50 protein-coding genes (1 of these 50 running past the window's edge) are annotated in these 57,671 nt (G+C 60.0%); 13 read left to right on the forward strand and 37 right to left on the reverse strand.

Going from position 1 to position 57,671, the window contains the following annotated elements; all coding sequences use genetic code 11:
• Window positions 1–282: 282 nt before the first annotated feature.
• From E2F43_RS12085 to ilvY, 4 genes are all read right to left on the reverse strand, one after another.
• Window positions 283–882, reverse strand: coding sequence for a protein-methionine-sulfoxide reductase heme-binding subunit MsrQ (locus E2F43_RS12085; protein ID WP_133213067.1), 600 nt, complete (start codon window positions 880–882; stop codon window positions 283–285).
• Window positions 882–1,865 carry a protein-methionine-sulfoxide reductase catalytic subunit MsrP gene (gene msrP / locus E2F43_RS12090; protein ID WP_133213069.1) on the reverse strand — a complete coding sequence of 328 codons (984 nt, stop codon included), beginning with the start codon at window positions 1,863–1,865 and terminating at the stop codon, window positions 882–884. Before msrP ends, E2F43_RS12085 begins: the two co-directional genes overlap by 1 nt.
• Before the next feature lie 92 nt (window positions 1,866–1,957).
• Complete coding sequence (pssA, locus tag E2F43_RS12095) at window positions 1,958–2,806, reverse strand: CDP-diacylglycerol--serine O-phosphatidyltransferase (RefSeq protein ID WP_420820775.1); 849 nt, start codon at window positions 2,804–2,806, stop codon at window positions 1,958–1,960.
• Window positions 2,807–2,839: 33 nt separating this feature from the next.
• Window positions 2,840–3,745, reverse strand: a complete 906-nt coding sequence (gene ilvY / locus E2F43_RS12100) for an HTH-type transcriptional activator IlvY (protein ID WP_133213071.1) — start codon at window positions 3,743–3,745, stop codon at window positions 2,840–2,842.
• 115 nt (window positions 3,746–3,860) lie between these two features.
• Between ilvY and ilvC the strand changes: the two genes are divergently transcribed.
• Window positions 3,861–5,333 carry a ketol-acid reductoisomerase gene (gene ilvC / locus E2F43_RS12105; RefSeq protein ID WP_133213073.1) on the forward strand — a complete coding sequence of 491 codons (1,473 nt, stop codon included), beginning with the start codon at window positions 3,861–3,863 and terminating at the stop codon, window positions 5,331–5,333.
• Window positions 5,334–5,941: 608 nt separating this feature from the next.
• Here ilvC and ilvN read toward each other — a convergent pair.
• Complete coding sequence (ilvN, locus tag E2F43_RS12110) at window positions 5,942–6,433, reverse strand: acetolactate synthase small subunit (RefSeq protein ID WP_133214277.1); 492 nt, start codon at window positions 6,431–6,433, stop codon at window positions 5,942–5,944.
• Between the two features lie 2 nt (window positions 6,434–6,435).
• The gene (locus tag E2F43_RS12115; protein ID WP_133213075.1) at window positions 6,436–8,181 is read right to left on the reverse strand and encodes an acetolactate synthase 3 large subunit; all 1,746 of its coding nucleotides are present in this window, start codon (window positions 8,179–8,181) and stop codon (window positions 6,436–6,438) included.
• Window positions 8,182–8,678: 497 nt separating this feature from the next.
• Here E2F43_RS12115 and E2F43_RS12120 point away from each other — a divergent pair, with 497 nt between their 5' ends.
• Both E2F43_RS12120 and E2F43_RS12125 read left to right on the forward strand, forming a co-directional pair.
• Complete coding sequence (locus E2F43_RS12120) at window positions 8,679–9,113, forward strand: DUF4124 domain-containing protein (protein WP_133213077.1); 435 nt, start codon at window positions 8,679–8,681, stop codon at window positions 9,111–9,113.
• 20 nt (window positions 9,114–9,133) lie between these two features.
• Window positions 9,134–9,589, forward strand: coding sequence for a DUF4124 domain-containing protein (locus E2F43_RS12125; RefSeq protein WP_133213079.1), 456 nt, complete (start codon window positions 9,134–9,136; stop codon window positions 9,587–9,589).
• Between the two features lie 15 nt (window positions 9,590–9,604).
• On the opposite strand, the gene E2F43_RS12130 is transcribed toward E2F43_RS12125, so the two are convergent.
• The 9 genes from E2F43_RS12130 to rluD form a co-directional block, all read right to left on the reverse strand.
• Window positions 9,605–10,144 (reverse strand): GspH/FimT family pseudopilin, encoded by a 540-nt coding sequence (locus E2F43_RS12130; protein WP_133213081.1) that lies wholly within the window; start codon window positions 10,142–10,144, stop codon window positions 9,605–9,607.
• Window positions 10,141–13,290, reverse strand: a complete 3,150-nt coding sequence (locus tag E2F43_RS12135; RefSeq protein WP_133213083.1) for a pilus assembly protein — start codon at window positions 13,288–13,290, stop codon at window positions 10,141–10,143. The genes E2F43_RS12130 and E2F43_RS12135 overlap by 4 nt, the downstream gene beginning before the upstream one ends.
• Before the next feature lie 40 nt (window positions 13,291–13,330).
• Window positions 13,331–13,726 carry a hypothetical protein gene (locus tag E2F43_RS12140; RefSeq protein ID WP_238946892.1) on the reverse strand — a complete coding sequence of 132 codons (396 nt, stop codon included), beginning with the start codon at window positions 13,724–13,726 and terminating at the stop codon, window positions 13,331–13,333.
• Between the two features lie 101 nt (window positions 13,727–13,827).
• The gene (locus E2F43_RS12145; RefSeq protein WP_133213087.1) at window positions 13,828–14,994 is read right to left on the reverse strand and encodes a PilW family protein; all 1,167 of its coding nucleotides are present in this window, start codon (window positions 14,992–14,994) and stop codon (window positions 13,828–13,830) included.
• A 2-nt stretch (window positions 14,995–14,996) separates the two neighbouring features.
• Window positions 14,997–15,584, reverse strand: a complete 588-nt coding sequence (gene pilV, locus E2F43_RS12150) for a type IV pilus modification protein PilV (RefSeq protein WP_238946893.1) — start codon at window positions 15,582–15,584, stop codon at window positions 14,997–14,999.
• Window positions 15,585–15,595: 11 nt separating this feature from the next.
• Window positions 15,596–16,030 (reverse strand): type IV pilin protein, encoded by a 435-nt coding sequence (locus E2F43_RS19285; RefSeq protein ID WP_338054592.1) that lies wholly within the window; start codon window positions 16,028–16,030, stop codon window positions 15,596–15,598.
• 221 nt (window positions 16,031–16,251) lie between these two features.
• Complete coding sequence (gene clpB, locus E2F43_RS12160; RefSeq protein ID WP_133213089.1) at window positions 16,252–18,822, reverse strand: ATP-dependent chaperone ClpB; 2,571 nt, start codon at window positions 18,820–18,822, stop codon at window positions 16,252–16,254.
• A gap of 233 nt (window positions 18,823–19,055) precedes the next feature.
• Window positions 19,056–19,787 carry a peptidoglycan editing factor PgeF gene (gene pgeF, locus E2F43_RS12165; protein ID WP_133213091.1) on the reverse strand — a complete coding sequence of 244 codons (732 nt, stop codon included), beginning with the start codon at window positions 19,785–19,787 and terminating at the stop codon, window positions 19,056–19,058.
• Window positions 19,768–20,748 carry a 23S rRNA pseudouridine(1911/1915/1917) synthase RluD gene (gene rluD, locus E2F43_RS12170; RefSeq protein WP_133213093.1) on the reverse strand — a complete coding sequence of 327 codons (981 nt, stop codon included), beginning with the start codon at window positions 20,746–20,748 and terminating at the stop codon, window positions 19,768–19,770. Before rluD ends, pgeF begins: the two co-directional genes overlap by 20 nt.
• A gap of 103 nt (window positions 20,749–20,851) precedes the next feature.
• On the opposite strand from rluD, the gene E2F43_RS12175 reads away from it, so the two are divergent.
• On the forward strand, window positions 20,852–21,721 hold the full coding sequence (locus E2F43_RS12175) for an outer membrane protein assembly factor BamD (protein WP_133213095.1): 870 nt from the start codon (window positions 20,852–20,854) through the stop codon (window positions 21,719–21,721).
• A 350-nt stretch (window positions 21,722–22,071) separates the two neighbouring features.
• On the opposite strand, the gene E2F43_RS12180 is transcribed toward E2F43_RS12175, so the two are convergent.
• The gene (locus E2F43_RS12180; RefSeq protein ID WP_133213097.1) at window positions 22,072–23,703 is read right to left on the reverse strand and encodes an NAD+ synthase; all 1,632 of its coding nucleotides are present in this window, start codon (window positions 23,701–23,703) and stop codon (window positions 22,072–22,074) included.
• 153 nt (window positions 23,704–23,856) lie between these two features.
• On the opposite strand from E2F43_RS12180, the gene E2F43_RS12185 reads away from it, so the two are divergent.
• Window positions 23,857–25,455 carry a sensor histidine kinase gene (locus E2F43_RS12185; protein ID WP_238946894.1) on the forward strand — a complete coding sequence of 533 codons (1,599 nt, stop codon included), beginning with the start codon at window positions 23,857–23,859 and terminating at the stop codon, window positions 25,453–25,455.
• Window positions 25,456–26,835 carry a sigma-54-dependent transcriptional regulator gene (locus tag E2F43_RS12190; RefSeq protein ID WP_133213099.1) on the forward strand — a complete coding sequence of 460 codons (1,380 nt, stop codon included), beginning with the start codon at window positions 25,456–25,458 and terminating at the stop codon, window positions 26,833–26,835.
• Between the two features lies 1 nt (window position 26,836).
• Here E2F43_RS12190 and E2F43_RS12195 read toward each other — a convergent pair whose 3' ends face one another.
• The 14 genes from E2F43_RS12195 to rpsB form a co-directional block, all read right to left on the reverse strand.
• Window positions 26,837–27,418, reverse strand: coding sequence for a GspH/FimT family pseudopilin (locus E2F43_RS12195; protein ID WP_133213101.1), 582 nt, complete (start codon window positions 27,416–27,418; stop codon window positions 26,837–26,839).
• Between the two features lie 108 nt (window positions 27,419–27,526).
• Window positions 27,527–28,477 (reverse strand): 4-hydroxy-3-methylbut-2-enyl diphosphate reductase, encoded by a 951-nt coding sequence (gene ispH / locus E2F43_RS12200; protein WP_133213103.1) that lies wholly within the window; start codon window positions 28,475–28,477, stop codon window positions 27,527–27,529.
• A gap of 317 nt (window positions 28,478–28,794) precedes the next feature.
• Window positions 28,795–29,250, reverse strand: a complete 456-nt coding sequence (locus E2F43_RS12205) for an FKBP-type peptidyl-prolyl cis-trans isomerase (RefSeq protein WP_133213105.1) — start codon at window positions 29,248–29,250, stop codon at window positions 28,795–28,797.
• Window positions 29,251–29,787 carry a signal peptidase II gene (gene lspA, locus E2F43_RS12210; RefSeq protein ID WP_238946895.1) on the reverse strand — a complete coding sequence of 179 codons (537 nt, stop codon included), beginning with the start codon at window positions 29,785–29,787 and terminating at the stop codon, window positions 29,251–29,253. It abuts the gene before it with no gap.
• Window positions 29,765–32,569: an isoleucine--tRNA ligase gene (ileS, locus tag E2F43_RS12215; protein ID WP_133213109.1), complete on the reverse strand. Its 2,805-nt coding sequence runs from the start codon at window positions 32,567–32,569 to the stop codon at window positions 29,765–29,767. Before ileS ends, lspA begins: the two co-directional genes overlap by 23 nt.
• A gap of 8 nt (window positions 32,570–32,577) precedes the next feature.
• Window positions 32,578–33,516: a bifunctional riboflavin kinase/FAD synthetase gene (gene ribF, locus E2F43_RS12220; protein ID WP_133213111.1), complete on the reverse strand. Its 939-nt coding sequence runs from the start codon at window positions 33,514–33,516 to the stop codon at window positions 32,578–32,580.
• A gap of 91 nt (window positions 33,517–33,607) precedes the next feature.
• Window positions 33,608–35,128 (reverse strand): murein biosynthesis integral membrane protein MurJ, encoded by a 1,521-nt coding sequence (gene murJ / locus E2F43_RS12225; RefSeq protein ID WP_238946953.1) that lies wholly within the window; start codon window positions 35,126–35,128, stop codon window positions 33,608–33,610.
• Window positions 35,129–35,207: 79 nt separating this feature from the next.
• Entirely contained in the window at window positions 35,208–35,825 is a 618-nt protein-coding gene (locus E2F43_RS12230) for an NUDIX domain-containing protein (protein WP_133213115.1), read from the reverse strand.
• On the reverse strand, window positions 35,822–36,838 hold the full coding sequence (locus E2F43_RS12235; RefSeq protein WP_133213117.1) for an aspartate carbamoyltransferase: 1,017 nt from the start codon (window positions 36,836–36,838) through the stop codon (window positions 35,822–35,824). The genes E2F43_RS12230 and E2F43_RS12235 overlap by 4 nt, the downstream gene beginning before the upstream one ends.
• 212 nt (window positions 36,839–37,050) lie before the next feature.
• Entirely contained in the window at window positions 37,051–38,505 is a 1,455-nt protein-coding gene (gene sbcB, locus E2F43_RS12240; protein WP_238946896.1) for an exodeoxyribonuclease I, read from the reverse strand.
• Window positions 38,498–40,021 (reverse strand): fumarate hydratase, encoded by a 1,524-nt coding sequence (locus tag E2F43_RS12245; RefSeq protein WP_133213121.1) that lies wholly within the window; start codon window positions 40,019–40,021, stop codon window positions 38,498–38,500. Before E2F43_RS12245 ends, sbcB begins: the two co-directional genes overlap by 8 nt.
• A 368-nt stretch (window positions 40,022–40,389) precedes the next feature.
• Window positions 40,390–41,169 carry a hypothetical protein gene (locus E2F43_RS12250; RefSeq protein ID WP_238946897.1) on the reverse strand — a complete coding sequence of 260 codons (780 nt, stop codon included), beginning with the start codon at window positions 41,167–41,169 and terminating at the stop codon, window positions 40,390–40,392.
• A 142-nt stretch (window positions 41,170–41,311) separates the two neighbouring features.
• On the reverse strand, window positions 41,312–42,169 hold the full coding sequence (gene tsf / locus E2F43_RS12255; RefSeq protein WP_133213123.1) for a translation elongation factor Ts: 858 nt from the start codon (window positions 42,167–42,169) through the stop codon (window positions 41,312–41,314).
• A 134-nt stretch (window positions 42,170–42,303) separates the two neighbouring features.
• Window positions 42,304–43,065, reverse strand: coding sequence for a 30S ribosomal protein S2 (rpsB, locus tag E2F43_RS12260; RefSeq protein WP_133213125.1), 762 nt, complete (start codon window positions 43,063–43,065; stop codon window positions 42,304–42,306).
• A gap of 309 nt (window positions 43,066–43,374) precedes the next feature.
• On the opposite strand from rpsB, the gene map reads away from it, so the two are divergent.
• The 4 genes from map to nth are packed head-to-tail and all read left to right on the forward strand — an operon-like array spanning window position 43,375 to window position 48,699.
• Complete coding sequence (map, locus tag E2F43_RS12265) at window positions 43,375–44,145, forward strand: type I methionyl aminopeptidase (protein WP_133213127.1); 771 nt, start codon at window positions 43,375–43,377, stop codon at window positions 44,143–44,145.
• Window positions 44,145–46,829, forward strand: a complete 2,685-nt coding sequence (glnD, locus tag E2F43_RS12270; RefSeq protein WP_238946898.1) for a [protein-PII] uridylyltransferase — start codon at window positions 44,145–44,147, stop codon at window positions 46,827–46,829. Before map ends, glnD begins: the two co-directional genes overlap by 1 nt.
• Window positions 46,830–46,844: 15 nt before the next feature.
• Window positions 46,845–48,035 (forward strand): succinyldiaminopimelate transaminase, encoded by a 1,191-nt coding sequence (gene dapC / locus E2F43_RS12275; RefSeq protein ID WP_133213129.1) that lies wholly within the window; start codon window positions 46,845–46,847, stop codon window positions 48,033–48,035.
• Window positions 48,036–48,045: 10 nt separating this feature from the next.
• Window positions 48,046–48,699: an endonuclease III gene (gene nth, locus E2F43_RS12280; RefSeq protein WP_133213131.1), complete on the forward strand. Its 654-nt coding sequence runs from the start codon at window positions 48,046–48,048 to the stop codon at window positions 48,697–48,699.
• 243 nt (window positions 48,700–48,942) lie between these two features.
• Here the strand turns inward: nth and smrA are convergent, their stop codons facing one another.
• Window positions 48,943–49,560: a DNA endonuclease SmrA gene (gene smrA, locus E2F43_RS12285; protein ID WP_133213133.1), complete on the reverse strand. Its 618-nt coding sequence runs from the start codon at window positions 49,558–49,560 to the stop codon at window positions 48,943–48,945.
• 62 nt (window positions 49,561–49,622) lie between these two features.
• On the opposite strand from smrA, the gene E2F43_RS19540 reads away from it, so the two are divergent.
• On the forward strand, window positions 49,623–49,823 hold the full coding sequence (locus E2F43_RS19540) for a cysteine-rich CWC family protein (protein ID WP_133213135.1): 201 nt from the start codon (window positions 49,623–49,625) through the stop codon (window positions 49,821–49,823).
• Window positions 49,820–50,551: a sulfate transporter CysZ gene (gene cysZ / locus E2F43_RS12295; RefSeq protein WP_133213137.1), complete on the forward strand. Its 732-nt coding sequence runs from the start codon at window positions 49,820–49,822 to the stop codon at window positions 50,549–50,551. The genes E2F43_RS19540 and cysZ overlap by 4 nt, the downstream gene beginning before the upstream one ends.
• 126 nt (window positions 50,552–50,677) lie before the next feature.
• Here the strand turns inward: cysZ and rhlB are convergent, their stop codons facing one another.
• A complete protein-coding gene (gene rhlB, locus E2F43_RS12300) occupies window positions 50,678–52,081 on the reverse strand; it encodes an ATP-dependent RNA helicase RhlB (protein WP_133213139.1) in 1,404 nt (467 codons plus the stop codon).
• 112 nt (window positions 52,082–52,193) lie between these two features.
• On the reverse strand, window positions 52,194–52,787 hold the full coding sequence (locus tag E2F43_RS12305) for an HvfX family Cu-binding RiPP maturation protein (protein ID WP_133213141.1): 594 nt from the start codon (window positions 52,785–52,787) through the stop codon (window positions 52,194–52,196).
• Between the two features lie 103 nt (window positions 52,788–52,890).
• Between E2F43_RS12305 and E2F43_RS12310 the strand changes: the two genes are divergently transcribed.
• Window positions 52,891–54,300, forward strand: a complete 1,410-nt coding sequence (locus tag E2F43_RS12310) for an MATE family efflux transporter (RefSeq protein WP_133213143.1) — start codon at window positions 52,891–52,893, stop codon at window positions 54,298–54,300.
• Here E2F43_RS12310 and E2F43_RS12315 read toward each other — a convergent pair.
• The 4 genes in view from E2F43_RS12315 to hemA are tightly spaced (each overlapping or abutting the next) and all read right to left on the reverse strand, a layout consistent with a single transcriptional unit that may run on beyond the window.
• Window positions 54,248–55,009 (reverse strand): HesA/MoeB/ThiF family protein, encoded by a 762-nt coding sequence (locus E2F43_RS12315; protein WP_133214290.1) that lies wholly within the window; start codon window positions 55,007–55,009, stop codon window positions 54,248–54,250. The genes E2F43_RS12310 and E2F43_RS12315 overlap by 53 nt on opposite strands.
• Window positions 54,999–55,832, reverse strand: a complete 834-nt coding sequence (gene prmC / locus E2F43_RS12320; protein ID WP_133213145.1) for a peptide chain release factor N(5)-glutamine methyltransferase — start codon at window positions 55,830–55,832, stop codon at window positions 54,999–55,001. Before prmC ends, E2F43_RS12315 begins: the two co-directional genes overlap by 11 nt.
• Entirely contained in the window at window positions 55,832–56,917 is a 1,086-nt protein-coding gene (gene prfA / locus E2F43_RS12325) for a peptide chain release factor 1 (RefSeq protein ID WP_133213147.1), read from the reverse strand. The genes prmC and prfA overlap by 1 nt, the downstream gene beginning before the upstream one ends.
• On the reverse strand, window positions 56,914–57,671 hold the 3' portion of the coding sequence (gene hemA / locus E2F43_RS12330) for a glutamyl-tRNA reductase (protein ID WP_133214292.1). 601 nt of this gene lie beyond the right edge of the window; the window shows 758 of its 1,359 coding nt (coding positions 602–1,359); the start codon falls outside the window, past its right edge — the gene reads right to left on this strand; the stop codon is at window positions 56,914–56,916. Before hemA ends, prfA begins: the two co-directional genes overlap by 4 nt.

Raw genomic sequence — 57,671 nt, forward strand, 5'->3', positions numbered from 1 at the left:
CAATTCGAAATCAATGTTCCATAAAACTATGAATCAATGGTCACTTGTTGTGTCTGAATAGTCGTGATCAACTATCCCAACAAGTGCCCACACATCTGTCTTCGTCTTCTTGTTAAGCAACACTCAAACCGCCAGGGTTTTGAGTTTTCGGTGAGGGGCTCCCCCAACCGAGGATGCGCATTATACGGATCGTTTCCGCCCCCGCAAGGGCTTTCGGAAAAATATTTCAGGTTTTTTACAGGGCCTGGAAAGCTGCCTGTTTTTCGACCTGAAACCGCCTGTTCAGGCCCGTCTCCGCATTACATCAAAGCGGCGCGGACTATACACGCGCAGTCGCCACAGAAGCAACAGGAAAAGTAAAATACCGTAGGCCAGGGGCTCGCCCAGATCAGATCGCACCTGCCAGGCCAGGTGCAGGCAGGCGAAAACGCCGGCGACGTATACCGCCCGGTGCAATTTGCGCCAGTTTCGGCCCAGTTTACGCTGCATGGCACGGGTAGAGGTCACCGCCAGGGGCAGCATCAACAACCAGGCCAGCGACCCTGCGGCGATATAGGGTCGCTCGGCGAGTTCCTCCAGCAATATGGCCCCCGACCAGCCCAGGTAAAAGTGGCTGAAAGTCACCAGGTGCAGGGTGGCGTAAAAGAACGCATAAAGACCCAGCATTCGGCGCAAGCTCAGCGGCCAGCGCCAACCCAGCAATTCCCTTACCGGCGAGACCGCCAGAGCCAGCAGCAGCAAGCGCAGCGCCCACTCGCCGCTGGCATGCATAATCGCCTCTGCCGGGTCGGGTCCCAGGCTGTTCCCAGCCGCCCCGAACACCAATCCGCCAAAGGGTAGCAGGCACGCCACAAACACCGCCGGCTTCAGCAGGCTACTCATCAGTAATACTTGCGCAGGTCCATGCCGGCATAGAGGTCTGCTACCTGCTCCTCATAGCCATTGAACATGCGGGTCTTGATTCGGTTGGGCTGCAGCAGCGTCGAGGGCAACCTGCGCTCATACTGCTGGCTCCAGCGAGGGTGATCCACCTGCGGATTCACGTTGGAGTAAAAACCATACTCACGGGGATTGGTCATCTGCCAGGAGGTTTGCGGTTGCTGTTCACTAAGGCGGATCCGCACCACGGACTTGATGCTCTTGAAACCGTACTTCCAGGGCACCACCAGGCGAACAGGCGCGCCATTCTGGTTGGGCAGCGTCTTGCCGTACATGCCAACCGCCATGATGGTCAGCGGGTGCATGGCCTCATCGATGCGCAAGCCTTCCCGGTAGGGCCAGTCGATGGTACTGGTAAAAGAGCGGGTGCCGCGCATTTCTGCGGGCCGGTGCAGGGTTTCGAAGGCCACGTAGCGGGCCTTGCTGGTGGGCTCGAAATCATCCAGCAAGGCCGCCAGCGGAAAACCGACCCAGGGTACCACCATGGACCAGGCTTCCACACAGCGTAAACGGTACACTCGTTCCTCCAGCGGGTAACGCTTGTACAAATCCTCCAGATAAAGCTTCCCTGGCCTGGCGACTTCTCCCTCGACGTCGATGCTCCACGGATCCACGCTCATTTCGTGGGCATACCGGGCGGGGTCGCCCTTGCCGGTGCCGAACTCATAGAAGTTGCAGTAAGACGCCACGTCATCAAAGGGCGCGCGGTCTTCGTCGGTGCTGAAGGCAGGCCGCCCCTGCTCTGCCGGACGGTATTCGAGGGGTTTACCTCCCGTTGTCACAGCGGCACTGAGGCTGGCGCTGAATGTCCCCAGCGCCGGCGCCGCCAGCAGTCCGGCGGCCTTGATAAACTGCCGGCGGCGCAGGTAGACCGACTCCGGGGTTATCTCCGAGGAGGGAACAGAGGGAACCTTGAATCTTGCCATCGGACTGAAAGCCTGTATTTCTCACCTGTTACTGAGAGCACAGCGCTGTCGAATGGTTCCCGCCTGGAGCAACAGGGCCGGCCCCAATCGTGTCAGGGTGAATGCTTTCTGCGCCGGCCCAGTGCCATATTGACCGGCCCGGAAATGGCGTAGGCCAGTGAGGCCAGGAGCAGGATCAGCGGCGGATCGAGAGTGACCAGACCGAATACCAGCACCATGATGATCATTACCACGAAGGGCACCCTTCCGTGGAGATCAATGCCCTTGAAACTGTTGTAGGGGAAATTGGCAATCATCAGGATACCGATGATGGCGGTAAGGCAGGCCAGGAGCACCGCCACTTCTACCGGCAGATCCGTGCCAACCAGGCCCATGTCACTGCAGACCCAGACCGCGCTGACAATAACACAGGCCGCGGACGGGCTCGCCAGGCCGGTAAAGAAATTCCTGTCGGCGATGTCGATCTGGGTATTGAAACGGGCCAGGCGCAGGGCGGCACAGGCAACATAGATAAACGCAGCACTCCAGCCAAACTTGCCCAGGTCGCCCAGGGCGAAGCTGAACATCACCAGCGCCGGGGCTACACCGAAGGACACCATATCGGCAAGGCTGTCGTACTCTGCGCCAAACTTGCTCTGGGTATTGGTCAGGCGAGCGATGCGTCCGTCCAGGCCGTCGAGCACCAGAGCGGCAAGGATGGCGATGGGAGCAGATTCAAAGTCGCCGCGCAGGGCGGCTATCACCGCATAAAAGCCGGCGAAAAGTCCACCGGTAGTGAACAGGTTGGGTAACAGGAAAATACCCTGGCGGCGCACCGGCTTGCCATTTTCGGACACCTCCTCCTCGTGTTCGTCCACCAGTATTTCCAGCGGCGCGGACACTCCCGGAGCCACGGAAGGCCTGTCTGTCTCTTGCTTGTTCGCTTCCTGCTCGTCCATCATTGTCGTTCCGGTCCGAATTTGCTGCCTATTGTATCAAACCGGGTCAGGGTAGGTCTGCCCGGCCACTTCCCAGAGCGCACGCACCAGCGGGCTGGCGAGTCGCTGGCGCAGGGCGGCAAGACCGATGGAAAGTGAGGGCAGCCCCTGCTCCAGCGAAATGGTATCGACACCGCTGCCCAGGCCACTGGATTCGATCACCAGTTGCGGGGCGATGCCGATCCCCAACCCCAGGCTGACCATGGCGACAATGGCCTCGTGGCCCGCGACCTGGGCATAGATTTGCGGACGCACATCACGCTCGCGCAGCCAATCATCCAGCAGCTCCTTGGTCGTTCCCCGCTCCGGCACAATCAGCGGCAGGGCCTCCCAGTCGATACGACCGTCATCCTGGCTGGCAAGTACCCGCTCCCGCACCTGGCAATTGGAAGCGGGCATACAAAACTGCAGGGGAGACTCCACCAGAGGAAGGTACTCAAGCCGCGGAGGTACATTGAGCGGGCAAATGGTTACCGCGAGGTCGTCCTGCCCTTCCAGCACCCTGCCGATACCGTCCGCCTGATCGCCCGTATGCATCATGATTTCCAGCGAGGGGTGGGTACCGCGCAGGGCAGCCAGTATCGGCGCCAGCAGGGTGTAGGTGGCGGTCACCGAACAGTACAGACTGACCTCGCCAGCCAGCTCTCCGCCACTGCCCAGTTTACGCTGCAACTGCTGCCAGTCGGCCAGGGAGCGCCGGGCATATTCCCGGAACTCGTTCCCGGCCCGGGTCAGGGTCACCCGGCGCCGGTCCCGCTCGAACAGGGGCTGGCCCACCTCCTGTTCCAGTCGCGCTACGGTGCGACTTACCGCCGACACGCTCATATGGAGGGCTTGCCCGCTACGGCTGAAATTCAGGGTCTCGGCAACGGAGAGAAAAACGGAGAGTGCTCGCGTGTCCATGGCTGATCTTCATTGCTATTATCGCAACACAGTATCTCTTTAATAGCGTTTTACGCAAGCGAAGTATTGCCGTATTGTTCCCTCCCTGAATCATCAAACCCCGGAGGAACATCACATGGGCCAGAATTACTTCAACACCCTTCCCCTGCGCCTGCAGCTGGAAGAACTGGGCAAGTGCCGCTTTATGGACCGCAGCGAATTCGCCGATGGCTGCAACTACCTAAAGGGCAAGAAAATCGTCATCGTCGGCTGTGGCGCCCAGGGCCTGAACCAGGGCCTGAACCTGCGGGATTCCGGCCTTGACGTCTCCTACGCCCTGCGCGAGAGCGCCATCGTTGAACAACGCCAGTCCTGGAAAAACGCCACCGAGAATGGCTTTACGGTTGGCACTTATGAAGAGCTGATCCCCACGGCCGACGTGGTCATGAACCTCACCCCGGACAAGCAGCACACCAGTGTGGTCAACGCGATTATGCCGCTGATGAAGGAAGGCGCCTGCCTGGACTACGCCCACGGTTTCAATCTGGTAGAAGAAGGGATGCAGATCCGCAAAGACATCACCGTGGTGATGATGTGCCCCAAGTGCCCCGGTACCGAGGTACGGGAAGAGTACAAGCGCGGCTTCGGCGTGCCCACCCTGATTGCCGTACACCGTGAGAACGACCCCAAAGGCGAAGGCATGGATATCGCCAAGGCCCTGGCCTCTGGTACCGGCGGCGACCGCGCCGGGGTACTGGAATCCTCCCCGATTGCGGAAGTGAAGTCCGACCTGATGGGCGAGCAGACGATCCTCTGCGGCATGCTGCAAACCGGCGCCATTCTGTCCTTCGACAAAATGGTCGAAAAAGGCATCGATCCCGGTTATGCCTCCAAGCTGATCCAGTACGGCTGGGAAACCGTGACCGAGGGCCTCAAGCACGGCGGCATCACCAACATGATGGATCGCCTGTCCAATCCCGCCAAGGTACGCGCTTTCCACCTGGCAGAGGAACTGAAGGACATCATGCGCCCCCTGTACGAGAAGCACCAGGACGACATCATGTCCGGCGAATTCTCCAGCACCATGATGGCAGACTGGGCCAATGATGACGCCAACCTGCTGAAGTGGCGCGCCGCCACCCAGGAAACCGCGTTCGAGAATGCCGAGAACACCGACCAGGATATTTCCGAGCAGGAATACTACGACCACGGCATTCTACTGATCGCCATGTGCAAGGCCGGCGTTGAACTGGCATTCGAGGTCATGGTTCAGGCAGGCATCAAGGAAGAATCTGCCTACTATGAGTCACTGCACGAGACGCCGCTGATCGCCAACACCATCGCCCGCAAAAAGCTGTACGAAATGAACGTGGTGATCTCCGATACCGCCGAGTATGGCTGCTACCTGTTCGACCACGCCTGCCGTCCGCTGCTCAAGGACTTTATGGAGAAGGTCGACACCGACGTCATCGGCAAGGGTATCGGCGGTGACAACGGGGTCGATAACATGGAACTGATTGCCGTAAACCGCGCTATTCGCAACCACCCGGTTGAGATCATTGGTGAGGAACTGCGGGGTTACATGACGGCGATGAAGAAGATTGTGTGATCTTCACTCGCTGGAATGAGACGGGGGCCTGACGGCCCCTTTTTTGTCTGTCTCGATCCGTCTTCCCCGCTTGGCCTACCCCGTCTTCCCCGCTTGGCCTACCCCGTCATCCCCGCTTGTCCTGCCCCGTCTTCCCCGCTTGTCCTGCCCCGTCTTCCCCGCTTGTCCTGCCCCGTCTTCCCCGCGCAGGCGGGGATCCAGCTGCCCCGGTGACGGTGCTAGTGCTGAACGTCTCTGGATTCCCGCCTGCGCGGGAATGACGGGACTGGTGGATTGCTGCGCAAGCGGGAATGACGGGACTGGTGGATTGCTGCGCAAGCGGGAATGACGGGACTGGTGGATTTCTGCACAAGCGGGAATGAGGGGACTGGTGGATTTCTGCACAAGCGGGAATGACGGGACTGGTGGATTTCTGCACAAGCGGAAATGACGGGACTGATGGGTTTTTGCGCAAGCGGGGATGACGGGAGTGGGGGATTCCTGGAGCGTCAGCCAGTGCGTTTACGGGAATGTATCCCGGCCTTCGCCGGGATGACATATCGGGGCCGGGATGACATATTGGGCCGGAATGACATCAGACTGTCGGCGGCCGGGATGGACGACGTCGACTACAGGCTCAGCACCTTCTCGCCACGGGAAATCCCCGCCACACCGGAGCGCACCACTTCCAGAATATCCACGTCGGTCATGGCGGCGACAAAGGAGTCGAGTTTGTCAGAGGTACCCACCAGTTGGATGGTGTAAACGTTGGGTCCCACGTCGACAATCTGCCCACGGAAAATATCCGTGGTGCGTTTCACCTCATCCCTGGCGATGCCGCTGGCGCGAACCTTGATGAGCATGAGGTCGCGCTCCACGTGGGCGCCCTCGGACAAATCCACCACCTTGACCACATCCACCAGCTTGTTGAGCTGCTTGGTCACCTGTTCGATATGCAGGTCGTCGCCTTTGGTAGTCAGCGTCAGGCGAGACAGGGTCGGGTCGTCTGTTGCCGCCACGTTGAGGGTTTCGATGTTGTAGCCACGCTGGGAAAACAGGCCGACGACCCGTGACAGCGCACCCGGCTCGTTTTCCATGAGCATCGATAATATGCGTCTCATCATCAGGTCCTCTCGTTCTTGGAAAGCCACATGTCTTTCATGGAGCCATTGGGGGCAATGTGCATGGGATACACGTGTTCCATCCGGTCGATGAGGACATCCACAAACACCGTGCGGTCCTTGAGGGCGAAGGCCTCATCCATCGCAGCGTCCAGGTCTTCCAGCTTGTCCACCTGGATACCCACGTGCCCGTAGGCCTCCATGAGCTTGACGAAGTCCGGCAGGGAATCGGCATAGGTCACCTGGGAGTAACGGCTCTCGTACTGCATGTCCTGCCACTGTTTCACCATGCCCAGGTAGTTGTTGCGCAGGTTGATCACCTTGACCGGTGTCTTGTAGTGGGTTGCGGTGGATAGCTCCTGAATATTCATCTGGATGCTTCCTTCGCCGGTGACACAGGCCACATCGGCGTCGGGGAAGGCCAGCTTCACACCGATGGCGGCGGGCAGGCCGAAACCCATGGTGCCCAGACCGCCGGAGTTGATCCAGCGGCGCGGCTTGTCGAAGCGGTAGTACTGGGCGGCAAACATCTGGTGCTGGCCCACGTCGGAGGTAACGTAGGCGTCACCATCCGTTGCCCGGTAAAGGCTCTCGATGACCTGTTGCGGCATGATCATATCGCTCTCGCGATAACGGCGACCGGTGAGCAGGCCGTGGGAGGCGCGCCATTCGTCGATCTGCTTCCACCAGCGTTCCAGAGCAGCCGAGTCCGGCAAGTCGCCGTCTTTTTGCTGGATCTGCTCGATCTGGGAGAGCATTTCAGTGAGCACCGACTGCACCGGGCCAACGATTGGAATGTCAGCCTGCACCGTCTTGGAAATGGAGGCCGGGTCCACATCGATATGGATAATCTTGGCACCGGGGCAGAACTTGCTAACGGTGTTGGTCACCCGGTCATCAAAGCGGGCACCGACAGCCAGGATGACATCGGCATGGTGCATGGCCATGTTGGCCTCATAGAAACCGTGCATACCCAGCATACCGAGGAACTGGCGGTCGGAGCCGGGATACGCGCCCAGTCCCATCAGTGTATTGGTCACCGGGTAATTGAGATCCTGGGCCAGGCGGGTGAGCAGGTCACTACCCTCCCCCTGGATCACACCGCCGCCGGCATATATCACCGGGCGCTTGGCGGCCAGCAGCATGCGCGCCGCTTTCTTGATCTGCCCGGTATGGCCGCGCTGGGCCGGTGCGTAGGAGCGCAGCTTTACCGACTCCGGGTAATGGTACTCGAACTTTTCATCCGGGCGGGTAATATCCTTGGGGATATCGATCACCACCGGGCCGGGGCGTCCGGTGGCGGCAATATGAAACGCCTTCTTGATGGTCGCCGGAATCTCTTCGGCGTTCTTCACCATAAAGCTGTGCTTCACAATGGGCCGGGAGATACCGATCATATCGGTCTCCTGGAAGGCGTCCTCGCCAATCAGGTGGCTCTGTACCTGGCCGGAGAACACCACCAGGGGAATCGAATCCATGTAGGCGGTGGCTATACCGGTAATGGCATTGGTGGCGCCGGGTCCCGAGGTCACCAGCACCACGCCGGGCTTACCGGTGGCACGGGCGTAGGCATCCGCCGCATGGGTAGCCGCCTGTTCATGGCGCACCAGGATGTGCGGCACCTTACAGTCCTTGAACAGTGCGTCGTATATATGTAGTACCGCGCCCCCCGGGTAGCCGAAAACGTATTCAACGCCTTCGTCTTCCAGTGCGCGAGCGATCATTTCACCGCCGGATAACAATTCCACAGCAAATCTCCTAAAGCGCCCGACGCGTAACCCTCGCCGGTGCGAATCTTCAGATTGTGTGGTCGTTGCGAGAACGAATACCTGAGACCGGTATTCGGCAGGCCACGCCACCCCCTTTGTCGAGCTCGATACACTTCGCAATCCGTCCCCGGGAGGGACGCTCCTTCAGGGAAAAATCGATCACGAACCCGTGTATCGGTCGCCCTGCGGGGTAGCGCAGTGTCTGGCCCTCAACCTGGCCAGTGCGGCCCAGATTGAATACGGGACTCACAAACAGCTGGAATGAATAATCGGATCAAGCCAGTAGACCAGAGGCCGAGGGTACTCGACGTTAGCCGTTGCCATTTGCAAGACGGGGCAATCTTGGCAGAAAGTAGGCCAAAGTCAACCGTGGCGGGGGGGCATGTGACTTTCACCACATTTTGCAACATTGCCGTATTGCCAGCTGTGGTTTACTTTTATACTGATGATTCCTATAAAAATTAGGGAGTTAGGTCTTGAGCAAGCGCATATCAGGGGCAGCGGCAATAATCGCGGCTCTCATACTGACCAGCATGAATGTGGCAGCAGACACCACGTTCTACCGCTGGAAGGACAGCGAAGGAAACATGGTAATGAGTGACCGGCCGCCACCTGCGGGGACGGACTATGAAGCGGTGGGAACGGAATCCAGTGTGGTCAGGCGGGTTGACGGGGCGGACCCGGTGGAACCCAGGCCTCGCCCGCAAGCTCCAGAAAAGATCAAACCAAAAAAGACTATCATTAAGAAAAACCCGGAATACTGTAAAAACGCACGAACGAATCTGCAGCTTCTGGAGAGGCCACGAATTCGGATCATAGACGACACCGGCGAGAACCGCTTCATGACAGAAGAGGAAAAGGCAGAGGAGCGTCAGAAAGCCATGGAAATCGTTGAAATACATTGCGAGTGAGCTATTCACGGAGACCATATATGACCCGTTCAAAAAGAACTTTCATACTGGCGACTATTTTCGCCAGTACTTTAGTTTCAAGCGTTGCTGTTTGCGGGACGGTTCACTATCGATGGATAGATGATCGCGGCAACCCGGTTCACAGCGACCGCCCGCCGCCCAAGGGAATTGACTACGAGGTTATCACCACCGGTTCCGGCCTCAAGCGAGTAGTATCCGGCGACCAGGGCGCCGTGCCGCCGGAGGTCAAGCCCCGGGTGGGAAACGAGTTCACTCAAGTGGATGAAGAAGAGGCCCGGCGCTCAAAGAAAAACCCGGAACTTTGTAGCCGGGCCAAAACCAACCTGGAAGCCCTGACCGGCAACGCCAAGGTGAGGATTCGTGACGACCAGGGAGAGGAACGCTTCCTGACGGAAGAAGAAGTAATTGTCGAGCGAGAAAAGGCGAAGGCCCAGGTTAGCGTTTATTGCCCTTGAATTACAGCATTACCGTCAGGGACAGGAACTCGGCGTGGTGCGTGTGACATTACTTCGCCCGGTGATACTGATTGAAACCTGCCGACCCTGATAGCCGAGAGATGGGGTATGGCGACAGAGATTGAAAGTTGTCGAAACCCCAGCATAGCCTGTGGAGTCAAAGGTCAAAGTATGCGCGCCACCACTCTCCGTCATGGAAAAGCCGGTTTCTAAACCGGGATATTCCCTGATCACAACATTGTTCGGGTCGGTAACGATCCAACCCTGCGCCCACCCACCGCTGGTGGCGCAAGTAAGCCAATCCGCTGAAGCGCACAGGCGTACATTGGTATTTCGCTTGATGGCCTCCCCCCGGGCAGTGTATATACCGGCCACGAACTCATTGACGTAATTGGTCAGCCGTGTGGCGAGGGTCAGGTTACGAAAACCCGGCAAAGCCACCCCGAGAATTACCCCGAGGATGACCAGCACGATCATTAATTCCATCAATGTGAAGCCCCGGACTCGCTCCCGGGACCTGGTTACCTCAGGGCATCTGGACATAGCTCGCATCATTTATCTATTTTCCAATACACACGACTCTTGCCCTGGGTCCAGTTAATACCACTGGTCACCTCGCTGCCGCCAATGGCCGAGTTCTCACCACCGCAGCCGATACAAAAAGGCACCGTGGTGCCGTCATCCAGGATTACATTGCCGGCCACTGGTGTAGGCACCAGACCACCACCAACTATGTTTATAAGGTCGCCTTCTCCATCGGTGTAATCCACGTTGTAAGTGGTCGCCGTACCCAAGTCAGAATCACACTGTAAAGAGTTTGGGTCCTCTGGAATATGGGTGCTGAAGTTGATTACATCGGCCACGGTCAGCGCGGCTGATACTACCTGTTCGTCGTCGCGCAGAGCCATTTTCCAGCCCTTGTCGCTGACGGTCATACCCGTAGCGAGCGGCGTATTGGGATCGACCGAGGTCAGGGAATCCGCACAGATGGATGACTCGTTACAGGTGGCGCTCTCACTAGTGAGCCATGTGGGATCATTCGGGTCATCGAATAAGGCGTAGAAGTAGTTGGATACTGAACGAGCGGCGCCGTAATCGTAAATTGGCTTCTCCCGATCACCGGAACCGACGAATACGCCAAACCTGCCGCTGGTGGGCATGCGTATCACATCCGGCCCGTAAAGAAACTTCCTGTTGGCACTGCAGGTATCATCAGATTTGTCTCCGCAGCCCAGGTCGGCAATCTTTGTCAATTCCCAGCTTGCCGGCAGGGTAGTGCCGATCGCGGCACCGGCGGGACCGGAAAGACGATAGATATTGCCGCCAGTATCGGCAGCATAGGCGAACTGGATGTTTGGGTCGCTATCGCTAACCGTTACCACTGTAACCGCCCCCGGCACCGCCCGGTCGGTCTGGAACGAGTTGGCGATCGCGCCTGTAGTCGCATGCAGCACGTAAACCCTGTCACCCTCGGTACCCGCACTGCAATCGTGGTTCGCCGGGGTGTTGGGGTCATCTTCATCCTCGCAGGGATCGTACCCGCCACCCATGATCAGGTAGGTATTCCCGCTCTCGTGTTCGGCAACCTGCATCGGCGACCAGGTCTGTCCGACCTCGTCCCAGCCGCTGGCACAGCCCGAGTCATCGCCTATCGGCGTAGTGCAGCCAAGGCGAAACAGCAGCGTGGGGCTGCCGATGGTGGTGATATCGAATCCGTATATGGTACGCCCGCCACGACGCATTGCCGAATAGAGGTAGCGATGATTGCTGACGTCTTTCCAGGCGGTTATGGGACCGTCGGGACCGTAGGGCTTGGCCGCACCGCCGGTACCGGCAGTGGCGCCAGAGGCTGGAAAATTAATCACTGTGGTGTTGTCGTACAGTCGATCCACGTGGGGATAGAATTCAGGCGGCATAAAGGCCCAGTACTCCTCCCCGGCGCTAGTAAAACTCGAAGACGCACTCCGGTTGCCATTGATGGCGCGTAACATACCGTCGTTGGCGCCATAGAACACCACCACGTTCGGATCAGCAGGGTTATTGGCGTAGTCCACGGCGATGGGTTGGGAGTGCACCACATCCAGGTGCAATGAGGGGCGATAATCGCCCGTATTCCCATCACTATCATTGTCCTCATTCTGTATGTCCTCTCCGCGCGCCCAGTTGATCTGGTCATTGGTAAGTACGGCAGTTACAGAGCCATTGTTGGTATCAAAGTTGGTGAGATCAGCTGTTGTACAGGGGCCACCAGTATCCCCGCCACAGAAACTGGAGGGCGTGGTTTTCACCGTGCGGGATACGCTGGCCGTAGCCCAGTTCAGCCCGCCGCGACCAACATAGGCCTGGCCGCCCTTTTCCACCACCGGCCCATCCGGGTAGTTGGACTGGTCAGAACTGGGCACTAACAGGCACTCACCGCGTCGATCCCCCGGGGCCAGATAGGACCAGTAGCTGTCGGTACCGCCGGGCGTCCAGAAACTGCGCGCACATTCGTCGACAAAGCCGGTACCGGAGTCGATTGCGACATCATCATTGGCGTCCAACAGGCGCAGGACATTGGATCCGCTGCCGCTATCGAAGCCCAACTTGTACTGCTTCAGATTACCGAACCAGCGGGGATTACCATTCTCATCGGGGCGGAACTGACCGATGTAGACCTGGTTAACAAAGGTGCTCTGGGCGTTGGAACTGGCGGGTAACGCTACCGAAGCAAACACGGAATTTACAGCCAGTATCTTGCTCAGTGCTGCGTTAACGCATTCGGTGATGTCCGATATTCCGCTGGTGGCATCACAATAGGTACCCCCGGATTCATCCGCCATGCTCTGCAACAGGGCGCTCCAACCCGGCCCCTGCCCGGTCGTTACCTTGTCGACATCAATGGTAAAGGTGGTAATGTCCTCGGGGCTGTTTGCCATAAACCGGGCCCACTCGTCAGCCGGGTTTTTCGCACTGCCGCTAGGGGTAATGGATATTTGCGAGATATCGCCGCCCAGGCTACTGAGTATGCCCTCGCCGCGGCTGATATCCGCGTTATTGTCCTGCGCTGCGCCATTACTGATGAAGATTATGTAGTTTTTGCCACAGTAACCATCTGCTATCGGGCTATTGTAGGGTGACCCTCCCTTGCTGTTGAGAGCATTGCCTGGGAGCGTCCAAACCGCGTTGTCTTCGGTCGTTCCATTGTTGTTCGTCAAATAGTCTGTCTTGACCTTATTGTTACCCGACTGCGGGCCAAGCCCCGCAAAATACAGGTAGGCCTCCATCATGGCCAGGCCGGCCTTGCCCCCGTTGGACCGGTCGTCAAGTATGTCAAAGGACTCTATCAGATCGATGTACTTATCTGTGGTTGTGCCGCTCATATTCCGTATCGCGGCGCGAATATAACCGCCATCGACATTATCGTCATCGCCTCCGGTTTCGGTATACATGAGGATGCCAATATTGATGATGCCATCATCAAGGCTATCGAATATATCCGCCAGCGCAGTTTGTTCCGAATCCCAGATCGCATTGCCGGTAACACTGCTGGTTTGTGCCCAATTCGCCGTGTTGTCGATCACGAACAACACATTGGGAGCGTCAGTTGAGCTGGCAGGCAAGCCCAGGAACAGGTCGATATCCTCGGCCACCGCGATGCCTGCACTCAGCGACAGCATGCCGCCAATAAGGCCCCCGATAATTGATTTCACGATGTTCATAGTACTCTCCTTGCTCTCACGTCGGCTCTTGCAATGCCGATCACGCGGGGCATACCTGATCCTTTTCGATGTCGGTCAGCAGATAGCGCACTCCGTGCACCACACTGACCCTGGTGCCGGACTTCACGTCCGTTGCTACCGCTGTGATTTCCCAAACCGTATTCCAGGCACCGCCCGCGCTGAATCCGGGCAAAGTCACACTGCTGGTAGTGAGCGTATTTGCCAGCGTAGCGCGCACACAGACCGGCACAGCAACATTCACCGCGTAGTCGTTGGTGCCGTCCTGATCTATATCAACGTCCTGTGCCAGTGCCGCCTGGAACGCGAGCAGACCCGCATCCTCGAGAATTTTCTGTTCGATAAGCTTTTCCGCCGCGGCAATCGCTTCGGCGCGAGACTGCACGTTGCCCACGGCTCTCAAGTTGGTGGTACTCATGCGGAACGCCGTCGCAACCAGGATCGTGATCAGCAGCAGCATTATCATGGAAATAAAAATAGTGATTACGCCGCGCTGACGGGCTGGAGATGCATGGTGAATCACGGTGTCTCCCTCCTGGCGGCCACGTTATTGATGCGGACGGTGGTACTGAACACGTGGCGCTTGTAGTTGTCGTTGAACGGACCGACGTTAGTCAGCGTACCCAGGTTGTAGGTTTTGCTGTCGATGTAGCCGGGGCTGGGCTGGTCCGCCCGGACCAGGACGTAGATCTTGGCCGCCACCGTGTTGGTTAGCTGGAATACGGTGCATGGCGTGCCGCTATTACAATGAACGAAAGCGCCATCGGGAATGCCGTCACCACGGTTGGTAGCCACATCCCAGACATCAGGATCCTGCCAGGCGACGGCAGCGTCGTAGTCGAGGGAGTTGAGGGTGGCGCCGCTTTCGGAGACGGTATCGAAACCCAGTTCGACACGGAAGCGGTCGACACCGGGTATTAGTTCCTGGGCGTTCAACTGCCCCGGAGTACCGCCCGACAGGCCATACTCAGAGCGATACAGGCTCGGGATGCCTTGAGCGTTGTTCTTGATAAAATAAATATTCTGCACGAAGCGCAGCTTGGGTGCAATGGTTGAGCAGTCGCGCTCGTAGGTGCTGGTAAACCCCGTGTCACTCAACTGGTAGTAAGGAGGAGCCGATAACTGCGATAAGCAGTTGGACACCTGGAAGTAAACGGGCCCACTGGCATCTGCCGCACAATTGGTACCATCGGCGACGCAGGTATCCGCATGGCGGACTACCAGTACGTCAGTACCGGCCGTGGTCAATTCCCCGGTGAGCAGCGTGTTGCAGTTAGCGCTGGGCGATCCCTCGTAGGCCTGCACCGGGATGCCAATCATGGAGTAGATGATGGGGCCGGTGAGGCTGCCCCAGGAGGCATACGCCAGGCAGGGGTCCGGCACGATGGTCGGCTTGTCAGTTGGCGCTCCCGGCACCATCAAATTATCGAAATCAGGGACATGCGCACCCCAGTACCCGGCGTGGACGATGTCGTTACGCAATTGCTGTATGGCAAAGCGGGCATTCTCTATCTGGCTATTGGTTTTGGCCATCTCCCGGTTGGCGCCCACCACGTCGCCATAAAGTTGGGTCATGGCAGCAACGATAATCAGGCCCAGCGTAGTGGCGATCATCAACTCGATCAGGCTGAGGCCCCGCTGCCGGTTGCTCATCAATCCGCTGTTTGAGCTCACTCGCTTGTTCATGATTACAGGTCCGTCAGGTCCGCGATACGGACGATGGTAGAAACATAGCGGCGGCAGAAATCGGCTTTGGTCGCGCATTCAGAGCCGGCTGGCAAGTTGTACTTGTTCAATCCGCACTTGATCCCTGCCGGGGGTTGCGCGACTGGCGTCAAGCCCTGCCAGGCTACGGTCACCAGGTACTCCTGTACTCCGCCTGTACCAATCAACTCCACACAGCCGCGGCCACCCACCATTGCACCCACCTTGGTGGTGCCTGTCTCTTCTGCTGCGCCCTTCAGGGCCTCGCACCATTCCGCCTTATCGCGAACGTCCAATGCAACTGCCGTTGTGCTGCCACAATTGGTGGTATCTACACCCACTCCGTCAGTAGGATCGGTAGTGTAACTAGCCGCATTAAACCGGTTGGTCATAATACGGTGCGCCATATCATCCAGCAGCATAAGCGCCTGGGTTCGCTGGTAGGACTCCATCTCCGACACCTGCAGTCGGGTTTGCAAATTCAGCAAACCGAGCAGCCCGATAACCACTATTGCAATGGTCACCAGGACTTCGATCATCAGGGCGCCAGACTGCCGGGAGATATTTCGCATACGACCGTCCATCAACGATCCCATTTGTCCGGGAACTCAGACGTGTAATCGCCTTCGCTGTTTAGCTCCAACCAGCCGTCTACACTCTGCTGCCCCTTGGGAACGAACCTGAGAGTGTAGGAAGGCACAGTCCCTCCGCCCAAGGTAATCGTCGGAGGGTTGACATAGTTCCTTTCGACATCAGGGTCCATCACATAACCAGACGCATTTAGCTCAGTCAGACCCATGTAGGTGCGGTTCGACAAAAGATACTGTTGCTGTAAGTTGGCGATACCGAGCATTTCTGCCTGCGCCGCTGCCCGGTTCCCACGACGAACCTGGTTCTGATAAGCCGGAAGAGCTATGGCCAACAACACCGCCACAATAATCACCACCACCATCAACTCAATCAGGGTGAATCCGCGTTGTTTTGTCTGTAATCGTGGTTGCCCGCCCATGGCGTACATTCCCCTAGTATCCCCATTACAAGGTATCAGTATGGGGAAAATGAGAAAGAAATCACGGATAAAAGGCGGGAATGTGGGGATAAGCGGTTGTTTTTAGATGGGGGATTCTATTGTTTCTCGCCATGGGCACGAAAGTCGCTGGATCCCCGCCTTCGCGGGGATGACGAGTTTTTGAGGCTTGCCGGAGCGTTCCGGCTTTACACCAGGCTATCCCGTCGGAATCACGCGGCAGTAAACACTGCCGCGTCGTCCTTGAGATCGACCTTGATGGTCTGGCCAGGCTTGAATTCCCCAGCCAGAATACGCTGGGCCAGGGGGTTCTCCAGCTCCTGCTGGATCGCCCGCTTGAGCGGCCTTGCGCCGTAGACCGGGTCGAAGCCTGCCTCGGTGAGGTGCTCCATGAACGGCTCCGACAGCTCCAGGCTCAGCTCGCGCTCCGCCAGGCGGGCCTGCAGGCCGCGCAGCTGGATATCGGCAATGCCGCGAATCTGGCTCTTCTGCAGCGGGTGGAATACCACCGACTCGTCCACACGGTTGATGAACTCCGGGCGGAAGTGGGTACCGACCACTTCCATCACTGCGGCCTTCATCTTGTCGTAGTTCTCCTCGCCGGCCATCTCCTGAATCAGGTGTGAGCCCAGGTTGGAGGTCATGACGATCACCGTATTGCGGAAATCCACGGTGCGGCCCTGGCCATCGGTCAGACGGCCGTCTTCCAGCACCTGCAAGAGGATGTTGAATACGTCAGGATGGGCCTTTTCAACCTCGTCCAGCAACAGCAGTGAGTAGGGACGACGGCGCACCGCCTCGGTCAGGTAACCACCCTCTTCGTAGCCCACGTAGCCGGGAGGCGCACCAATCAGCCTTGCCACGGAGTGCTTCTCCATGAACTCGGACATGTCGACGCGCACCATGGCCTGCTCGGAATCGAACAAAAACTCCGCCAGTGCCTTGCACAGCTCGGTCTTACCCACACCGGTGGGACCCAGGAACAGGAAGGAACCGTTGGGTCGGTTGGGATCGGAAAGTCCCGCCCGCGAGCGGCGTACCGCGTTGGATACGGCCACTACCGCCTCGTCCTGGCCGACCACCCTGGCGTGCAGGGCATCTTCCATGCGCAGCAGTTTTTCCCGATCACCTTCCAGCATCTTGGAGACGGGAATACCGGTCCAGCGTGCTACCACCTCGGCCACCTCTTCCTCGGTAACCTTGTTGCGCAGCAAGGTGCGCTCCGCGGTTTCTGCCTCCTGGGCTTCTTCCAGCTGCTTCTCCAGCTCCGGCAGACGGCCATACTGCAGTTCCGACATCAGGGTCAGGTCCCCGGCGCGGCGGGCCGCTTCCATCTCCAGTTTGACCTGCTCCAGCTCACTCTTGACCTGGGCGCTGCCCTGCAGGGACGCCTTCTCCGCCTTCCAGATTTCCTCCAGGTCGGAGAACTCGCGCTCCACCTCCTCGATCTGCTGGTCCAGCAGTTTCACCTGCTCTTTCGCGGAATCGTCTTTCTTCACCGCCTCGCGCTCGATCTTGAGCTGTATCAGGCGGCGCTCCAGCTTGTCCATGGCTTCGGGCTTGGAATCGATTTCCATGCGGATGCGGCTGGCCGCCTCATCCACCAGGTCGATGGCCTTGTCCGGCAGCTGCCGATCAGTGATATAGCGCTGGGATAACTTGGCAGCGGCAATAATCGCACTGTCGGTAATATCCACGCCGTGGTGCACCTCGTAGCGCTCTTTCAGGCCACGAAGAATGGCAATGGTGTCTTCCTCGTTGGGCTCATCCACCAAAACTTTCTGGAAGCGACGCTCCAGGGCCGCGTCCTTCTCCACATACTGGCGATACTCGTCCAGGGTGGTGGCACCCACACAGTGCAGTTCGCCGCGGGCCAGGGCGGGCTTGAGCATATTGCCCGCGTCCATGGAACCCTCGGCCTTGCCGGCGCCCACCATGGTATGCAGCTCGTCGATAAACAGGATGACCCTGCCCTCTTCCTTGGACAGCTCATTCAACACCGATTTCAGGCGCTCCTCGAACTCGCCACGGAATTTGGCACCGGCCAGCAGTGAACCCAGGTCCAGGGACAGAATGCGCTTGTCCTTGAGGCCTTCCGGTACCTCGCCGTTGATCACCCGCTGGGCCAGGCCCTCGATGATGGCGGTTTTACCCACCCCCGGCTCACCGATCAGCACAGGATTGTTCTTGGTGCGGCGCTGCAGCACCTGGATGGTGCGGCGGATCTCGTCGTCACGACCGATCACCGGATCCAGCTTGCCCTGTTCGGCGCGCTCGGTGAGGTCGATAGTGAATTTTTCCAGAGCCTGGCGGGATTCTTCCGCCTGGGGATTATTGACCGCCTCGCCACCGCGCACCTCGTCGATGGCGGTTTTCAGAGAAGCGGGGGTTACGCCGCACTGTTTCAGCAGTTCGCCAGCCCTGGTCTTGCTCTCCAGCATGGCCAGCAGCACCAACTCGCTGGAGATGTAGGTATCCCCACCTTGCTGGGCAAGCTTGTCAGTGACATTGAGGATGCGTCCCAGATTTTGGGACACATGCACGTCGCCCTCCGCGCCGCTGACAGTAGGCAGGGCGTCAATTGCCCCCTGTACCTCGGCGCGCAGGGTGTTCAGGTTCGCCCCGGCCTTTTGCAGCAGGGGACGGGCGGATCCGCCCTGTTGTTCCAGCAGGGCACCCAACAGGTGCACCGGCTCGATAAAATTGTGGTCCTTGCCCAGCGCCAGTGACTGGGCGTCAGCCAATGCGGATTGCAGCTGGTTGGTCAGTTTGTCCATTCTCATCGTAAATGTCTCCTCGCCTTCCAGAGTCTGCTCCGGTTTGGCCATATTTCACTCGATGGGGGTTATATAAGGCCAAAACCTGGAATTTCAAGACCACGTCCTGTCATCCCCCCGCACAAGGTGAATTGCGAAGCAAGAGAGGGGGCCCTGGGGCAGGCGGGGATGATGGGTTTTCGCAGCGCCAACAACCTAATGGCTACGCTGGACACCATGCTGCGCGGAAATGACGGCAGTTAGGGATTGATCACAATCACCGAGGCCATGCGCCCGGTCCTGCCGTCCCGCCGGTAGGAAAAAAACTGGTCCGACTCGGTGTAGCTGCAACGATTCCCGCCCTGGATGCGGTTTACCCCCGACTGGGCGAGGCGATAGCGGGCGAGTTGGTAGATATTGGCCAGGTATTTTCCCGGTTGCGCACCGGGGACGAAGGCACTGCCAACCGGGGCAGAGTCGATAAAGGCCGCCCTGACTTCCGGCCCGACTTCGAAAGCATCGGGGCCTATGGCAGGCCCCATCCACGCCATCAGCCGCATGGGGTCGACATCCATGGCGGCTACGGTCGCCTCCAGCACGCCGGCGAGCAGCCCACGCCAGCCGGCGTGGGCTGCGGCCACCACCTTGCCGTCTTCCGAGGCGAGCAGCACCGGCAGACAATCCGCCGTGAGTACCGCGCAGGCTATCCCGGGCTGGTCGCTCCAGCAGGCGTCGGCCTCCGGGTACAGCTTCTCCCCGGCCCTGACCGCATTGCTGCCGTGAACCTGTTGCAACCACTGGATTTGCGTATCGGCGGGCAATGCTGACAGCAGGCGGTTGCGATTGACAGTCACCGCCCCTGGTTCGTCATCGACATGGTGTCCGAGATTAAAACTGGCAAAAGGCGCGGCACTGACGCCGCCGACGCGCGTGGTTGACAGGGCCGTCACCCCCGGCAGGTGCCAGCCCGGCTCAATAAAGGGTGGCGTCATTGTTTATCACGGGGTCTTCGCGCTCGAGTACACTCAGCAGCGCCTGCATGTCCTCCGGCAGGGGGCATTCAAAATGCACCGGCTCCCCGGATTCCGGATGAAACAACCCCAGGGCCCGGGCGTGCAGCGCCTGGCGCGGGAAACCGCGCAGCGCCGCGATCAACTCATCGGACGCCCCCTTGGGAATTTTCGGCCGGCCGCCATAGGTGGGATCGCCAACCAGGGGGTAGTGTTTATGGGCCATATGCACCCGTATCTGGTGGGTGCGTCCGGTTTCCAGGTTCACCGCAACCTGGGTGTGGTGACCAAAGCGCCGGGTCACCCGGTAGTGGGTAATGGCCGGCTTGCCGCCCACCGCCAGCACTGCCATCTTCTTGCGCTGCTTGGGGTGGCGACCAATGGGCTCGTCCACCGTCCCCCCGCCGGTCATCACCCCGATGCACACCGCCACATACTCGCGTTTGACGGTGCGCTCCTGCAGCTGGGCGACCAGGTCCTGGTGAGCCAGCAGGCTCTTGGCCGCCACCATGATGCCCGAGGTCTCCATATCCAGCCTGTGGACAATGCCGCCCCGGGGTAGCTGGGCCATTTCCGGGGCATGGGCCAACAGGGCGTTAACCAGGGTCCCATCGGCGTGCCCGGCGGCTGGATGCACGACCAGCCCCGCGGGCTTGTTGAGCACCAGGATGTGCTCGTCCTCATACAAAATATCCAGGTCAATATCCTGGGGCTGCCAGCCGACCGCCTGTTCGGGCTCGGTATCGATGCTGAGTTCGGCGCCCCCGTGCACCTTGTCCCTTGGGCGCAACTGCTTGCCATCCACCAACAGGTCGCCCTTTTTGATCCAGCCCTGCAATCGGGAGCGGGAGTAATCCGGGAACAGCCGGGCCGCCACCTGATCAAGGCGGTCGTTATCCAGCTCTGGAGGCACGGTGGCCTGCAGTTGTATCCGTTCGGTCATTATTTTTCCTGTTTATGCGCCCTGCCGGCTGTGGTTAAATACCCGCCTCAAACGCTGGTGTGCATGTTAGCACGCCGGGCTGGTCAACACTGGTGAGATAATTTTGAAGTACATCCTGGTTTTCCTGTTCAGCCTCGCTATCGTCGGCTGCGCCGGCAATGATGAATTGCCCGACATCGCCGCAGATACCGGCGAACAACAAATCTACGAGGAGGCCCAGCGCTACCTGCGGTCCAGTAACTGGGACCTGGCGGTGCGCAGCCTGCAGCTGCTGGAGTCCCGTTACCCCTTTGGCAAGTATGCGGAGCAGGCGCAGCTGGAAATCATTTACGCCCACTACAACGGCTACGAACATGAAGCGGCGGTTGAGGCCGCGGACCGCTTTATCCGCCTGCATCCGGCCCACCCCAATGTGGACTACGCCTACTACATGAAGGGACTGGCAGCTTACACCGGTAATGACGATATCTTTTCCCGTTTCCTGCCCACGGACGAATCGGAGCGGGATGTCACCCAGGCGAAAGAGGCTTTTGCAGAATTCAACCAGTTGGTGTCGCGCTATCCCGCCAGTCCCTATGCCCCCGATGCCCGGGCGCGTATGGTGCACCTGCGCAATCTGCTGGCCCGCCACGAGATCCTGGTGGCCAACTACTACTTCCGCCGCGGCGCCTACATGGCGGCGACCAATCGCGGTCGCTACGTGGTGGAAAACTTTCAACGCTCGCCCGCTGTGGCCGATGGCCTGGCGGTGATGGCCCAGGGCTATATCCTGCTCGGACTGGACGACCTGGCAAAAGATACGATCGAGGTATTGGCACTGAATTACCCGAACCACCCGAACATTGACAAAAACGGGAACTTCAAGAGTGTCTATACGCTGGATGGCCTGCAGCGCAACTGGATCAACAAGGCCACCTTCGGCCTGTTCTTCCCGCCTACTCCGCCGCAGTTTGATACCCGGCCTAAGCTCTGACTCTGTCGTTTGGTCTTTTGGCTAACCGGTCTTCGGGGGAATTATGCCTTCCCGTGACCGCCAAAAAGCATACATCCATGTATAGGCTCGGCCTCGCACGTCCTGTGCTCGGACGTCCCGGTAAGGCACAATTCCCCCGCAGACCTCGAATTTTTCAAGACTGAGGCGCCGGTACTATCCCCACGATACGCTGATTAGTTCGAGCTCGATGAAGGACTGGGGGGCAGAGACTTCCTCACGAAGATGTCTGAGCACATGGAGGTGCGAAGCCAAGCAGCCAGGGATGGCGCGCTTTTGCGGTCTTCGTGAGGAAGTCTCTGCCGCCCAGGCCGGGCGCGTATTGCGAAGGTCTACTCCCCGATCCGCCATCCAGAAGTAATCGGATAACGCCGGTCCCGCCCAAAGCCACGGCGGGTAATGCGCACCCCAATGGGGGCCTGGCGGCGCTTGTATTCGTTCAAATCCACCAGCCGCAACACCCGCTGCACGTCCTCGCGATCCATACCCGTGGCGATAATGGCCTCGGCCGACATATCCTGCTCAACGTACATTTCCAGGATCTGGTCCAGCACATCGTAAGGCGGCAGGCTGTCTTCGTCTTTCTGGTCGGGGGCCAGTTCCGCCGACGGGGGACGATCGATCACCCGCTGGGGTATACAGGGGCCGAGAGTATTGCGGTAGCGGCACAAATCGAACACCAGGGTTTTGGGGCAGTCCTTGAGTACGTCAAAACCGCCCGCCATGTCACCGTAAAGGGTCGAGTACCCCACGGCCATTTCGCTCTTGTTACCCGTGGTTAATACCAGATAGCCCTTCTTGTTGGAGATTGACATCAACAGTACCCCCCGACAGCGGGCCTGAAGATTCTCCTCGGTGGTGTCGACGCTGGTGCCGGCAAATTCTTCCGCCAGGCTGGCCATGAAGGCCTCGTAGAGGGGCTCTATCGAGATCACCTTGTGACTCACACCCAGGATATCAGACTGCTCAGCGGCGTCTTCCACGCTCATTTGCGAGGTGTAGCGGAACGGCATCATCACCGCCTCCACCCGCTCCGGTCCCAGGGCATCCACCGCCACTGCCAGGGTCAGCGCCGAATCCACACCACCGGAAAGACCCAGCACCACGCCCTTGAAGCGGTTTTTGTTGACATAGTCGCGAACCCCCAGCACCAGGGCCTTCCAGGTGGCCTCTATTTCGTCCGGCGGCTCACTGAGCGCGAGCCCGCTGAATGGCTGGTTCTCCCTGTCGCCGTCGTAGTCCAGCCAGTACTCACCTTCCTCGAAACCGGGTGCGGCGGCGACGACCTCGCCCTCAGCGGTAACGGCGAAAGAACCACCGTCGAATACCAGTTCGTCCTGGCCGCCGACCTGGTTCACATAAACAATGGGAAACGCCGCCTGGCGGGCACGCTCGGCCACCAGCTTCCAGCGTTCATCGCGCTTGCCGCGATGATAGGGAGAGGAGTTGAGATTGAGGAGTAGCTCGGCGCCCGCTTCAGCGGCATCGGCGGTAGGCTCAATCTCCCAGATGTCCTCGCAGATGCTGAGGCCAACCTGCACACCCTCGATATCGAGCACACAGGGTTCTGTTCCCGGGGCGAAGTAGCGCTTTTCATCAAAAACCTGGTAGTTGGGCAGACTCTGCTTGCGATATTCGGCGACCAATTCATTGCCATGGATGACCCCGGCCACGTTGTACAGGGCATTGCCGTCCCGGCGCGGATACCCCAGCACCACCCAGGCGGAAGGCGGCAATTCGGCGCAGAGCTTGTCCAGTGACTGGCTCACCCGCAGGGCGATGCTGGGTCGCAGTAACAGGTCTTCCGGCGGATAACCGCTGAGCGTGAGTTCGGGGAATACCACCACCGCTTTCTCATGGCGGGTCACCGCCCGGGCGACGGTGTCCAGAACGCGCTGGGTATTGCCGTCGAAGTCCCCCACGAGGGTATTCATCTGGGCCATGAGAATATTCAGGCTTGCCATATCACTGCTCAACAAAGGAAGGAATTGCCGGGACGCTATTTTCCGTAAAACCGGCACTTTAAGCCAGTCCGATTTGTCCCATGCCTGATACACTAGAGTGATCACAGGGGAAGAGATAACAGGCTAAGCGCCAGCGTGAACCGTCCAGCGATCTTGACCAGGCCCGCCGCCACCACCGGCCAGCAGAACCAGGCCCTGTTCCGCATTTACGTGGCCTACCGTTCCCTGCTGTCACTGGTACTGCTGATCATGCTGGTCAGTCCCAATACCCGCCAGCTGGTGGGCGTACTGCATCCCACCCTGTATGCCTCTGTGGCGCTGCTGCATCTTGCCACCAGCGTGCCTCTTGTGGGTTTCCTGTCTAAGCGGCTGAATCAGCGCATGATGCTGGTTGTTTTCACGCTCGACATTATCAGCATTATCCTCATGTCCCACGCCAGTGGCGGCGTCATCAGTGGCCTGCCGGTGCTACTGATCATCACGGTGGCAGCCAGTGCGGTGCTGGTGACCAACCGCACCCTGGCTACCCTGATAGCGGCACTGAGCGCACTGGCGCTGCTGGGAGACACCGTCTGGCTGATCTGGGCCGGTGTGCGCGAATTCCCCGATCTGTTCCCTGCAGGCCTGCTCGGCGCCCTGATTTTTGTCGTCTCGCTGATGGTGCAAATCGTCGCCCAGCGCCTGGGGCGGGCAGAGGAGCTTGCCCGCAATCGCGCCAGTGACCTCTACGACCTGCAACGGCTCAACGAACAGATCGTCCAGCATATGGATACCGGCATTCTGCTGGTGGATGGCGAGGGCATGGTGCGGGTCATGAACAAATCCGCGTCCACCCTGCTGGTACCCGAGCGTCCCGTGATCATGGAACAGGGCCGGCAACTGGCAGATTACTGCCCGGAGCTGGCCTACCAGTACCAGCACTGGAAGGACAGCGGCCAGCACAAGGCCAGGCCATTCAAGGTGACGGAAGATGCGCCCCCGGTCATAGCGCGCTTCCGCGAACTGCAACCCAGCAGCGCCCGCGACGCCCTGATTTTTGTCGAGGATTATACGCCGGTCACCCAGTACGCCCAGTCGCTGAAACTGACCTCGCTGGGGCGACTGACCGCATCGATCGCCCATGAAATCCGCAACCCGCTGGGCGCCATCAGCCACGCGGCACAACTGCTGCAGGAGTCGGACACGCTGGCCGCGAGTGACAAGCGCATGGCCGAAATCATCGAAAGCCACTGCGGCCGGGTCAACCAGATCGTCGAGAGTGTCATGCGGATTTCACGGCGCGAACCACCCAAACCGGAATACATCAAACTGCAGGACTGGCTGACGAACCATGTCCGGAACTACCTGCAGGGCCTGAGCCAGCCAGCCGATATTACCGTGGATTGCCAGTACCAGGACCTGCTGATCGAGTTCGACCCGGAAAATCTTGAGCGGGTGATGACCAACCTGCTGGACAACGCCCTGCGCCACAGTGGCAAGGCGACCGGCCGGGAAAGCGCACGCATTGAGGTCGAGCTGGATTTTATCGCGCACCAGGCGCTGATCGATATCATCGACCACGGCACCGGCGTACCCCGTGCGGATCAACCAAAACTGTTCGAGCCCTTTTTCACTACGGTGGCCCAGGGCAGCGGCATGGGCTTGTACCTGTGCAAGGAATTGTGTGAAATCAACAACGCGAGTCTCAGCTACCGCCCGACTGACAAGGGTGAGAGCTGTTTCCGAATTTCCGTTACCCAGCGAGCCCTGTAAATGACCGCACAGCGCGTACTGATTGTCGACGACGAGCCAGATATCCGGGAACTGCTGGACATCACCCTCAGCCGAATGGGGCTGGACACCTTCAGCGCAGCAACCCTCGGTGAAGCACGCGAGCTGGTAACCGAGGTTTCTCCCGACCTGTGCCTGACCGACATGAAGCTGCCCGATGGCAATGGCATCAGCCTGGTGGAGTTTATCCAGCAGGACCATGCCCACATCCCGGTGGCCATGATCACCGCCCATGGCAGTGTGGAAACGGCCATCACCGCACTGAAAGCGGGAGCCTTCGATTTCATCAGCAAGCCCATAGAGCTGGAGACCCTGCGTACGCTGGTCAGCAGCGCCCTGCAACTGGGAGGGGATACCGCTACCCTGAGCCAAGCCGTTGGCCAGGACCTGATCGGTAACGCCCCTTCTATCCAACTGTTGCGCAAACAGATAACCAAGCTCGCCCGCAGCCAGGCGCCGGTACATATTCGCGGTGAGTCAGGCAGCGGCAAGGAAGTAGTGGCGCGACTGATCCACAACAACGGGCCAAGGTCCAGAGGTAACTTCATCGCCGTGAACTGTGGCGCCATCCCTCCCGACCTGATGGAAAGCGAACTGTTCGGTCACGTGAAGGGCAGCTTCACCGGCGCCGCCGCCGATAAGCCGGGCTTGTTCCAGGCCGCCGCAGGGGGCACTTTGTTCCTGGACGAAGTGGCCGATCTGCCTCTGGCAATGCAGGTGAAACTACTGCGCGCGATTCAGGAAAAAGCGGTGCGCCCGGTTGGAGGGAGTGCCGAAATCCCGACCGATGTGCGCCTGTTGAGCGCCACCCACAAGGACCTTGCAGCAGAAGTTGACGCCGGGCGGTTCCGCAACGACCTGTACTACCGGATCAATGTGATCGACGTCAAGGTACCCAGCCTGCGGGAACGGTCAGAGGACCTGCCCCTGCTGGCAGCGGCCATCACTGAGCGGATTGCCCGAGAGCACGGTGAAGGTGGCGTGAAGCTGGACGACACCGCGCTCAGGGCGCTGGCAAACTACACCTTTCCCGGCAACGTGCGCGAGCTGGAGAATATCCTGGAACGGTCACTGGCCCTGTTGGACGGCGACACCATCACCGCCGACGATCTGCAGTTCTCGCAAATGACGCCGCGCAGTCCGCAAACGCGAACCCGCAAGTCAGACAGGGAGGGCACCCAGACCTGGTCAGTGGAAGAAGCCTACGGCGACCTCGAGGGCTATCTGGAGGAAATTGAAAAGCAGATTTTGAGCAAGGCACTGGAAGAATCGCGCTGGAACAAGACCGCGACAGCCAGGTTGCTCGGCATCAGCTTCAGGAGCCTGCGCTACCGGCTGAAAAAACTGGGGCTGGACGAGTGAATCATCCGGCCTGACTGGGCACCGGCGTCGTGGGGCATTCGCCCCAGTCCCTGGCCATTCGAGGCCGGCCGATAATGTTCATGACGACACTCCACGACGGGATATCCGGCCGTGCACGGGAACAGATCATCAGGGTTCGATTGCGGCCGGAAGTGCCGTCCGGCCGAAACAATATCAACTCCTTGGCATGACGGTTGGCAGCCCGGTTGGTCAGGGTCAGTCCATCCGGCAGTCCGTCGGCAGTCCTGATAACTTCCTCGCCGCTGTCGAGACGCCGATCCCGATCCCGATCCTCGAAAATCAACCAGCCTTCGGCGAAAATGCCGGAGCATTCGGGTTTGGTCCCCGGGTTACTGGCAGAGGGACACATCACCACCTGGACATTCCGCTTGATTGCCTCACTGCGGGTCAGAATAATGTCCGCCATCAGCTGGCGGACCTGTGCCTGGATGCGGGTAGATTCCTGCAAATGCTGGAACCCCGGCACACCCAAACCCAGCAGCAGGCCCAGCACCGCCAGCACCACCATCAACTCGACCAGGGTAAAGCCCCTGCGATAGCCCTTCGCCCAATTTCCGTCCATGGAAACGCCCTCCGGATTTGAGGGTAAGCTCCGCAGGGAAATTCGCCAGCCAATGGCGCTGAAAGATGAGTTTTAGCCGACTTTGAAGACGAACGCGGGAATGGAGACCTAGAGGTTTTTCACCGGCACCCGCAATTCCCGGGGCAGGGAAAAGGTCACGTTCTCGGGACGACCGGCCGTCTCCACCGGGGCCTCGGCTCCCAGCTGGCGCAAGCCTTCGATGACCTCCTGCACCAGTACCTCGGGTGCAGAGGCACCGGCGGTGACACCGATGCGTTGCTTGCCCTCGACCCAGGCCGGATCGATGTCCGCGGCGCCATCCAGCAGGTGCGCCTCGGCGCCCATGCGTTCGGCCAGCTCGCGCAGGCGATTGGAATTGGATGAATTCGGTGATCCCACTACCAGCATCAGGTCGCACTTCGAGGCGAGCTGCTTTACCGCGTCCTGGCGGTTCTGGGTGGCGTAACAGATATCATCCTTGCGCGGTCCCTCGATCTGCGGAAAGCGGGCCCGCAGGGCGTCGATCACCAGCGCGGTGTCATCCATTGAGAGTGTGGTCTGGGTCACGTAGGACAGCTTGTCCGGATGCGCCACCTCGAGACTGGCAGCCTGGGACTCGTCTTCCACCAGGTAGATCTCACCGCCGGCAGAGTGATCGTACTGCCCCATGGTGCCTTCCACTTCCGGGTGCCCGGCATGGCCGATCAAAACACACTCCCTGCCCTCGGCGCTGAATTTGGCAACCTCCATGTGAACCTTGGTTACCAGCGGGCAGGTGGCATCGAAGACCTTGAGCTTGCGCCGGTCCGCCTCCTGGCGCACCGCCTGAGATACACCGTGGGCACTGAATATCACAATGCAGTCGTCGGGCACCTCTTCCAGCTCGTCGACAAAGATAGCGCCGCGCGCACGCAGGTCCTCCACCACAAACTTGTTGTGCACCACCTCGTGACGCACGTAAATGGGAGAGCCGAATACTTCCAGGGCGCGATTGACGATATCAATCGCCCGGTCGACCCCGGCACAGAAGCCCCTGGGATTGGCAAGCTGGATGTCCATCAGGGCCTGTTCACACCAACTGAGCTGCCCCTGCTGCGACTGGTTTTGTGGCCTGCAAGGCAGAATTTGTGCTGTGTGGTAACTCCACATAAGCTATTTCTAACGCCGCAGGCCGCAAAACCAGTGACAGCCCTTTGGGTTGCGGCAGAAAAAGCGCCACTCTTCGTTACTCGCGCCCAAAGCACTCGCTTCGCTCGCGGGGCGGACCCTTGTTCATTTGGAATAACCAAACTTCTCTCCTCCCGTCGGTTTGCCGCACCACTCGATTGGCGCTTTTCCTGCCACAACAGGGCCAACTCAGTTGGTGTGCACAGGCCCTAGTGCAGCTCCGCCGGTTCCACCCGGTGAATCATCACATCAAACAGAATCGTCCGACCGGCCAGCGGGTGATTGAAATCGACGGTCACCTCTTGGTCGTCAAAAGAGATGATCATCCCCGGCAGTTCGCCGCCGCCGGCGTCGGCAAACGAAAAGACCAGACCGATCTCCAGATCGATATCATCGTCGAACTGGTCGCGTGGCAGCTGCTGTACATTGTTTTCATTGGGCTGGCCGAAGGCGTCCTCCGGCGGTACCTTGAACATGTGCCGCTCGCCGGCGCTCATGCCAAAGATACAGCGTTCAAACCCGGGCAGCAAAGAACCGTCGCCAATGGCAAAATCCACCGGGTCACCGCCGAAGTTGCTGTCAACCTCGGAACCATCCTCAAGGCTGACAGAAAAATTGAGGTAGACACGGGTGCCTTCACTCACGGGAACGTCGATACTGCTCATTCAATCGGCCTGCTCGGGTTTCGGGTCATTAGCGTCCGGGTGGCTATGACGGGAAGATAAAAAACTGTCCAACAACATACACCCTGCCCCCACGGTAATCGCAGAGTCGGCGATATTAAAGGCGGGAAAGTACCACCCCCGGTAGTGTACCGAAATAAAATCCACTACATAACCGAGAACAACCCGATCCCACAAATTGCCAATGGCGCCGCCGAGAATCAGGGCAAGACTCAGGCCCAGGAGCCATTGGCCACGCTCGGCCACTGCCAGCCACACAACCAGCCCGACGCTGATCACTACGGCGATAGCCGTGAAAAACCAACGCTGCCAGCCGCCGGCATCGCTGAGAAAACTGAACGCCGCGCCGGTATTGTGCTGCAGGGTCAGGTTGAACCAGGAGAACACCTCCAGCGGCCTTGCGTATGCCAGCTCGCTACTGGCCAGACCCTTGGTGTACTGGTCCAGCAACACCACCAGGCCGGCCAGCAGGAACCACGGCCAGGCACCAACACCGTTACGCAAAACGGCGTCGCTCACCTGCACCGTCCACATTTTCCACACAACGGCCGCACAGCGTGGGATGTGCCTCGAACTGGCCCACATCCTCCCGGCGGTGCCAGCAGCGCTCGCACTTCGCTGCGCTGGCAGCGGCAACCTGGACCTTGAGACCATCGATGTCGGTGACCGCGGCAGCATCCCCCGCGTCCGCCAGCGGGGCAATGGTGGCGCCGGAAGTGATCAGCACGAAGCGCAATTCATCGCCCAACGCCGCCAGCATCTCGGCCAACTCACCGGAGGCGTACAGGGTCACCGTGGCGTCGAGGGAACCGCGCAGGCCACTCTCGCTGCGCTGCACTTCCATTTCCTTGTTGACCGCCGCGCGGACCCCCATCAGCTGCTGCCAGTAGCCACGCCCCATCGGGTCATCGTCGGCAATAAACTGCAGGCCGGTGTACCACTGTTCGAGAAATACGGATTCACCTCGCTCACCGGGCAGGTTCTCCCAGATTTCCTCGGCAGTGTAGCTGAGGATGGGCGCAATCCAGCGCACCAGCGCCTCGCCGATGTGATACATGGCGGTCTGGGCGCTGCGGCGAGCGACCGAGTCCGCCTTGGTGGTGTACTGGCGGTCCTTGATCACGTCCAGGTAGAAACCGCCCAGATCGCCGGCACAAAAGTTGTGGAGTTTCTGGTAGATCAGGTGGAACTGGTAGCTGGCGTAATCCGCAGCCAGTTCCGCCTGCAGGCTGGCGGCGCGATCCACCACCCAGCGGTCCAGTGACAGCATGTCCTCAAATGCCAGGGCATCCTGCGCCGGGTCGAAGCCGTTCAGGTTCGAAAGCAGGAAACGGGCGGTATTGCGAATACGGCGGTAGGAATCACCGGTGCGCTTGAATATCTCGTCGGAGACGGCTATCTCGCCGCGAAAATCAGCCGCCGCCACCCACAGGCGCAGGATGTCGGCGCCAAGGTCATTCATCGCTTTTTTCGCCGGGATGATGTTACCCAGTGACTTGGACATCTTGCGCCCTTCCCCGTCGACGGTGAAGCCGTGAGTCAGCACGGTTTTGTAGGGCGCTTCGTCGTAGGCGCCGATACCCGTCAACAGCGAGGACTGGAACCAGCCCCGGTGCTGGTCCGAACCTTCAAGGTACAGATCCGCCGGCGACTGCAGGCCCGTCCGCTGGCGCAACACACAGGCGTGGGTGACGCCGGAGTCAAACCACACATCCAGGGTATCGGTAATTTTCTCGTACTGGTCCGCCTCCTCGCCCAGCAGCTCTGCGGGGTCCAGATCGAACCAGGCATCGATACCGGCCTCCTCGATACGCAGCGCCACCGCCTCGATCAGCTCCCTCGTGCGCGGGTGCAGCGCCCCGCTTTCGCGGTGAACGAACAGGGTGATGGGTGAACCCCAGGTTCGCTGTCGTGAGATACACCAGTCGGGGCGGTTGTCGAGCATGGCATCAATCCTGGCCTTACCCCAGTCCGGTAACCACTGCACCTGCTCCACCGCCGCCTTGGCCGCGGGCAGCAGGCCGTTCTGCTGCATGCTGACAAACCACTGGGGCGTGGCGCGGAAAATAATGGGGGTCTTGTGACGCCAGCAGTGCGGGTAGGAATGCTCGTACTGCTCATCATGGAGCAATACGCCCTTTTCCCGCAGCAGGTCGATAATGGCCGGATTGGCCTTCATGACGTGCTGGCCGGCAAAAAACTCGGTGTCCGGCAGGTACACACCGTTACCGCCCACCGGGTTATAGACCTCAAGGGCATACTTTTCGCCCATCACAAAGTCATCCTGGCCGTGGGCCGGGGCGGTGTGAACCGCGCCGGTGCCAGCCTCGGTCGTGACATGCTCACCCAGGACTACCGGCACCTGGCGATCGAGGAAAGGGTGCTGGAGTAACAGGCCTTCCAGCGCCGCACCCCGGCAGCGGCCAAGTATGGTCAATTGCGGCAAGCCATAGCGAGTGGCACAGGTCCCGGCCAGTTCCTCGGCAACCAGGAGCGCTCGCCCGTCAGCTTCGATCAGCACATACTCCAGCTGCGAATGCAGGCTGACAGCCATGCTTGCCGGCAGGGTCCAGGGAGTCGTCGTCCAGATGGGAATGGCTATTTCACCGCTGTAGTCACTGTCGCAGGCGGCCCTGATCACAGCGGGGTCGACGGCGGTGTAGGCCACGTCGATGGCGGGCGAGTGCTTGTCCTTGTACTCCACTTCCGCTTCCGCCAGCGCGGACCCGCAGTCGGTGCACCAGTGTACCGGCTTGAATCCCTTGTGCAGATGGCCATTGTCGACGATTCGCCCCAGGGTCCGCACGATATTTGCCTCGAAGCGGAAGTTCATGGTCAGGTAGGGGTCAAACCAGTCCCCGAGCACGCCCATGCGCATGAAATCCTCGCGCTGGCCGTCCACCTGGCGAGCGGCGTATTCGCGACACTTCTGGCGGAACTCGGCAGCGCTGACCTTCACCCCCGGCTTGCCGACTTTTTTCTCGACATTCAGTTCGATGGGCAGGCCGTGACAATCCCAGCCCGGTACATAGGGCGCGTCAAAGCCATCCAGCGTGCGTGCCTTGACGATAATGTCCTTGAGGATCTTGTTGACCGCGTGTCCCACGTGCAGGTCGCCATTGGCGTAGGGAGGACCATCGTGGAGAATGAATTTGGGCTTGCCGGCGCCGGCGGCGCGAATCTTGCCGTACAGGTCCATGTCCTGCCACTGCTTTAACCGTTGCGGCTCTCGCTGGGAAAGGTTGGCCTTCATCGGGAAGGCCGTCTGGGGCAGGTTTAAAGTGTCTTTGTAGTCGCTCATATCGCTCGTTATGCCCGTCGCTGTGCAAACCAGGCTCGTGTATTTTCAATGTCACGTGCAATGTTCGACTTCAGTTCATCGACCGAGTCGAACTTCCTTTCGTCCCGCAATTTGTGCCGGAAGCAAACTTCGATGTGCTGGCCGTAAAGCCCTATATCGCGATCCAGCAGATGGACTTCAAGATTGGCCTTGATACTGTCATCCACGGTGGGCCGGACACCGACATTTGCCACCCCCAGCGCCCTGTGCAGGCCACCGCCGCTGACTTCTACCGCGTAAACACCCGCCAGTGGCGCGCGCAAGCGACGCAACTGGAGATTGGCGGTGGGCGTCCCAATGGTCTGGCCAAGCTGTCTGCCGTAGATCACCTTGCCGGAAATGCTGTAGGGCCGGCCCAGCATTTGCTGTGCCCGGTCGAAATCGGCAGCCTCCAGCGCTTCCCGGATACGGGTACTGCTCACCCGTTCACCCTGCCACTCCTTGGTGGGCGTGGGTCCGGCTTCATACCCATACAACTGACCGCGCTGCTGGATAAAGCGGACATCGCCCTGGCGATCGTTGCCAAACCGGAAATCATCCCCCAGCACGATGTAGCGCACGCCCAGTCCGGCTACGAACACATCCTCGACGAAGCGCTCTGCGGACATTTCCTGCAGCGTCTCGTTGAACCGGATACGCAGCAGCCGATCAACCCCCAGCTGTTCCATGGCCCGAAATTTTTCCCGAAAGCTCATGATCCTGGCCGGCGCCTTGACGGGAGAAAAATACTCCCTGGGCAGCGGCTCGAAAACGATAACCGTGCTGGGGAGATTCAACTCGGCCGCCTTGGCTCTCAGGTGGCGGATCACCGCCTGGTGCCCCAGATGCACGCCGTCAAAGGCCCCGATAGTGGCTACGCAGCCGCGGTGTCTGGGCCGCAAATTATGCAGGCCACGTATCAACTCCATGGGATGAATGGGTGCCCGATCGAATCAAACGACGGATTATAGCGAATGCGCGCAGTGGCCGAAACGTGCAATTTGCAAGGTTTGCCCGCGATCACACCGCGCCGGGCGCACGCAAGTGCCGCATCCGGGTGCCAGCAAGCCACTGGGTCAGCAGGTAGGCGACGATGCCCGCCCCACAAACCTGCAGAATTTCCAGGCCGCGCCGCTGCCAGCCCCACTCCAGCCAGACAGCGACATCGCGATCCAGCAGCAGGACGATCAGCGCCATCGCAACCGTGCTGGCCAGCAGCCGGGCCCCGTAAGCGCCCCAGCCAGCTTGCCAGCTGAAGACGCCCTGTCGCAGCAGGCCCCGCAACAACAGGCCCGCATTCAGCCAGGCAGAGAGACTGGTCGCCAGTGCCAGGCCCAGGTGGCCAATATTGAAGTACCACAGCAGCGGCAGTACCAGCACCAGGTTCATCAACATATTGGCCGCCATGGCGATAATGCCAATTTTTACCGGCGTCGCCGTATCCTGCCGGGCGTAATAACCGGGGGCCAGGATTTTTATCAGCATGAATGCCACCAGCCCCAGGCTGTAGGCGCGCAGGCTCAGCGCCGCCATTTCCACATCCACGGCAGTCAACTCGCCATACTGGAACAGGGTAATGAGAATGGGCTCTGCCAGCAGGATAAGCGCGATAGCCGCCGGCACCCCGATCAACAGTACCGAACGCATGGCCCAATCGAGGGTTGAGGCAAATTGCTCCTCGCGGGCGGCGGCGCGATGGGCCGACAGGTTGGGCAGGATAACGGTGGCGATCGCAATACCGAACACCCCCAGGGGCAATTCCGCCAGGCGGTCGGAATAATACAGCCAGGATACGCTGCCGGTGGGCAGAAATGAGGCCAGCACCGTGTCCAGCAACAGGTTGATCTGGCTCACCGACACCCCGAACAGGGCCGGCACCATCAACTTGAGTATCCGCCGAACCCCCTCATGGCGGATATCAAACACCGGCCTCGGCACCAGATCTAGGCGATAAAGCGACGGCAACTGGAACAACAGCTGGATCACACCGGCGAAGAACACGCCCCAGGCCAGGGCGAAAACCGGCTCTTCGAACCACGGCGAGGCGACGGTGGCGGCAAAGATGAGCGACAGATTGAGAAATACAGGGGTAAACGCGGGGACGGCAAAGCGGCCGTAACTATTGAGGATGGCGCCGCAAAAACCGGTCATCGATATCAGCAGCAGATAGGGGAAGGTGATGCGGATCATTTCGGCGGTGAGCTGAAACTTCTCCGGCTGGCTGACAAACCCGGGCGCGAACAGGGCAGCCACCAGCGGTGAGGCCGCCACCGTGACCAGGGTGAGCACCAGCAGGGTACCCCCCAGCACCCCCGCCACCCGGGCCACCAAAGCCCTGACCGCCTCCTGGGCCCCCGCCTCCTTGTAATCCGCCAACACGGGCACGAAGGCCTGGGAAAAGGCGCCCTCGGCGAACAGCCGGCGCAGGAAATTGGGAATCTTGAACGCCACGAAGAAGGCGTCGGCGTTGGCGCTGGCACCGACAAAGGCGGCTATCACCACATCCCGCAGCAGCCCCAGCACTCGGGAAATCATGGTCATGCTGCCGACCAGTGCACTGGAACGCAACAGGCCGGCTCTGGGAGTCTCCGCGGTATCGGTCACGTGGTCAGCCCGGGCTTCAGCCCCAGCGCTCCCGCAGGGTGTGGATATTGTTCTGCAGCCAGAGCAGGGCAATCAGGGTGTGGCCGTTGGGAATGCGGTTCTGCGCCAGCATCTCAAACGCCTCCGCAACCGGCACGGCGTGCACCAGAATATTTTCCCCCTCCTCGGCCACGCCGTGTACGCCCGGGACAACGGGACCATCGAGGCGGCCGCAGTAGAGCTGGACCTGTTCGCTGCAGGCACCGGCACTGGGCAGTACAGTGGCGATGGGCTGCAATTCGCCCAGCGTACAGCCGGCCTCCTCCATGGCTTCGCGGTGGGCAACATCGGCGTCGCTTTCACCCGGTTCGACAATGCCGGCTATCAGTTCCAGCATCCACGGGTTGTTATCGCCACGCATGGCGCCGGGGCGGAATTGCTCGATCAGTACCAGCGAATCGGAGTCGACGTGATAGGGCAAAACACCGACTGCATCACCCCGTTCAAACACCTCGCGCACCTGGGGCTCCATCCAGCCACCTTCAAAGGCCCGGTATTGCAGGGTGAGTTTGCGGATGCTGAAGTAACCGTCATAGGCGGTTTCCTCCTCCAGCACCCTGACATCATCGGCACCGAACCTGAGCTCAAGCGTCATTGAAAACGACCCGCCGTATACCAGTTCACCTCACGGGAATGCTGCGCCACCTGATCGACGACATCGAGCGTCAGGGCGAACAGCGCCATTCGCACGAGCACACCATTGTCGGTCTGGCGGAAAATGGCGAGATTGGGATTATCATTGAGGTCGTCATCCAGCTCCCTGGCATTGTCACGGGAATCCCTGGGCAGCGGATGCATGATGACCGTATTGGGCTCGCAATGGGCGGTATAGACGCTCTGGTTGAGGCGGAATCGACCGCGGTACAGGTCCGCCTCTTCCTGGGAATTGAAACGCTCTTCCTGAATACGGGTGGAGTACACAATGTCGACGTGAGCGATGCTTTCCTCGAGTGCCTCGGATTCCTCCACCTGCAGCCCGGCATTGCGCATCTGTTCGACGATCTCTCCGGGCATACGCAGCTCTTGCGGACTGACCAGCCTGACCTGTACCTCTCGATACAGGGACAACAACTTGCACAGCGAATGCACGGTGCGTCCATAGCGCAGGTCACCGACCATGGCGATTCGCAACCTGTCGATTTCCCGGCCCTGGCCGGCGAGTTCCTTCTTGATAGTGTACAGGTCCAACAAGGCCTGACTGGGGTGCTCGTTGCTGCCGTCACCGCCGTTCAGGACCGGCACCCGACTGGCTGCGGCAAACTCAGCCACCGAGCCGGCTTGCGGGTGGCGCATGACAATGGCATCGGAATAGCCGCTGAGAACACGGGCAGTGTCGTACAGCGATTCGCCCTTGGCGATGGCGGAGGACTCAAAGCCGGTAGTCTCCCGCACCTCGCCGCCAAGCAGGTTGAAGGCACTGCCGAAACTGACCCGGGTTCGGGTGCTGGGTTCGAAGAACATATTGCCCAGAATAGCGCCGTCGAGCACCTTGGTGACCCGTTTGCGCTGGGCGTAGGGCTCCATCTGATCGGCAACGGAGAAAACGCGCTCCACGTCGTTGCGCTCAAACTGCTGGATTGACAGGATATGGCTTCCGGCAAATTCCACGCTTGGTGACTCCAGGCTCTGATGAACTTCGGGGATTATACGGTCAGGGGTGACGGGGGGCCATGTGCTTAATACCGAATCACCGCCACCCGACCCAAGCCGAGTGATTCCGGCGAAGTCCGGGATCCACCTGTGACGGGCCCGGCCCGCTGAACCGGGTCGGCGCGGTAATGACGAATTCCGCCGGGTGCAGAACGCCCCGGAGTGGAAGCCTAAACCAGCAAACTGTCGCTGTACTCCAGCAACCGTTCCATCAGTTCGCACTGGGGCAGGCTCAGCTCCCCGGATTCCACCAGGGCCTGGATAAGTTCCTGGTATTCCTCCATGCAGATACTGGCGCCCGCATCGGGTTCGGTCAGACGGTGGAAACGAAATTCCTCCCACCGCTTCCGCTCCTCCGGGCTGAGGCTGTCCGGGTAATTGCGCGCCCGGTAACGGAACAGCATCTCCGGAAGGCGATCGTCAGCGAAGGGAAACGTGGCAGTCGCCAGTTCTTCGGGGGTGCACTGGCGCACCTCGTCCATCAAGCGCTTATCGGCGTCAGAAAAGAAACCGCCGCTGTAAAGCATGCGATCCGGGTCGCTGACCTGAGCAAAGTTTCGCCCGGCATAAACGGCCTGCAACTTGCCGGTGAACGCCGCGGGATCGCGCTGCCGATACTCTCGCAGGGCGGCCAGGTGAGCGCGACACTGGTCGCCGGAAATACCAAGGCGAGCTGCTGTGTCCGGGTCTGCCATCCTGGCGGTTACCAGGATCGGGCATTTATTGATGTGTACGGACTTCAGCCCGGGGCGTTCAACCCCCTCGGGCAACTCCTCTGTGCGGGTGTAGAGCAAATCACGTAGCTGCTCGGGGGAGGACTGCACCAACACCGCGGGGTCTGCCATCAGGTCGTAGCAGATGACCTCATTTTTGTTCTTCGGGTGCATCGCCAGCGGCACGATGAGTGCAATGTTATGCCGCAGGGCACCGAACATGCCGGACACGTGCAGCACCGGCTTCATGCTGTCCAGGTCCAGCAGTGATGACACCGAGTGCTTGTCACGGTGGCGCAGGACGTAATCGTAGAGCCGTGGCTGCCTGTCCTTTATCAGTCGGGCCATGGCAATGGTGGCATGCACGTCCGACAGCGCATCGTGGGCCGCCTCGTGGGCTATGCCATTGGCCGCGGTGAGATCTTCCAGGCGGAAACTCGGAAGTCCGTCTTCCCGCAGTGGCCATTCAATCCCTTCAGGCCGAAGCGCGTAACAGGCCCGCACCATGTCGATAATGTCCCAGCGGGAATTGCCGTTCTGCCACTCGCGGGCATAGGGATCGCAAAAATTGCGGTATAGCGTGTAGCGGGTAACTTCATCATCGAAGCGCAGAGAGTTGTAACCGACGCCACAGGTTCCCGGGGCGGCCAGCTCCTGGTGGATCTGGCGAATAAACTCAGCCTCCGGCACACCCTGCTCCAGCGCCAGCTGGGGCGTGATACCGGTGACGAGGCAGGCCTGCGGCTGGGGTAGAAAATCTCCCGCGGGGCGGGAGAATATCACCAGTGGCTCACCCACGGGGTTCAGCTCGGCATCGGTGCGCAACCCGGCAAACTGCACCGGGCGGTCACGGGACGGGTCGGCGCCGAAAGTCTCGTAGTCGTGCCAGTAAAACGTCGCGTCCCTAGACAACGTCCAGGGCCTGCTCTTCGATCTTCGCCTGCCAGATTTTCGGACCGACCTCGTGCACGGAAACACCCTCGGCATCCACCGCCACACTCACCGGCATATCTTTCACCTCGAACTCATAGATGGCCTCCATGCCCAACTCCGGGAAAGCGACAACTTTTGCCGACGTAATGGCCTTTGACACCAGGTACGCGGCCCCGCCCACGGCCATGAGGTACACCGCCTTGTGCTTCTTGATCGCCTCTATGCCCGCCGGACCGCGTTCGGCCTTGCCGATCATGCCCAGCAGGCCGGTTTTCTCGACAATAAAGTCGGTGAACTTGTCCATTCGCGTGGAGGTGGTGGGGCCAGCTGGTCCGACCACCTCATCGCGCACCGGATCCACGGGACCCACGTAGTAAATAAACCGGCCCTTGAGGTCGACTTCCGGGGGCAGTCCCTCGCCGGACTCAATCAATTCCTTCATTTTCTTGTGGGCCGCGTCCCGCCCGGTCAGCATCTTGCCCGACAGCAGCAGGGTGTCGCCCGGCTTCCACTGGGCTGCCTCTTCCGGGGTGACGGTGTCGAGGTTCACCCGGCGAACCCCCTCCCCCACTTCCCAGGTAATATCCGGCCAGTCGTCCAGGCTGGGGGGTGTCTGCAGCGCGGGGCCGGATCCATCCAGCACAAAGTGGGCGTGACGGGTGGCGGCACAGTTGGGAATCATGCACACCGGCAGGGATGCCGCATGGGTCGGATAGTCATGGATCTTGACGTCCATTACGGTGGTCAACCCACCCAGGCCCTGGGCGCCAATACCCAGTTTGTTGACCTTCTCCATGATCTCCAGGCGCAGTTCTTCCACCCGGTTGGAGGGGCCCCGCTCGCGCAGCTCGTGAATATCGATCGGCTCCATCAGGGATTCCTTGGCCATGACCGCCGCCTTTTCAGCGGTACCGCCAATGCCTATGCCCAGCATCCCCGGGGGACACCAGCCGGCGCCCATGGTGGGCACGGTCTTGACCACCCAGTCGACGATACTGTCGGAGGGATTGAGCATTGCCATCTTGGATTTGTTTTCTGAACCGCCGCCCTTGGCGGCGACCTGCACATCCACAGTATCGCCCTCCACGACCTCCATATGGATCACCGCAGGGGTGTTGTCCTTGGTGTTTTTCCGGGCACCGGCGGGATCTTCAAGGATGGAAGCGCGCAATACGTTGTCGGGGTGCAGGTAGGCCCGGCGCACGCCTTCATTGACCATATCCGCAACCGACATCTCGGCCTCCCACTGCACCTCCATACCGATTTTCAGGAAGACGGTAACAATACCGGTGTCCTGGCAAATGGGCCGCTTGCCCTCGGCACACATGCGCGAATTGATCAGGATCTGTGCCATGGCATCTTTGGCGGCGGGATTTTGCTCCTTTTGCCAGGCCTCATGCACCGCGTCGACAAAGTCCTTGGGGTGGTAATAGGAGATGAATTGCAGGGCGTCGGCGACGCTATCGATGAAATCGTCCTGACGAATGACGGTCATGGCGGGTGTCCTTCACTATGGCGGGGTTAAAACGCGGCCAGTATTGTACACCGCTGGTTCGGTGGTGAAAGCCCTTCTGGCACTGGGTATGGATTCGGTTTGGACAGGCCGGCGCCAGCGGCTGTGTGTCCCCCCAGAAAAACGCCAAAAAGCGTACATCCCTGTACAGGCTTGGCTTCGGCCATCCATGGCCTCAGACATTTTCTGTGGGGACACACAGCCCCTGACGCCTGGATCGTCATCGGATACAAAAATCGGCTTTTTATTTGATGGAGCGCCACTTCTAAGTCACGACTGAGAGAGGCGCTGGGAGTGGACATCTCCTGCACGGGGCTTCGGCTGCCAGGGCCGCCGGGTCAAAAAAGAATCTACGGGCTGCTAATCTGCAAAACCCGAACAGCCGCCTCCAGGTCATTGATGCTGGCCAGCACCTGACGACGGAAAGCGTCGGTGGCCCGCAGGCCCTCTTCGTTCGATTTCACCTGGCGGTTGAGCTTGGCCAGGTCGAGATTAATGCGGTTGAGGGTGTCAGCAACGCGCTCGACCTCGGCCTGGTTGGATTTGGCACTGGACATCAGGCGCGACAGGTCACCGGACACGTTCTTCAGCTTGGCCAGGTCCCCTGCGGCACTATCCACCCTGGACTTCAGCGAGCCAAGCGCTTTCTCGTTAGCGGCAATCTTGCTGCCATGGGATTTGCTGGCCGCTTCCAGCGTACCCAGGCGCTCCTTGGACTTTTTCCAGACATTGTCCCAAAGTTTGCGCACTTCTGAATCCAGCTCGCGGATCTTGGCCGCCTGGACCGCCGCGTTCTGGCTCATGCCTTCATCGGTGTCCGACAGGCGCGCTTCCAGATCGGCAATACGGGTCTCATAGGCCTCCAGCTCAGCACCGGTTTGCTTCATCTGCTCCTGCAGTTGCCAGGCCCAGGCGCAGGCCACCGCCGCAACCACCAGGGAAACGGTAATCAACAGGCGACTGAGCACGCCGGCACCGCCTTTGGGGGCCGGGCCCCGGGGGCCGCCGTTACTCCCGCCTCTTTTGCCCTTGCCCCGTGAGGCACCAGCGCTCGGCGTCTGTACCAGGGTGTAATCGCGATCGCGCGAGGGAACGATAGAGGGAATACTGTCTAAATCGTCTTTTGACATGGAAATACTAATGATCCGCAGAAGTGAGGCAATTATACATAGGACGCCGGCCAGCCCAATAGATTCAACCTGAAAAGCAGGGTTTTCGGAAAAACAAAACGGGGCCGAAGCCCCGTTTCAGTCACCATGCAATGGTTCAGTCCTAGCCGTTCAGCTGGGCTGCCACCTCGTCGGCAAAATCGATCTTCTCGACCTCAATGCCTTCGCCCACTTCAAAACGGACGAATGAAGCAACTTCGGCACCGGCAGCAGACACCAGTTTGCCCACAGTCACGTCCGGATCCTTGACAAATGCCTGCTCTACCAGTGAGTTCTCGGACAGGAACTTCTTCACCCGGCCGCCGATCATCTTCTCGATGATTTCCGGGGGCTTGCCTGACTCGGCCGCCTGGGCGGTGTAGATCTCCTTCTCCTTGGCAACCACGTCTTCGGGCATATCAGCCGGAGACACCACCTGCGGGTTAACCGCAGCAACGTGCATGGCGACGTCCTTGGCCAGGTCCTGGTCACCGCCCTTGAGCTCTACCAGTACCGCGATGCGGTTATTGCCGTGAACATAGGCGCCAACAACACCGGCGTCTGCGTTCACCAGCTCGATGCGGCGTACGCCGATGTTCTCGCCGATCTTCTGGACCAGGGCTTCGCGGGCAGACTCCAGCTCACCCTCCATCAGGGCGGCGACATCGGTCTGCTTGTCGGCGAAAGCCGCGTCAGCAACCTTGCTGGTGAAGGCCAGGAAATTGTCGTCGCGGGCCACGAAATCGGTCTCGGAGTTTACCTCGACCACAATACCGTAGCTGCCATCTTCGGCGAGGCGAGTCACGACCACGCCATCGGCGGCGGTGCGACCGGCCTTCTTGGCGGCCTTCATGCCGCTGGACTTACGCAGCTCTTCAATCGCCTTCTCGACATCGCCTTCGGCGGCGGCAAGCGCTTTTTTGCACTCCAGCAGGCCCAGGCCGGTGCGCTCTCGTAATTCTTTAACCAGTTTTGCTGACATTACTGTCCTCCTGTGCAATCCCGGACCTTGGCTTCCGGGAAGGCGGCTCTTGAATATAGAAACCCCGGTCGCCATGGCGCCGGGGATCGATTGGGGTCCTGGTGCCGCAAAGAATGGGGCACCGGGAAAGTTACTTACTCGGCAGCAGCTTCTTCAGCAGCAGGCTCGGCAGCTTCCTCGACGAACTCGTCCTTGGCTGCGGCGACCTCGCCTGCTTCCGCCTTGCCCGCCAGGCAAGCGTCGGCAACGGCGGTCACGTACAGCTTGATGGCGCGAATGGCGTCATCGTTACCGGGGATAACGTAGTCTACGCCGTCGGGATCGGAGTTGGTGTCAACGACACCAATCACGGGAATGCCCAGCTTGTTCGCCTCAGTGATCGCGATACGCTCATGGTCAACGTCAACCACGAACAAGGCGTCGGGCAGACCGCCCATGTCCTTGATACCGCCGATTGAACGCTCCAGCTTCTCCATGTCGCGAGTACGCATCAGCGCCTCTTTCTTGGTCAGCTTCTCAAACGTGCCGTCGGCCTGCTGGGCTTCCAGCTCGCGGTAGCGCTTGATGGAGGCGCGGATGGTCTTGTAGTTGGTGAGCATGCCGCCCAGCCAGCGGTGGCTGACGTAGGGCATTCCGGCGCGCTCGGCCTGCTCCTTGACGATCTTGCTCGCTGCGCGCTTGGTGCCTACGAACAGGATCTTGTTCTTGTTGGCGGCCAGGCGCTTCACCATTTCCAGCGCATCGTTGAACGCGGGAACGGTGTACTCGAGGTTGATGATGTGAATCTTGTTACGGGCACCGAAGATGTACTGGTCCATCTTGGGGTTCCAGTATCGGGTCTGGTGACCGAAGTGGGCGCCTGCCTGCAGCAGGTCGCGCATGCTTACTTGCGACATAGTCATACCTTTGTATTGGGTTAATCCTCCACATATCCCTGTTCCAAACCTCCGTGGAGGCACCCTGGAACAGGTGTCGACATGTGTGTGTCATTTAATCTCACTCTCCGCCCAGCCGCCCGAATGGCTTCTGCCCGGAAAATGAGGCGCGCTTTATACCATAAGCGGGCAGTCTGATAAAGGAGAAAATGCCCCCAGTAACGATGGGTGTTACCCGATGCGCGACCATATAAGGTAGAATGTGCCTCCCCCGGCGCTGCCAGAAACCGCAACATCGGGATTTTTTTATTTAAATTCAATGAGTTGGACATGGCCGTAACGATTAAGACAGCAGATGAAATAGAGAAAATGCGAGCGGCGGGTGCCCTCGCAGCCGAAGTGCTGGAAATGATCGAACCCCATGTCCAGGTGGGCGTAACCACCGGGGAACTGGACAGGATCTGCCACGACTACATCACCGCCAAGGGCGCCATTCCGGCCCCACTGAACTACCACGGTTTCCCGCGCTCTATCTGCACTTCCGTCAATGACGTGGTCTGCCACGGCATTCCGTCAGATACCAAGAAGCTGAAAAGCGGTGACATCATCAACATCGACGTCACGGTCATCAAGGATGGCTATCACGGTGACACCAGCATCATGGTAGCGGTCGGCGACGTGGCCCCCCACGCCCGGCGACTGGTCCAGGTGACCCAGGAGTGCCTGTACAAGGCTCTGGAGATTGTCCGGCCGGGCGCGACACTCGGCGACATAGGCGCGGTCATCCAGGCCCACGCAGAAAAGAACTATTACTCAGTGGTGCGGGAATACTGCGGCCACGGCATTGGCAAGGTATTTCACGAGGACCCCCAGGTCCTGCACTACGGCAAGAAAGGCGCCGGGCTGGTACTGGAGGAAGGCATGACCTTCACCATCGAGCCAATGATCAACGCCGGGAAACGCCAGACCAAACTCAATCAGAAGGACGGCTGGACCGTGACCACCCGCGACGGACGCCTGTCGGCCCAGTGGGAGCACACCCTGGGAATCACGGCGGACGGCTGCGAGATATTTACCCAACGCTCAAGCGAATCTTTCTAGTGCCGGCTGTAGACCGACCCCTGAGCAATCTCCCCCGGGACCTGTTCGACCAGCAGGCATTCCTGGACGGCCTGGCACGGGGCGAAACCCTCGGAGCCAGCAAGCGGGCCATCGCACAAACCACAGAATCCCTGCACCAGGGTTTTCGCGACGGAGAAGAGACCGGGGTACTCTTGCGCCAACGGGCAGCATTTATCGACACATTGCTCGGCGCCCTCTGGGACCAGCAGGACTGGCCTTCCAGCGATATCGCGCTGGTGGCGGTGGGAGGCTACGGCCGGGGCGAACTGCATCCCCACTCGGATGTGGACCTGCTCCTGCTCCTGGGTGACGACGGCGACAGTGTCAACAGCCAGCTGGAAAACTTCCTCACCCTGCTATGGGACATCGGCCTGGAAATCGGCCACAGCGTTCGCACGGTGGCCCAATGCGTGGAGAGCGCCAGGGACGATATCACCGTGCTGACCAACTTGATGGAGGCCCGCGTACTGCGCGGCCCGGAGCAGTTGATGGCCCAGGTACAGGAGCAGACCGGGCCGAAGGAAATGTGGCCAAGCCCGGAATTCTTCCGCGCCAAGCTGCAGGAGCAGCGAGACCGGCACAACAAGTTCGCCGACACTGAATACAATCTCGAACCCAATGTAAAGAGTTCTCCCGGTGGCCTGCGCGACCTGCAGATCATCGCCTGGATCGCCGAGCGCCACTTCGGCGTGGAATCACTGGACAGGTTGGCCGCAGAGGAATTCCTCAACCAGGAGGAAATGGACATCCTCAAGCGCGAACGAGAGTTCATGTGGCGGGTGCGCTATGCCCTGCACATGATTACCGACCGGGAAGAGGACCGCTTACTGTTCGATCACCAGCGATCGCTGGCTTCGCTGTGGGGCTTTGAAGATGGTGACAAGCTGGCAGTGGAGCAGTTCATGCAACTCTACTACCGCTCTGCCCAGGCCCTGAGCATGCTCAACGAGGTACTCATACAGAACTTCAACCAGGTCATCCTCTCGGCGGAAGGTGATGATGATGTGCTCGAGCTCAACGGCCGGTTCCAGATGCGCAACGGCTACATTGAAGCGAGAAACGACAATGTCTTCAGCGTGGATCCCTCCGCCATACTCGAGATTTTCCTGCTCAGCGCCCGCAACGACGCGATTGACGGTATCGCTGCCCCCACCATCCGCCTGCTGCGTAACAGCCTGCACCTGATTGACGACAACTTCCGGGCCAGTGAAATCAACAAAAAGATGTTTATCGATTTGTTGCGTTCCCCCTACAAGCTGACACGACAACTCAAGCGTATGGTTCGATACGGTGTGCTGGGGCGCTACATCCCGGCCTTCGGCCAGATTATCGGCCAGATGCAGCACGACCTGTTCCACACCTACACCGTGGACGCACATACCCTGGAAGTGATCGAGAACATGCGCCGCTTCCAGATCCCGGAGTTTGCCGAGCGCTTCCCGGTCACCAGCAGGGTCACCAGCCGCCTGCCCAAGATTGAGCTGCTCTACCTGGCCGGCCTGTTCCACGATATCGGCAAGGGTCGCGGTGGCGACCACTCGGAGCTGGGGGCCGCTGATGCCGAGGTATTTTGCCGCGAGCACGGTTTATCCAAGCGTGACACCCATATGGTGGTATGGCTGGTAAAAAATCACCTGACCATGTCAGCCGTGTCCCAGCGCCGGGATATATCCGACCCGGACGTCATCCTTCAGTTTGCCCAACACGTGGGCGACGAGGATCGTCTCGACTACCTGTTTTCGCTGACGGTGGCGGATATCAACGGCACCAACCCCACGCTCTGGAACGCCTGGCGCGGCAGCCTCCTGCGCCAGTTGTACACCGAGACCAAGCGGGCACTGCGCCGGGGGCTGGAAAATCCCGTGGAGAAGCAGGACTGGATTGACGAGACCCGCGAAACCGCCATCGATACGCTGGAATACCGTGGCTTCACGGTCGAGGAGATCGAGGAATTATGGCGGGAGCGCGGCGAGGACTACTTCCTGCGCGAACGGGCTGAAGACATTGCCTGGCATACTGAGGCGATCGCCGGGCACGTCGACAAGAGCAAGCCTTTGGTGCTGGTTCGTTCCAGCATTGACTCATCGGTGGCCAATACCACGCAGATTTTTATTCACGCCCGCTCCAGCGCACTACTGTTTTCGCGGATATGCTCGCTGTTGGAACAACTGGACCTGTCTGTCCACGATGCGCGTATTTACAATGCCAACGGCGGCATGACCCTGGACACTTTCTTCGTGCTGGACTCAAACGGCCAGTCCATCGCGGAAGATGGCGCACGGCTGAATCATATCCGCAACCACCTGGCCAGGGCGTTGGAGCAGGAGTCCTACGACCGTCATCCGATACAGAAACGCACGCCCAGAGTGATGAAATCGTTTTCGATACCCACCGAAACCAGCATGGACGTAGACAAGGTGAAGAATTACTCCGTGCTGGAGGTCGCCAGCCCGGACCGCCCGGGACTGTTGGCGCGCATCGGCCAGATTTTCATGGACTACAACATTGAGCTGCAGGCGGCGAAAATCCAGACCCTCGGTGAACGGGTAGAGGACGTGTTCTTTATCACCGATACCAACCAGCAACCCATTACTGACCCTGAACTCTGCGCTAACATCCAGAAAGCCATCAGGGACGCCCTCGACGAACAGGCCGTTGCCTGAACCCAGTAACCGTCAATGAACCCAGATCTGAACAGGCTACAGCCCTACCCCTTTGAGAAATTGAGGCAGCTGTTTGCTGACCTTGAACCCCCTGTCGACAGAAGCCCGATCGCACTGTCTATTGGCGAACCCAAGCATCCATCGCCGAAATTCGTGGTTCAGGTGCTGGCTGAGAACCTGGACAAGCTTGCCAGTTACCCCCTCACCAGGGGCATAGCCGAGTTGCGCCAGAGCATCGCCGACTGGCTGACCCGGCGTTTCCAGTTGCAGGGAGTCGATGTCGAGCAGCAGATACTGCCGGTCAACGGTACCCGTGAGGGGCTTTTCGCCTTTGCCCAGGCAGTGATCAGCCGCAGCCCCGACGCGCTGGTGATCAGCCCCAACCCGTTTTACCAGATTTACGAGGGTGCGACGCTGCTGGCCGGGGCACAGCCGATGTTCATCAATTGCAGCGAGGAAAACCGCTTCCTGCCCGATTTTGACCGCATCACCGAAACACAATGGCAGCAATGCCAGCTATTGTTCCTGTGCAGTCCCGGCAACCCTACCGGCGCGGTGATACCGATCGAGCAACTACAGTACTTGATCGGTCTGGCCAGGGAGCACGATTTCATCATCGCCTCGGACGAGTGCTACTCGGAAATCTATTTCGATGAAAGCGCTCCACCGCCAGGCCTGTTGCAGGCCTGTGCCGCGATGGGGAATCACGATTATCACAACTGCGTGGTGTTCCATTCATTATCCAAACGGTCCAACCTGCCCGGGCTGCGCTCGGGTTTTGTTGCCGGCGACGCCGACGTGCTCGCGAAGTTTCTGCAATACCGCACTTATCACGGCTGCGCGATGCCGCCTCATCACCAGTTGGCCAGTGTGGCCGCCTGGGAGGACGAATCCCACGTGGTGCAGAACCGGCTGCGCTACCGGGAAAAATTCGAGGCGGTTATCGATATCCTCTCGGGCCACCTCGACGTCGGCATGCCCGACGCCAGTTTTTACCTGTGGCCGAAAACGCCGGTTAGCGAAACCGAGTTTGCCCGCCAGTTGTTTGCAGGCGAGCATGTCACGGTATTGCCGGGAAGTTTCCTCGGACGGGAGGCCCAGGGCATCAACCCCGGGGCCAACCGGATTCGTATGGCTCTGGTGGCCGAACTGGCCCAGTGTGTGGAAGCTGCCGAGCGCATTGTCCATCGACTGGGCAAACTCTGAGGAGTAACCGGTGCGCAAAGCAGAACGGGTCGACTACATCCTCCAGCGCCTGCAGGAACTCTATCCAGAGCCCCCGATTCCCCTGGACCATAGCGACCCCTTTACCCTGCTGGTGGCGGTACTGCTGAGCGCACAGTGCACCGATGAGCGGGTCAACCAGGTCACCCCCGCCCTGTTTGCGCTCGCTGACAATCCCCGGGACATGGCCGCCCTCAGTGTCGAGCAGATCCGTGAGATCATCCGTCCCTGCGGCCTGTCGCCGCAGAAGTCAAAGGCGATCAAGCGACTCAGCGAAATACTGCTGGAGGAGCACGGCGGTGTGGTACCCGCTGACATGGAAGCGCTGGAGCGGCTCCCGGGAGTCGGCCACAAGACCGCCAGCGTGGTCATGGCACAGGCTTTTGGCGTACCCGCCTTCCCGGTTGACACCCACATTCATCGCCTCGCCCAGCGCTGGGGCCTGAGCTCTGGCAAGAGCGTGGTGCAGACCGAGCGCGATCTCAAGCGGCTGTTCCCGGTGGAGTCCTGGAACCGGCTGCACCTGCAGATTATTTTTTACGGGCGGGAATTCTGCACTGCCCGGGGCTGTGATGGCAGGGTATGTGAGATTTGCACTACTTGTTATCCGAATCGGAAGCATCCGAAGGAAACCCTCAAAGCCTGATCGTGTGCAGGATTGTTTCGCAAGGTAAAACCCACCTCCTGGCCTACATTGGAAATATAGGCCGCATTCGAGCAAAAGCTGTTTCAGATGATGCAGGAGGATTCGGTGCGTGGAGTAGCCTCTCGAAAATGTCTGAGGCCATGGATGGCCGAAGCCAAGCCTGTACAAGGATGTACGCTTTTTGGCGATTTTCGATAGGCTACACCACGCACCGAAGCCAGTGGGCGCTGTCCTCGCAGTGCGCTATGGGCCAGAATCATAGGGTATCCGTCCCTTCATAAACTTCTCCCGGTTTTCCCGCTTCTTCTCTTCGCTCTTGCGCAGCAACACGTATACCGCGCCGGTACCGCCGTGTCGCGGCTGGGCACTGTGGAAGGCCTGCACCATGTCCAGTTCGCGCAGCCAGTGGTCGGTGCAGCCCTTGAGAATGGAACTGCGCTCACGTTCCGCCTTGCTCTCGCCCTTGCCATGGATGACCATTACGCTGCGAATACCGAGGTGATAGGATTCCTGGATGAATCCGTACAGTTCCTTGCGGGCGATGGCCGCAGTCATGCGGTGCAGGTCGAGGCGGGCCTCGGCCTCGTAGCGGCCCTGCCTGAGCTTGCGGAAGACGCCATTCTGGACGCCCGGACGCTTGAACTCGAGCACGTACCAGGGGTCCAATGGGGTGATGGCCAGGCCGTCCTCGGTGAGAATATTGCCGTCGTTGTTGCTGTCTAGCACCGCGGCCTCCCGGCGAGCCTGCAGCGAGGAGTCGCGATGTGAGTTCTGCGGTGACACCCGTACCCGCGCCTCCCGTTTCAGGGGGACAACGTCAGTCATTTCGTCGAGGAACAGGCTCTCTTCGTCGTCGCTCATGGATACACTCACTCAACCGTGGGCTATTATAGCGCCCACGACGTCGGCATAGGCACACAAACATGGACAACAAAGGCACGGATAAGTGCCCCCTGTGTGGGCAGGACAACCAGTGCGCCATGGCGGCCGGCGAACCGCCAGACAATTGCTGGTGCATGACTGTGGAAATTTCGGCCGCGGCACTTGCGGCGCTGCCTGAGGCAGAGCGCGGTGTGCGCTGCATTTGCCCGGCCTGCGGCACAGACAGGAGGAAAAAGCATTGAAAGGCAACATCGTTGGCGGCATCGGTTACCTGGTGGAAGGGGCGAAAATGCTGGGGCACCCCGCCCTGCGCCTGTTTGTCATTGTGCCGCTGGTGATCAACATCATCATTTTCGCCACCCTGATCGGTTATGGCCTCAGCTTTATCACCGAATTTATGGAGCGCTGGACCGCCGCCCTGCCGGACTGGCTCGGTTTTATCGAGTGGATACTGTGGCCGCTGATCTGGCTGACTTTCAGCCTGATTTCGGGCTACCTGTTTACCGCCGTGGCACTGATCATCGCCTCGCCATTCAATGGCCTGCTGGCCGAAAAGACAGAAGAGCTGGTTACCGGCCAGCCGGTAAGTGGCCCGGAGGGCCTGGCCGGGGCGCTGATGATGGTCCCCAGGGGCATTGTTCGAGAGCTGGCAAAGTTGATCTACTACGTGCCTATGGCGGTCTTTGTACTGCTCATCACCTTTATCCCGGTACTCAATGCGGTGGCACCCGTGCTGTGGTTCCTGCTGGGAGCCTGGATGATGTCTATCCAGTTTGTCGACTACCCGGTGGATAACCACCAGCTGGGCTTTGCCGATGTCAAAGAGGCGGTGCGCAGCCGCAGGCTGAGCAGCATGGGTTTCGGCGGGGCCGTGGCGCTCTGCACCGGAATTCCGATTGTGAACTTCTTTGTGGTGCCCGCGGCGGTCGTGGGGGCAACCCTGTTGTGGTGTAAGGAGCTGGATCGGTAGTCGAGCGTCCCGAGGGAACAGTGAGGACGAACAGTGCGCCACAGAAACCCGTCGTCCCGGCGAACGCCGGGATCCAAGTGGCGGGGTAGGGAGCGCCTTCGGGCAATCGATTCCCGCCGGCAGCGTTTAGACCAAAAGTTCTTCCGGCGGGTGCGTACACTCCAGCGGCGAGCCCAACAGCACTTCCAGGTCGGGCAGCAGGAAGGCATCGTCCTCACTGGCAAAGCTGATCGAGGTCCCGGTGGCTCCCGCCCTGCCGGTGCGACCGATACGATGGACATAGTCCTCCGGGTCTTCCGGCAGGTTGTAGTTGACCACGTGACTGACGCCATCCACATGGATACCGCGACCGGCCACATCCGTTGCGACCAGCACCTTGATCTCTCCGCTCTTGAACTGCTCCAGGGTCCGGGTGCGCTTACTCTGGGGAATCTCCCCGGAAAGGATACCGCACTTGACCCCGTGTTTGCGCAGTCGCTCGTGCAGGCGGCGAACCTGGTCCCGGCGATTGGCGAACACGATCAGGCTCTTGCAATCATCGCTGCGAATCAGGTTGTTGAGAATCCGGTAGCGCTGCTCTGAACTGACCAGGTAGATCTTCTGGTCGACGGTATCGGTGGCGACACTCTCGGGCTCGATCTCCACGCTGACCGGCTCATAGGTCCACTGCTGGGAGAGATTGATAATGTCCTGGGTAAAGGTGGCGGAGAACAGCAGGGTCTGGCGGCTCTCCTTGCGCGGGCAGGCGCGGACAATGCGTTTCACCTGGGGAATGAAGCCCATATCCAGCATGCGGTCGGCTTCGTCCAGCACCAGCACTTCCACATGATCCAGGAACAGGTCACGGCGGCCCATAAAGTCCAGCAGCCGGCCCGGGGTAGCCACCACCAGGTCGATGACGTTGCGCTGCAGGCGATTGAGCTGCTTCTGGTAGTCCATGCCGCCAATGAGTGTGGCTACCTGCAGTCCGGTGTGCTTGCTCAGGTCTGCGGCGTCGGCGGCTATCTGCATAACCAGCTCCCGGGTCGGGGCGATAACCAGGGCACGGGGTTCGCCGACAAAACGCTCTTCCTCAATGGGGTGGCTGAGCAGATCATTGAAGATGGTAATCAGGAAAGCGGCCGTTTTCCCGGTGCCGGTCTGGGCCTTGCCGATGGCGTCGTGGCCCTGCAGGGTATGGGGCAGCACCTGGGCCTGAATCGGCGAACAGTACTGAAAGCCCAGGTCGGCGATACCGTGCATGATTTCATCCCGCAGGCCGAGGTCATGAAAACGGGTTTCCCCGTCTTTCGGCTCTACCTGGAACTGATCGACAGACCAGGGGGGCGCTTCCTGAGCGGACTTGCCCTGGCGACGGCGCCGTTTTCCCGACTTCGCCTGGGTGGCAGTCTCCTGTGGATGACCTTTCTCGGTTTGGGGTTTGCGGGCCTGTTCCTTGCGCGCGGCCTTGGCCGGCGCCGGGGAGGACTGGGCTGCCTCGGGTGCCGGCTCTTTTTTGCCGGCCAGACGCCCAACTAAACTCTTGATCACTACGCTATTTCCTTTCTGTGACTGCTTAAAAAACGCGCTAGTCTAGCATTTTTCCACACCCGGATGGGGATAGATATGAAATGCGCCACAGCAGCCAACACGGGTCATGAAATCACCGGGCCGGATTGGGGTACAGCCGTGAGAGGTAGTAGTCCACGCTCACATAGCGGCCACCGCCGGTGCACAGCAGTGCCAGCAACATCACCAGGTAGGTCACGGCGAACTCAATACCGTTATTCAGAATAACCAGACTGCCCTTCTCGGTCAGCCAGCTGTAGTTGCTGTGCTCCCGCAGGATGTCCTTGGCGGTACCCAGCCGCACCGCCACTTCCCGGGAACCGGAATCGGCAATAGCCGCCCAGCCGTTATCCCAGTGCACCGCAAAGATCGCCACCAGCATGGTGATTATCAGCGGAATGGAAATCCAGCGGGTCGCCAGGCCCAGCAATAACAGCATTGCCCCAATAACCTCGGTATAGGCCGCCAGGTAGGCCAACAGTTCGGGGGCGGGCAGGCCCAGCCCCCACTCGGGGTTGCCAAACCACTCGATGGTACTGTCTATACCGGCGATCTTCTGGGTGCCTGCCATCCAGAATACGGGAACCAGGTAGAGACGCAGGGCCAGGGGGCCCAAGCCGTCGAAGTGCCGAAGTCGCGGAAAAATAACGTTATGTATGGTGTAATACAGCCCGGCAAGCGTGTTCATCCAAAATTCCCTACAGGTTTGTTTTCTCTGTGACAGCCAAAACTGGCAAAAGGTTTCCCCCGCGGGGGCATTCACATCCCGCCATGCACGGATAATCGGTATTGTGACCAAGTTCAAGGCCTATCGCCAGGAGGCCCGGGCCATGGCCGTGATCGCCTGGCCGATCATGATCGCCCAGCTGGCGCAAATGGGAACCGGCGTGGTGGATACGATCATGGCGGGGCGCTACAGCGCGGTTGACCTCGCCGCCATCGCCATCGGCTACAACATCTGGCTGCCCCTGTTTCTCCTCACCCTTGGCATTATGCTGGCCGGCTCGGTACTGGTGGCCCAGGATTTCGGCGCCGGGCAGCTGCAGAACATTCGCGACCTGCTACCCCAGAGTTTATGGCTCGCCCTGCTGCTGGGGGGCATTGTGGGGCCACTCTGCTATTTCACCGAACCCCTGCTGACCCTGCTCGAGTTGGACAGCGTGACCCACCAGAAAAGCCTGGATTACCTGCAGGCGGTGGCCTGGGGACTGCCCGCGACGGCCCTGTTCCAGGCCTTGCGCTGCCACACCCAGGGATTGGGCATCCTGCGCCCCTTCGCGCTCGCCAGCGTGATGGGCTTCCTCGCCAATATTCCCCTCAATTACGCCCTGATCTACGGCAAGTGGGGATTACCGGAACTGGGGGCCGCCGGTTGCGGCTGGGCAACGGCGATCTCCATGTGGTTATCGGCCCTGTTGATCGCAGCCTACATGCTGAGCCAGCCGTCCATGGACAGATTCCTGCCGCCGCTGCGTTTCGTTGCCCCGGACCCGGCCAGAATCCGGGAAATCCTGTTCCTCGGCTTTCCCATCGGCCTGAGTTTTTTCCTGGAAATCAGTGTCCTGTCCCTGATCGGCCTGATGATCGCCACCATGGGTAACAGCGCCATGGCGGCACACCAGATTGCCTACAACGTGTGGGATGTTGTTTACATGCCCTTAATCAGCATGGGCTCCGCCATGGCCACCCGGGTGGGCCATGCTATCGGCAGTGGCGATGAACAACGGGCCAGGCTGGCAGTGCAAACCGGCATGGCCCTGACCCTGATGGTGGGACTGGTTTCCACCTTATTGTTGCTGCCCATGCCGGAGGCACTGATCGGGGTGTACACCAGCGAGCCTGGAATCCACAGCATCGCCGTCAGGCTGATTCACCTGGTGGCGTTGTTTATTGTGGTCGACTCGCTACAGGTGGCCGCGTCCTATTGCCTGCGGGCCTTCAGGGACACCCGTTTCCCGTTCGCGGCCATGTGTGTCTCCTACTGGGTCGTCACCCTGCCGCTGGCCTGGTGGCTGGGCCTGCGGGTGGCTGAAACCCCCGCCGCTGGCACCGCAGCCATCTGGGCCTCATTGATTGCCGGCATCTGCCTGTGTGCGTTACTGGTCAGCTGGCGCCTGTGGCGCACCCTGCGACGACCGTGGACAGAACTCAGCCGCCAGTCTGCAGGGCGGAGCAGTCCGGGCATCCCGGCCGGGGGCTGATCTTCAGTCGCTGGATCTGCATATTACGCAGGTCCAGCATGAGCAGGGTTCCGCGTAACACCTCGCCGTAATTCGCCAGCAGTTTGAGCGCTTCCATTGCCTGCAGTGAACCGAGTACCCCCACCACCGGCGCCAGCACGCCGCTCTCGCTGCAGCTCAGCGCCGTCGCCGATCCCTCCAGAGGATACAGGCAGCGATAGCAGGGACCTCCTCGATGGGGGTCGAACACCGCCAGCTGTCCCTCATCCCTGACCGCCGCCGCCGAGACCAGGGGAATCCCCGCGGCGATACAGGCCCGGTTGAGGGCGAACCGGGTGGGATAATTGTCACTGGCATCCACCACCAGCTGTACATCGGCGAGCAGGGGTGCCAGGTCATCGGCCCCCACCTGCGCCGAATGGACAATGACATCCACCTCCGGATTAAGCGCGGCGATGGTGCTGGCTACGGAAACAGCCTTGTTGCTGCCGATATCCGCATCGCCATGGGCCACCTGACGTTGCAGGTTGCTGAGCTCAACCTCGTCGCCGTCCACCAGCACCAGCCTGCCCACACCTGCCGCGGCCAGGTACAGGGCTGCAGGACAGCCCAGCCCTCCCAGCCCCAGTATGAGAACCGTGGCCTGCTGCAACTTTTCCTGCCCCGCGATATCAAAATCCGGCACCAGCAGCTGCCGGTTGTAGCGCATCAGCTGGTCATCACTGAGCACGCCAGAGTCCCCCACTGACACGCTCCAGCCCCGCCAGGTCACAACGGGTTTGAACCCCGGAGAACCCCCTGTCCTGCAATAACTGTCGGACCCGGGCGCCCTGCTCATGACCATGCTCGAGCAACAGCCAGCCATCCTCGGCCAGATGAGCTGGCGCCGCTGTCACAATATGGGCGAGGTCAGCCAGTCCATCATCCTGCGCCACCAGGGCCGAGCGCGGCTCGTGCCGCACATCGCCGAGTGACAGGTGGGGATCGCCCGCTTCGATATAGGGGGGATTACTGACGATGAGCTGAAACCGCCGGCCCGGCAACTGCTGGAACCAGTCGGAACATTGCAACTCCACCGCCGGCAACCCGTTGGCGACGGCGTTGTGGCGAGCCAGCTCGACCGCCGCATCGCAACGGTCAACGCCCGTTACCTGCCAGCGCGGGTTTTCCTGCGCCAGCGCCAGGGCGATGGCACCGGTACCCGTGCCCAGGTCCAGCACTGCAGCTTCCGCCGCCAGCGGCAGCTCCAGTGCCCAGGCAACCAGCGTTTCAGTTTCTGGCCGGGGAATCAGCGTACTCGGGTTTACCCGCAGATCCAGTGACCAGAATTCCCGGCGACCGGTGAGATAGGCCACGGGCTCGCCCCGGGACCGTCTGGCGAGCAGGGCGTGGTACTTTTCCAGGTCAGCGCCTGAAATCTCCGCCTCCGGCCAGGTATATAGCCAGCTGCGGGGTTTACCCAGGCAGTGGCAGAGAAGTATTTCAGCATCGCGAATGGCACTCTCGCCGGGCAGGGTCCTGGCGTCGCGCAGCAGCTCCTGCACGCGGGTCATCAGCCGTCACCCAGCGCTGCCAACTGATCTGCCTGGTATTCCTGGCGCAGGGGTTCGATAACGGCACCCAGCTCGCCCTCCATCACTTCGGCGAGCTTGTACAGGGTCAGGTTGATGCGATGATCAGTCAGTCTGCCCTGGGGAAAATTGTAGGTGCGAATCCGGTCTGAGCGGTCGCCGGTACCCACCAGGTTGCGACGCTGTTCTGCCTGTTCCTCGGCAACCTTGTCCTGGGCACTGGTGAGCAGTTTGGCCTGCAGCAGCGACATGGCCCGGGCCCGGTTCTTGTGCTGGGATCGCTCGTCCTGGCATTCCACCACGATACCCGAGGGCAGGTGGGTAATCCGCACCGCGGAATCGGTCTTGTTGACATGCTGGCCGCCCGCGCCGGAGGCCCGGTAGGTGTCGATGCGCAGGTCCGCCTTGTTGATCTCGATCTCGTCCACCGCCTCCGCCTCGGGCATGATCGCCACGGTGCAGGCTGAGGTGTGGATGCGGCCCTGGGATTCGGTTTCCGGCACCCGCTGGACCCGGTGAGCGCCAGACTCGAATTTCAGGTGGGCGTACACATCGCGCCCCTCCACCCGGGTAATGATTTCCTTGAAGCCGCCGTGTTCGCCGGGGCGCTCAGACAGCACCTCCACTTTCCAGCCCATGTTTTCAGCATAGCGGGAGTACATGCGGAACAGGTCACCGGAAAATATCGCCGCTTCATCGCCGCCGGTACCGGCGCGAATTTCCAGGAACACGTTGTGTGAATCGTTGGGGTCACGCGGCAGCAGCAGGGCTTGCAACTCGGTCTCCAGCGTTGCCAGTCGCTCACTGCCGGATTCAATTTCATCCTGGGCCATTTCCCGCAGATCCGGGTCAGCGTCCTCCAGCATCAGCCGGGCTTCTTCAAGGTCCGCCCTGACCCGGCTGTAATCGGCATAGCATTTAACGACCGCCTCCAGTTCGGCGTATTCCCGGGACAGATCGCGAAACCTGTCCTGATCAGCGATAGTTTCGCTATCGCCGAGCAGGGCGGATACCTCCTCGTGCCGGTCAGTGAGCGTTTCCAGCTTGGTCAGCAAAGAGGCTTTCATTGCAGCGTGTGTCTCGAGTGATCCGTATCGTCGACAGAAATTCCCAGGCTATCCCTGGTGTCATCATCTGCCGGCGCAGTTGGCGCGGTTTCGGCAATACCCAGCAGACGGCGGGCGCTGCGCAAATGATCTGCCCTGCCCTCGGCGCTGGCCTGCTTGAGACCGGCAGTGGGTGCATGTATCAGTTTATTGGTGAGGCCGCGGGAGAACTGACTGAGGACTTTCTCCGGGTCATCGCCCCTGGCAATGGCCCGCAAGGCCTTGTCCAGCTCCCCCTGGCGGAGTTCCTCGGCCATGGCCCGGTACTCCTTGACCGCATCTACCGCGGCCAGTTGCCTGACGTCCTCTACAAAGCTGCGCACACCCTCTTCAATCATGGTATCGGCCTTGCGCGCCTCGTTCTGCCGGCTGCGCATGTTCTGGTCCACGATTTCGCGCAGGTCATCGACGCTGTAGAGGTACACGTCCCGCAGCTCCCCCACCTGGGCCTCAATATCCCGGGGCACGGCGATGTCGACCATAAGCACCGGCCGGTGCTTGCGCACCTTGATGGCCTGCTCGACAGCTCCCTTACCGAGGATAGGCAGTTGGCTGGCAGTGGATGTGATGACGATATCTGAGGCGGGCAACTGCTCCGGTATCTCGGCCAGCAACACGGCCTCGGCGCCAAATTTCTGGGCCAGTTCCCGGGCACGTCCCAGGGTCCTGTTGGCAATCACGATTTTCTTTACGCCCGCTTCGATCAGGTGACGGG

The sequence above is a fragment of the Seongchinamella unica genome (genome assembly GCF_004354085.1).
Classification (GTDB): Bacteria; Pseudomonadota; Gammaproteobacteria; order Pseudomonadales; family Halieaceae; genus Halioglobus; species Halioglobus unicus.

Coding starts and splice junctions, on each gene's coding strand:
- ileS (WP_133213109.1), bottom strand. CDS start 32,569: ATGAGCGACTACAAAGACACTTTAAACCTGCCCCAGACGGCCTTCCCG.
- E2F43_RS12205 (WP_133213105.1), bottom strand. CDS start 29,250: ATGAGCAGTATCGACGTTCCCGTGAGTGAAGGCACCCGTGTCTACCTC.
- smrA (WP_133213133.1), bottom strand. CDS start 49,560: ATGAGCGACGACGAAGAGAGCCTGTTCCTCGACGAAATGACTGACGTT.
- E2F43_RS12135 (WP_133213083.1), bottom strand. CDS start 13,290: ATGAACATCGTGAAATCAATTATCGGGGGCCTTATTGGCGGCATGCTG.
- E2F43_RS12195 (WP_133213101.1), bottom strand. CDS start 27,418: ATGGACGGAAATTGGGCGAAGGGCTATCGCAGGGGCTTTACCCTGGTC.
- pilV (WP_238946893.1), bottom strand. CDS start 15,584: ATGCGAAATATCTCCCGGCAGTCTGGCGCCCTGATGATCGAAGTCCTG.
- E2F43_RS12085 (WP_133213067.1), bottom strand. CDS start 882: ATGAGTAGCCTGCTGAAGCCGGCGGTGTTTGTGGCGTGCCTGCTACCC.
- E2F43_RS12130 (WP_133213081.1), bottom strand. CDS start 10,144: ATGATGCGAGCTATGTCCAGATGCCCTGAGGTAACCAGGTCCCGGGAG.
- E2F43_RS12230 (WP_133213115.1), bottom strand. CDS start 35,825: ATGACGCTTGAGCTCAGGTTCGGTGCCGATGATGTCAGGGTGCTGGAG.
- tsf (WP_133213123.1), bottom strand. CDS start 42,169: ATGTCAGCAAAACTGGTTAAAGAATTACGAGAGCGCACCGGCCTGGGC.
- murJ (WP_238946953.1), bottom strand. CDS start 35,128: ATGACCATGATTTCCCGAGTGCTGGGGCTGCTGCGGGATGTGGTGATA.
- E2F43_RS19540 (WP_133213135.1), top strand. CDS start 49,623: ATGGACAACAAAGGCACGGATAAGTGCCCCCTGTGTGGGCAGGACAAC.
- E2F43_RS12305 (WP_133213141.1), bottom strand. CDS start 52,787: ATGAACACGCTTGCCGGGCTGTATTACACCATACATAACGTTATTTTT.
- ispH (WP_133213103.1), bottom strand. CDS start 28,477: ATGGACATCCAGCTTGCCAATCCCAGGGGCTTCTGTGCCGGGGTCGAC.
- msrP (WP_133213069.1), bottom strand. CDS start 1,865: ATGGCAAGATTCAAGGTTCCCTCTGTTCCCTCCTCGGAGATAACCCCG.
- E2F43_RS12125 (WP_133213079.1), top strand. CDS start 9,134: ATGACCCGTTCAAAAAGAACTTTCATACTGGCGACTATTTTCGCCAGT.
- dapC (WP_133213129.1), top strand. CDS start 46,845: ATGAACCCAGATCTGAACAGGCTACAGCCCTACCCCTTTGAGAAATTG.
- E2F43_RS12190 (WP_133213099.1), top strand. CDS start 25,456: ATGACCGCACAGCGCGTACTGATTGTCGACGACGAGCCAGATATCCGG.
- ilvN (WP_133214277.1), bottom strand. CDS start 6,433: ATGAGACGCATATTATCGATGCTCATGGAAAACGAGCCGGGTGCGCTG.
- map (WP_133213127.1), top strand. CDS start 43,375: ATGGCCGTAACGATTAAGACAGCAGATGAAATAGAGAAAATGCGAGCG.
- E2F43_RS12180 (WP_133213097.1), bottom strand. CDS start 23,703: ATGGCAAGCCTGAATATTCTCATGGCCCAGATGAATACCCTCGTGGGG.
- rluD (WP_133213093.1), bottom strand. CDS start 20,748: ATGACCGAACGGATACAACTGCAGGCCACCGTGCCTCCAGAGCTGGAT.
- pssA (WP_420820775.1), bottom strand. CDS start 2,806: ATGATGGACGAGCAGGAAGCGAACAAGCAAGAGACAGACAGGCCTTCC.
- E2F43_RS19285 (WP_338054592.1), bottom strand. CDS start 16,030: ATGTACGCCATGGGCGGGCAACCACGATTACAGACAAAACAACGCGGA.
- clpB (WP_133213089.1), bottom strand. CDS start 18,822: ATGAGAATGGACAAACTGACCAACCAGCTGCAATCCGCATTGGCTGAC.
- rpsB (WP_133213125.1), bottom strand. CDS start 43,065: ATGTCGCAAGTAAGCATGCGCGACCTGCTGCAGGCAGGCGCCCACTTC.
- ribF (WP_133213111.1), bottom strand. CDS start 33,516: ATGGAGTTGATACGTGGCCTGCATAATTTGCGGCCCAGACACCGCGGC.
- E2F43_RS12245 (WP_133213121.1), bottom strand. CDS start 40,021: ATGACCGTCATTCGTCAGGACGATTTCATCGATAGCGTCGCCGACGCC.
- ilvY (WP_133213071.1), bottom strand. CDS start 3,745: ATGGACACGCGAGCACTCTCCGTTTTTCTCTCCGTTGCCGAGACCCTG.
- pgeF (WP_133213091.1), bottom strand. CDS start 19,787: ATGACGCCACCCTTTATTGAGCCGGGCTGGCACCTGCCGGGGGTGACG.
- E2F43_RS12140 (WP_238946892.1), bottom strand. CDS start 13,726: ATGAGTACCACCAACTTGAGAGCCGTGGGCAACGTGCAGTCTCGCGCC.
- E2F43_RS12145 (WP_133213087.1), bottom strand. CDS start 14,994: ATGAACAAGCGAGTGAGCTCAAACAGCGGATTGATGAGCAACCGGCAG.
- ilvC (WP_133213073.1), top strand. CDS start 3,861: ATGGGCCAGAATTACTTCAACACCCTTCCCCTGCGCCTGCAGCTGGAA.
- prmC (WP_133213145.1), bottom strand. CDS start 55,832: ATGACCCGCGTGCAGGAGCTGCTGCGCGACGCCAGGACCCTGCCCGGC.
- E2F43_RS12250 (WP_238946897.1), bottom strand. CDS start 41,169: ATGTCAAAAGACGATTTAGACAGTATTCCCTCTATCGTTCCCTCGCGC.
- prfA (WP_133213147.1), bottom strand. CDS start 56,917: ATGAAAGCCTCTTTGCTGACCAAGCTGGAAACGCTCACTGACCGGCAC.